At 72.5% G+C, this 48,138-nt stretch carries 45 protein-coding genes and 4 pseudogenes (1 of these 49 running past the window's edge); 27 read left to right on the forward strand and 22 right to left on the reverse strand.

Features of this window, described 5'->3' with window-relative positions; genetic code table 11:
- On the reverse strand, window positions 1-326 hold the 5' end (the start) of the coding sequence (locus ACP4J3_RS27840; RefSeq protein WP_426538788.1) for a CapA family protein. The gene continues 799 nt to the left of window position 1, outside the view; the window shows 326 of its 1,125 coding nt (coding positions 1-326); its start codon is at window positions 324-326; its stop codon lies off the left edge, out of view.
- Between the two features lie 297 nt (window positions 327-623).
- On the opposite strand from ACP4J3_RS27840, the gene ACP4J3_RS27845 reads away from it, so the two are divergent.
- Complete coding sequence (locus tag ACP4J3_RS27845) at window positions 624-2,036, forward strand: RtcB family protein (RefSeq protein WP_426538789.1); 1,413 nt, start codon at window positions 624-626, stop codon at window positions 2,034-2,036.
- A 122-nt stretch (window positions 2,037-2,158) separates the two neighbouring features.
- Here the strand turns inward: ACP4J3_RS27845 and ACP4J3_RS27850 are convergent, their stop codons facing one another.
- Window positions 2,159-2,614, reverse strand: a complete 456-nt coding sequence (locus ACP4J3_RS27850) for an archease (RefSeq protein ID WP_426538790.1) — start codon at window positions 2,612-2,614, stop codon at window positions 2,159-2,161.
- A 28-nt stretch (window positions 2,615-2,642) separates the two neighbouring features.
- Window positions 2,643-2,948 carry a hypothetical protein gene (locus tag ACP4J3_RS27855; protein WP_426538791.1) on the reverse strand — a complete coding sequence of 102 codons (306 nt, stop codon included), beginning with the start codon at window positions 2,946-2,948 and terminating at the stop codon, window positions 2,643-2,645.
- Between the two features lie 82 nt (window positions 2,949-3,030).
- Here ACP4J3_RS27855 and ACP4J3_RS27860 point away from each other — a divergent pair, with 82 nt between their 5' ends.
- Window positions 3,031-3,483 carry a TIGR03668 family PPOX class F420-dependent oxidoreductase gene (locus ACP4J3_RS27860; protein ID WP_426538792.1) on the forward strand — a complete coding sequence of 151 codons (453 nt, stop codon included), beginning with the start codon at window positions 3,031-3,033 and terminating at the stop codon, window positions 3,481-3,483.
- 203 nt (window positions 3,484-3,686) lie between these two features.
- A complete protein-coding gene (locus ACP4J3_RS27865; RefSeq protein WP_426538793.1) occupies window positions 3,687-5,015 on the forward strand; it encodes an enolase C-terminal domain-like protein in 1,329 nt (442 codons plus the stop codon).
- Window positions 5,016-5,031: 16 nt separating this feature from the next.
- On the opposite strand, the gene ACP4J3_RS27870 is transcribed toward ACP4J3_RS27865, so the two are convergent.
- The gene (locus tag ACP4J3_RS27870; RefSeq protein WP_426538794.1) at window positions 5,032-5,844 is read right to left on the reverse strand and encodes an amidohydrolase family protein; all 813 of its coding nucleotides are present in this window, start codon (window positions 5,842-5,844) and stop codon (window positions 5,032-5,034) included.
- Window positions 5,845-5,910: 66 nt separating this feature from the next.
- On the opposite strand from ACP4J3_RS27870, the gene ACP4J3_RS27875 reads away from it, so the two are divergent.
- Both ACP4J3_RS27875 and ppk2 read left to right on the forward strand, forming a co-directional pair.
- A complete protein-coding gene (locus tag ACP4J3_RS27875; RefSeq protein WP_426538795.1) occupies window positions 5,911-6,384 on the forward strand; it encodes an SRPBCC domain-containing protein in 474 nt (157 codons plus the stop codon).
- A gap of 80 nt (window positions 6,385-6,464) precedes the next feature.
- Window positions 6,465-7,370 carry a polyphosphate kinase 2 gene (gene ppk2, locus ACP4J3_RS27880; RefSeq protein WP_426538796.1) on the forward strand — a complete coding sequence of 302 codons (906 nt, stop codon included), beginning with the start codon at window positions 6,465-6,467 and terminating at the stop codon, window positions 7,368-7,370.
- Window positions 7,371-7,483: 113 nt separating this feature from the next.
- On the opposite strand, the gene ACP4J3_RS27885 is transcribed toward ppk2, so the two are convergent.
- From ACP4J3_RS27885 to ACP4J3_RS27905, 5 genes are all read right to left on the reverse strand, one after another.
- Window positions 7,484-7,867 (reverse strand): luciferase family protein, encoded by a 384-nt coding sequence (locus ACP4J3_RS27885; protein ID WP_426538797.1) that lies wholly within the window; start codon window positions 7,865-7,867, stop codon window positions 7,484-7,486.
- Window positions 7,868-7,954: 87 nt separating this feature from the next.
- Entirely contained in the window at window positions 7,955-8,857 is a 903-nt protein-coding gene (locus ACP4J3_RS27890; protein ID WP_426538798.1) for a YceI family protein, read from the reverse strand.
- Window positions 8,858-8,909: 52 nt separating this feature from the next.
- Window positions 8,910-9,992: a maleylacetate reductase gene (locus ACP4J3_RS27895; protein WP_426538799.1), complete on the reverse strand. Its 1,083-nt coding sequence runs from the start codon at window positions 9,990-9,992 to the stop codon at window positions 8,910-8,912.
- Window positions 9,989-10,846, reverse strand: coding sequence for an intradiol ring-cleavage dioxygenase (locus ACP4J3_RS27900; RefSeq protein ID WP_426538800.1), 858 nt, complete (start codon window positions 10,844-10,846; stop codon window positions 9,989-9,991). Before ACP4J3_RS27900 ends, ACP4J3_RS27895 begins: the two co-directional genes overlap by 4 nt.
- A gap of 33 nt (window positions 10,847-10,879) precedes the next feature.
- Window positions 10,880-12,616, reverse strand: coding sequence for an FAD-dependent oxidoreductase (locus ACP4J3_RS27905; protein WP_426538801.1), 1,737 nt, complete (start codon window positions 12,614-12,616; stop codon window positions 10,880-10,882).
- A 187-nt stretch (window positions 12,617-12,803) separates the two neighbouring features.
- On the opposite strand from ACP4J3_RS27905, the gene ACP4J3_RS27910 reads away from it, so the two are divergent.
- On the forward strand, window positions 12,804-14,543 hold the full coding sequence (locus ACP4J3_RS27910) for a helix-turn-helix domain-containing protein (protein ID WP_426538802.1): 1,740 nt from the start codon (window positions 12,804-12,806) through the stop codon (window positions 14,541-14,543).
- 21 nt (window positions 14,544-14,564) lie between these two features.
- Here the strand turns inward: ACP4J3_RS27910 and ACP4J3_RS27915 are convergent, their stop codons facing one another.
- Window positions 14,565-15,161 (reverse strand): AMIN-like domain-containing (lipo)protein, encoded by a 597-nt coding sequence (locus ACP4J3_RS27915; RefSeq protein WP_426538803.1) that lies wholly within the window; start codon window positions 15,159-15,161, stop codon window positions 14,565-14,567.
- Between the two features lie 193 nt (window positions 15,162-15,354).
- Between ACP4J3_RS27915 and ACP4J3_RS27920 the strand changes: the two genes are divergently transcribed.
- From ACP4J3_RS27920 to ACP4J3_RS27955, 8 genes and pseudogenes are all read left to right on the forward strand, one after another.
- On the forward strand, window positions 15,355-16,521 hold the full coding sequence (locus tag ACP4J3_RS27920; RefSeq protein ID WP_426538804.1) for an FAD-dependent oxidoreductase: 1,167 nt from the start codon (window positions 15,355-15,357) through the stop codon (window positions 16,519-16,521).
- 132 nt (window positions 16,522-16,653) lie between these two features.
- Window positions 16,654-18,741, forward strand: coding sequence for a molybdopterin cofactor-binding domain-containing protein (locus ACP4J3_RS27925; RefSeq protein WP_426538836.1), 2,088 nt, complete (start codon window positions 16,654-16,656; stop codon window positions 18,739-18,741).
- Window positions 18,742-18,763: 22 nt separating this feature from the next.
- Window positions 18,764-19,219: a (2Fe-2S)-binding protein gene (locus ACP4J3_RS27930; RefSeq protein ID WP_426538805.1), complete on the forward strand. Its 456-nt coding sequence runs from the start codon at window positions 18,764-18,766 to the stop codon at window positions 19,217-19,219.
- Between the two features lie 385 nt (window positions 19,220-19,604).
- The gene (locus ACP4J3_RS27935; RefSeq protein ID WP_426538837.1) at window positions 19,605-20,444 is read left to right on the forward strand and encodes a fructosamine kinase family protein; all 840 of its coding nucleotides are present in this window, start codon (window positions 19,605-19,607) and stop codon (window positions 20,442-20,444) included.
- Between the two features lie 129 nt (window positions 20,445-20,573).
- The gene (locus tag ACP4J3_RS27940; protein WP_426538806.1) at window positions 20,574-21,572 is read left to right on the forward strand and encodes a LacI family DNA-binding transcriptional regulator; all 999 of its coding nucleotides are present in this window, start codon (window positions 20,574-20,576) and stop codon (window positions 21,570-21,572) included.
- A gap of 477 nt (window positions 21,573-22,049) precedes the next feature.
- Window positions 22,050-22,493, forward strand: a pseudogene (locus tag ACP4J3_RS27945) (extracellular solute-binding protein); the annotation flags it as partial.
- A gap of 109 nt (window positions 22,494-22,602) precedes the next feature.
- Window positions 22,603-22,875, forward strand: coding sequence for a hypothetical protein (locus ACP4J3_RS27950; protein ID WP_426538807.1), 273 nt, complete (start codon window positions 22,603-22,605; stop codon window positions 22,873-22,875).
- Between the two features lie 30 nt (window positions 22,876-22,905).
- The gene (locus tag ACP4J3_RS27955; protein WP_426538808.1) at window positions 22,906-24,963 is read left to right on the forward strand and encodes a beta-galactosidase; all 2,058 of its coding nucleotides are present in this window, start codon (window positions 22,906-22,908) and stop codon (window positions 24,961-24,963) included.
- Between the two features lies 1 nt (window position 24,964).
- Here the strand turns inward: ACP4J3_RS27955 and ACP4J3_RS27960 are convergent, their stop codons facing one another.
- From ACP4J3_RS27960 to ACP4J3_RS27975, 4 genes are all read right to left on the reverse strand, one after another.
- Complete coding sequence (locus tag ACP4J3_RS27960) at window positions 24,965-25,840, reverse strand: hypothetical protein (RefSeq protein ID WP_426538809.1); 876 nt, start codon at window positions 25,838-25,840, stop codon at window positions 24,965-24,967.
- Window positions 25,841-25,973: 133 nt separating this feature from the next.
- Window positions 25,974-27,167 (reverse strand): CaiB/BaiF CoA transferase family protein, encoded by a 1,194-nt coding sequence (locus ACP4J3_RS27965; protein WP_426538838.1) that lies wholly within the window; start codon window positions 27,165-27,167, stop codon window positions 25,974-25,976.
- A gap of 133 nt (window positions 27,168-27,300) precedes the next feature.
- The gene (locus ACP4J3_RS27970; RefSeq protein WP_426538810.1) at window positions 27,301-28,293 is read right to left on the reverse strand and encodes a helix-turn-helix domain-containing protein; all 993 of its coding nucleotides are present in this window, start codon (window positions 28,291-28,293) and stop codon (window positions 27,301-27,303) included.
- A gap of 109 nt (window positions 28,294-28,402) precedes the next feature.
- Window positions 28,403-29,377, reverse strand: coding sequence for an alpha/beta hydrolase (locus ACP4J3_RS27975; RefSeq protein WP_426538811.1), 975 nt, complete (start codon window positions 29,375-29,377; stop codon window positions 28,403-28,405).
- 241 nt (window positions 29,378-29,618) lie between these two features.
- On the opposite strand from ACP4J3_RS27975, the pseudogene ACP4J3_RS27980 reads away from it, so the two are divergent.
- Window positions 29,619-30,178 (forward strand): annotated as a pseudogene (locus ACP4J3_RS27980) (TerC family protein); the annotation flags it as partial.
- Here ACP4J3_RS27980 and ACP4J3_RS27985 read toward each other — a convergent pair.
- Window positions 30,075-31,328, reverse strand: coding sequence for an MFS transporter (locus ACP4J3_RS27985; protein ID WP_426538812.1), 1,254 nt, complete (start codon window positions 31,326-31,328; stop codon window positions 30,075-30,077). The pseudogene ACP4J3_RS27980 and the gene ACP4J3_RS27985 sit on opposite strands and share 104 nt — an antisense overlap.
- Before the next feature lie 56 nt (window positions 31,329-31,384).
- Here ACP4J3_RS27985 and ACP4J3_RS27990 point away from each other — a divergent pair, with 56 nt between their 5' ends.
- Both ACP4J3_RS27990 and ACP4J3_RS27995 read left to right on the forward strand, forming a co-directional pair.
- Window positions 31,385-32,119 carry a transcriptional regulator gene (locus tag ACP4J3_RS27990; protein ID WP_426538813.1) on the forward strand — a complete coding sequence of 245 codons (735 nt, stop codon included), beginning with the start codon at window positions 31,385-31,387 and terminating at the stop codon, window positions 32,117-32,119.
- Between the two features lie 130 nt (window positions 32,120-32,249).
- Window positions 32,250-33,131: an LLM class F420-dependent oxidoreductase gene (locus tag ACP4J3_RS27995; RefSeq protein WP_426538814.1), complete on the forward strand. Its 882-nt coding sequence runs from the start codon at window positions 32,250-32,252 to the stop codon at window positions 33,129-33,131.
- A 10-nt stretch (window positions 33,132-33,141) separates the two neighbouring features.
- Here the strand turns inward: ACP4J3_RS27995 and ACP4J3_RS28000 are convergent, their stop codons facing one another.
- The gene (locus ACP4J3_RS28000; RefSeq protein ID WP_426538815.1) at window positions 33,142-33,360 is read right to left on the reverse strand and encodes a hypothetical protein; all 219 of its coding nucleotides are present in this window, start codon (window positions 33,358-33,360) and stop codon (window positions 33,142-33,144) included.
- A 116-nt stretch (window positions 33,361-33,476) separates the two neighbouring features.
- On the opposite strand from ACP4J3_RS28000, the gene ACP4J3_RS28005 reads away from it, so the two are divergent.
- Window positions 33,477-34,382 carry a LysR family transcriptional regulator gene (locus tag ACP4J3_RS28005; protein WP_426538839.1) on the forward strand — a complete coding sequence of 302 codons (906 nt, stop codon included), beginning with the start codon at window positions 33,477-33,479 and terminating at the stop codon, window positions 34,380-34,382.
- Between the two features lie 171 nt (window positions 34,383-34,553).
- Here the strand turns inward: ACP4J3_RS28005 and ACP4J3_RS28010 are convergent, their stop codons facing one another.
- Window positions 34,554-35,117, reverse strand: coding sequence for an NADPH-dependent FMN reductase (locus ACP4J3_RS28010; RefSeq protein ID WP_426538816.1), 564 nt, complete (start codon window positions 35,115-35,117; stop codon window positions 34,554-34,556).
- A gap of 101 nt (window positions 35,118-35,218) precedes the next feature.
- Here ACP4J3_RS28010 and ACP4J3_RS28015 point away from each other — a divergent pair, with 101 nt between their 5' ends.
- The 4 genes from ACP4J3_RS28015 to ACP4J3_RS28030 all read left to right on the forward strand — a co-directional run bounded on the left by ACP4J3_RS28015 (window position 35,219) and on the right by ACP4J3_RS28030 (window position 39,752).
- Window positions 35,219-35,893, forward strand: coding sequence for a TetR/AcrR family transcriptional regulator (locus ACP4J3_RS28015; protein WP_426538817.1), 675 nt, complete (start codon window positions 35,219-35,221; stop codon window positions 35,891-35,893).
- Window positions 35,894-35,951: 58 nt separating this feature from the next.
- On the forward strand, window positions 35,952-36,986 hold the full coding sequence (locus ACP4J3_RS28020; protein WP_426538818.1) for a LacI family DNA-binding transcriptional regulator: 1,035 nt from the start codon (window positions 35,952-35,954) through the stop codon (window positions 36,984-36,986).
- A gap of 119 nt (window positions 36,987-37,105) precedes the next feature.
- A complete protein-coding gene (locus ACP4J3_RS28025; RefSeq protein ID WP_426538819.1) occupies window positions 37,106-38,284 on the forward strand; it encodes a 4-hydroxybenzoate 3-monooxygenase in 1,179 nt (392 codons plus the stop codon).
- Between the two features lie 31 nt (window positions 38,285-38,315).
- A complete protein-coding gene (locus ACP4J3_RS28030; RefSeq protein ID WP_426538820.1) occupies window positions 38,316-39,752 on the forward strand; it encodes an aldehyde dehydrogenase family protein in 1,437 nt (478 codons plus the stop codon).
- A 19-nt stretch (window positions 39,753-39,771) separates the two neighbouring features.
- Here the strand turns inward: ACP4J3_RS28030 and trxA are convergent, their stop codons facing one another.
- On the reverse strand, window positions 39,772-40,158 hold the full coding sequence (gene trxA, locus ACP4J3_RS28035) for a thioredoxin (protein ID WP_426538821.1): 387 nt from the start codon (window positions 40,156-40,158) through the stop codon (window positions 39,772-39,774).
- A gap of 128 nt (window positions 40,159-40,286) precedes the next feature.
- Between trxA and ACP4J3_RS28040 the strand changes: the two genes are divergently transcribed.
- Window positions 40,287-41,720, forward strand: a complete 1,434-nt coding sequence (locus ACP4J3_RS28040) for a dihydrolipoyl dehydrogenase family protein (RefSeq protein WP_426538822.1) — start codon at window positions 40,287-40,289, stop codon at window positions 41,718-41,720.
- A gap of 39 nt (window positions 41,721-41,759) precedes the next feature.
- On the opposite strand, the gene ACP4J3_RS28045 is transcribed toward ACP4J3_RS28040, so the two are convergent.
- A complete protein-coding gene (locus ACP4J3_RS28045) occupies window positions 41,760-42,407 on the reverse strand; it encodes a peptide deformylase (RefSeq protein WP_426538823.1) in 648 nt (215 codons plus the stop codon).
- Between the two features lie 150 nt (window positions 42,408-42,557).
- Between ACP4J3_RS28045 and ACP4J3_RS28050 the strand changes: the two genes are divergently transcribed.
- Complete coding sequence (locus tag ACP4J3_RS28050) at window positions 42,558-43,958, forward strand: PepSY-associated TM helix domain-containing protein (RefSeq protein ID WP_426538824.1); 1,401 nt, start codon at window positions 42,558-42,560, stop codon at window positions 43,956-43,958.
- 66 nt (window positions 43,959-44,024) lie between these two features.
- Here the strand turns inward: ACP4J3_RS28050 and ACP4J3_RS28055 are convergent.
- From ACP4J3_RS28055 to ACP4J3_RS28065, 3 genes and pseudogenes are all read right to left on the reverse strand, one after another.
- Window positions 44,025-44,307, reverse strand: a pseudogene (locus ACP4J3_RS28055) (tetratricopeptide repeat protein).
- Between the two features lie 50 nt (window positions 44,308-44,357).
- Entirely contained in the window at window positions 44,358-44,804 is a 447-nt protein-coding gene (locus tag ACP4J3_RS28060) for a MarR family transcriptional regulator (protein ID WP_426538825.1), read from the reverse strand.
- On the reverse strand, window positions 44,801-45,316 hold the full coding sequence (locus ACP4J3_RS28065) for a MarR family winged helix-turn-helix transcriptional regulator (protein ID WP_426538826.1): 516 nt from the start codon (window positions 45,314-45,316) through the stop codon (window positions 44,801-44,803). Before ACP4J3_RS28065 ends, ACP4J3_RS28060 begins: the two co-directional genes overlap by 4 nt.
- A 113-nt stretch (window positions 45,317-45,429) precedes the next feature.
- Between ACP4J3_RS28065 and ACP4J3_RS28070 the strand changes: the two genes are divergently transcribed.
- The 3 genes and pseudogenes from ACP4J3_RS28070 (at window position 45,430) to ACP4J3_RS28080 (ending at window position 48,031) form a co-directional block, all read left to right on the forward strand.
- The gene (locus ACP4J3_RS28070) at window positions 45,430-46,395 is read left to right on the forward strand and encodes a pirin family protein (protein WP_426538827.1); all 966 of its coding nucleotides are present in this window, start codon (window positions 45,430-45,432) and stop codon (window positions 46,393-46,395) included.
- A 188-nt stretch (window positions 46,396-46,583) separates the two neighbouring features.
- Window positions 46,584-47,420, forward strand: a pseudogene (locus ACP4J3_RS28075) (IS5 family transposase).
- Window positions 47,421-47,443: 23 nt separating this feature from the next.
- Window positions 47,444-48,031 (forward strand): terpene synthase family protein, encoded by a 588-nt coding sequence (locus ACP4J3_RS28080; protein WP_426538828.1) that lies wholly within the window; start codon window positions 47,444-47,446, stop codon window positions 48,029-48,031.
- Window positions 48,032-48,138: the final 107 nt, after the last annotated feature.

Genomic DNA, 48,138 nt, shown 5'->3' on the forward strand with positions numbered 1-48,138 from the left:
GGGAGGTTGGCCGGATGCATGCGGTAGTGCACCGCCTTGCCGGGCTCGAAGTCGTCGCTGCGCGTCACGGACGTCTCCAGGTTGACGATCCGGACATCGGGGCCGTTCGCCTCCATCAGCCGCAGCGACTCGCCCCACGGCCAGGACGGGTCGACGGGCGCCGGGACGGGGCCGCTCACCGACTCCGCCATGCTCACGTAGGCGCGGGCGTCCGTGACGTACCCCTCCCGCAGCTCCGGGTCGCCGGGGCGGGCCAGGATCTGGTCGACGCCGCGTCCGAGCATCACGTCGCCGCAGACGAACAGGGTCACCGTGGCGCCGCTCATATCTCCACGGTACGAGCCCCACCGGGCCACGGAAGCGCCCGGCGGCCGACCCGATAGGGAACGCCCCGCACGGGTACCCCGCACCTGCGACGCCGGGCGCGGGACTCAGGCCCCTTTGACGGACCTCCGCGGCGTCGCGACGCCCGGCACGCACGCCCGCCGCACCGCGCGAAAGCCCATGCAGCTCCGCTGCGAGAGTTTCCACGCGGCACGCCGAGAGCACGCACCGAACGCCGCTCCTTCTCCCGCGCAGATCCACCAGAAGGGCCTGAGCCGGCCCGGACACGGGAGGCCGTCATGGAACTGGTCCAGGAAGCTCCGCACCGCTTCCGTATCGCCCCGCACGGGCCGATGCGGGTGCCGGGCGTGGTGTTCGCGTCCCGGAACCTGCTCAGGGACGCCGAGCAGTCACTGGAGCAGGTGGCCAACGTGGCCACGCTGCCCGGCATCGTCGGCGCCTCGTACGCCATGCCCGACATCCACTGGGGCTACGGCTTCCCCATCGGCGGCGTCGCCGCCACCGACGTGGCCGAGGGCGGGGTCGTCTCGCCGGGCGGGGTCGGCTTCGACATCTCCTGCGGGGTGCGGCTGCTGGCCGCCGACACCGACGGCGAGGGGCTGGGGGCGGCGCTGCCCGCCGTGATGGACGGCCTCGACCGGGCCATCCCGCGCGGCGCCGGGCCCGGCGGGGTGTGGCACCTGACCGGCCCCGGGCAGTTGGAGCGGATCCTGCGCGGCGGGTCGCGGTACGCGGTCCAGGAGGGGCACGGCGAGGAGCGCGACCTGACGCGCTGCGAGGACGGCGGGGCGGTCGCCGACGCCGACGTCGACCAGGTCAGCGCACGGGCGCGCGAGCGCGGCCTCGGCCAGGTCGGCAGCCTCGGCTCGGCCAACCACTTCCTGGAGGTGCAGCGCGTCGACGAGGTGTACGACGAGACGGCCGCCGCCGCCTTCGGGCTCGCCCTCGGCCAGGTGTGCGTGATGATCCACTGCGGCTCCCGCGGCCTCGGCCACCAGATCTGCACCGATCACGTGCGGCTGATGGACGGCGCGATGGCCCGCTACGGCATAGAGGTCCCCGACCGCCAACTGGCCTGCACGCCGGTCGAGTCACCGGAGGGCGAGCGGTACCTCGGCGCGATGGCTGCCGCGGCCAACTACGGCCGCGCCAACCGCCAGTTGCTCTCCGACGCCGCCCGCAAGGTCTTCCGCCGCACCGCGGGCACCCGGCTGTCGTTGGTGTACGACGTCTCCCACAACCTCGCCAAGATCGAGACCCACCCGGTGCACGGAGCCCGCCGCACCCTGTGCGTCCACCGCAAGGGCGCGACCCGCGCCTTCCCGCCCGGCCACCCGGACCTGCCCGACGACCTGCGCGAGGTCGGCCAGCCGGTGCTGATCCCCGGGACGATGGGCACCTCCTCCTACGTCCTGGTCGGTGTGCCGGGCGGCGACGCGTTCTCCTCGACGTGCCACGGCGCGGGCCGGGTGCTCAGCCGTCACCGGGCCGCCCGGGCGGTGGGCGGCGGGGAACTGCGGGCTCGACTGGAGTCGGCGGGCATCGCCGTGCGCCCGCGGTCGCTGCGGGGCCTCGCGGAGGAGACGCCCGAGGCGTACAAGGACGTGAGCGAGGTGGTGGCCGCGAGTGAGGGCGCGGGACTGTGCCGGACGGTGGCCCGGCTCGTGCCGCTGGGGGTGGTGAAGGGCTGAGGCGGCGGGGACGGACGTATGCCGTTCACGGCGGCTGTGCGGTCGTACCCCCTCACACGCCCACCGTCACCCATCACCCGTCACACGCCCACCGTCACCAATCACTTGTCACGCATCACCCGTCACACGTCCACGGTCACCGCACACGACCACCCGTACGGATCCGGCCCGATGTGCAGTCCGTGCCAGGACACGCCCTTCGGGGTGGCGCCGGTGATCTCGACGTCCGCCAGTTCGGCGAGCGCGAGCCGTACGTCCAGGTCCCCGTCCGTGGTGTCGGCCTCCAGGTCGACGGGGATCCGGCCGTCCGCGTCGAGGCGGAAGACGACCTCGTCGAGGAGTGCGGTGAGCAGATCCTCGTCGCTCTCCTCCGCGAGCCGTACCCGCTCGACCGAGGTGGGCCGTACCGCCGTGACGTCGGCGAAGGACTCCACCATGCCCAGTGCGGCCTCCACCAGACAGCGCTCGCGGCTCACCCCCCACGCCTCGATCCGCACGTCGGCCGTGTGCGGCACCGCCCGATGGCCGCTTCCGCCACGCCGCCGCGTCTGGATGTCGTCGTCGGTGTCGCCGACCATGTGCACCACCTCTCGGCTGCGGGGCCGCTCACGCGCGGGCGTCGGGATCCGCCGTCCGGCGGAACGGGAAGGCGCCGCGGGTCGTGTGCCGTCGCGGCCTGCGATGGCGGGAGTGTCCCCTGCGGCTCGTCGCCATGATCAGGCCCAGGCAGAAGATGAGTGCCAGGGCGAGACCCGAGCAGAAGACGGCCAGCGTGTTCATGGTGGCGATGTCCTGACCGAGCACCGACACCGTGTACTCGGGGCCGCCGGAAAGATTGTCGGCGATGACCAGTCCGGTGAAGGCACCGGTGGCCACGACGAGGAGCAGGCCGAGGAACAGCATCCGAGTCATCTCCCCACGAGCGTCCGTCCTACGCCGACACGGGTACCCGCGACAGGGCATCACCTATCGCCGGGGGCCGGAAGGAGCCGACATGCCGGACATGGAGCAGGACGAGGCGCGCAGGCGGTTCGCGGGGGCGCCCGTCGCACGGCTGGCGACGGTCGATCCCGTGGGCCGACCGCATCTGGTGCCGGTCGTGTTCGCGCTGCGCGGCGACGAGATCGTCACCGCCGTCGACCGGAAACCGAAGCGGTCGCTGCGGCTCAGGCGGCTGCACAACATCGCCGTCAGCCCGGCCGTCTGCCTGCTGGTGGACGCCTACGACGACGACTGGGACCGCCTGTGGTGGGTACGGGCCGATGGCGGCGCTCGGATCCTGCCGCCCGAGGCGTCGGACCGGGCCGCGCATGCCGAGTACGCCGATGCCGTGGAGCAGCTGCGGCAGAAGTACCCCCAGTACCGGCAGGAGCCGCCGGAAGGGCCCGTGATCGTGATCACCGTCCTGCACTGGCGCGGCTGGCGGGCCGCGCCGGACGGCGGGTGAGGCACGGGCGCGGCAATCCGCAGCCGCAGACCCATTGACCTTGACCATCCACGAACATAATCTCCGTCCTCATATGTAGACGAGATCTTCATGTGCGGATCCCGACGATGCTCGCGATCCTCGGCCTCGGTGGCGTACTGGTCCTGGAACAAGCCCTCGACGCCCTCAGCTCTGACCCCTCACGAGAACGGCAGCCGCCAGCCATGAGCCAGCCCGTCGTCACCCGCTTCTGCGTGTATCCGGTCGCCGGCCGCGACTCGATGCTCCTCAACCTCTCCGGGGCGCACGCCCCGTACTTCACCCGCAACGTCGTCGTCCTGGAGGACTCCGAGGGCCGCACGGGCCTGGGCGAGGTGCCCGGCGGAGAGGGGATCACCCGCACCCTGCGCGACGCCGAATCCCTCGTCGTCGGCGCCCGCCTGGGCGACCACAACAACGTCCTGCGGGCGATCGGGGCGAGGTTCGCCGACCGTGACGCGGGCGGGCGCGGCACACAGACCTTCGACCTGCGCACCACGGTGCACGCGGTCACCGCCGTCGAGTCCGCCCTCCTCGACCTGCTCGGGCAGCACCTTCAGGTCCCGGTCGCCGCCCTCCTGGGCGACGGCAAGCAGCGCGACGCCGTACGCGTGCTCGGCTACCTCTTCCACGTCGGCGACCCGGACCGCACCGACCTGGACTACGTCCGCGCCCCCGATGCACCCGTCGAGTGGTACCGCGTCCGGCACGAGGAGGCGCTGACCCCCGAGGCGATCGTCCGCCAGGCCGAGGCCGCCTACGACCACTACGGCTTCCGTGACTTCAAGCTCAAGGGCGGCGTCCTGCCCGGCCCGGAGGAGGTCAAGGCCGTACGGGCGCTCAAGGACCGCTTCCCCGAGGCGCGGATCACCCTCGACCCCAACGGCGCCTGGTCCCTGCGCGAGGCCGTCGAACTGTGCCGCCCACTCCTGGGCACCCTCGCCTACGCCGAGGACCCCTGCGGGGCGGAGGACGGCTACTCCGGCCGTGAGATCCTCGCGGAGTTCCGCCGGGCCACCGGCCTGCCCACGGCGACCAACATGATCGCCACGGACTGGCGCGAGCTGACCCACGCCCTGGCCCTGCAGTCGGTGTCCATCCCGCTGGCCGACCCGCACTTCTGGACCATGCGGGGCTCGGTGCGCGTCGCCCAGCTCTGCAACGCGATGGGCCTGACCTGGGGCTGCCACTCCAACAACCACTTCGACATCTCCCTGGCGATGATGGCCCACTGCGGAGCCGCCGCGCCCGGCGAGTACAACGCCCTGGACACCCACTGGATCTGGCAGGAGGGCCTGGAGCGGCTCACCGTCGACCCGCCGAGGATCACCGGCGGCGAGGTCGCCGTACCGGACACGCCCGGACTGGGCATCGAACTGGACGAGGACCGGCTCCTCGCGGCGCACGAGCTGTACCGGGAGAAGGCCCTGTCCGGCCGGGACGACGCCGTCGGCATGCGGTACCTGATCGAGGGCTGGACCTTCGACGCCAAGCGCCCCTGCCTGGTGCGCTGAACCCGCCGCCGTACCGTCAGAGGGCGAAGACGCGGCGCGCGTTCCCGTGCAGGAACAGCTCCCGCGTCTCCTCGTCCAGCTTCAGGGCGTCCAGGTGCTCCAGGGCCCGGCCCGGCGTGATCATGGGGTAGTTGGAGCCGAACAGCACCTTGTGCCGGCCCCGGCCGCGCAGATACTCCACCAGCTCCGGCGGATAGCGGCGGACGGTGTAGGCGCTGGTGTCGATGAAGACGTTCTCGTGCTTGTCGGCGACCGCGATCATCTCCGTCGTCCACGGGTAGCCGATGTGCCCGCACACGATCGTCAGCTCGGGGAAGTCCAGCGCCACCTGGTCGACGTACGGGATGGGCCGCCCCGTCTCCGACGGCCGCAGCGGGCCGGTGTGCCCGACCTGGGTGCAGAACGGCACACCGAGGTCCACACAGGCCGCGTACAGCGGGTAGTACAGCCGGTCGGTGGGCGGCAGCCCCCACAGCCACGGGATGACGCGCAGCGCCACGAAGCCCAACTCCTCGACGGCGCGGCGCAGTTCCCGCACGGCGGCCATGGGCCGGGCGAGATCGGCCCCCGCCACCCCGCGCAGCCGCCCGCCGGCCCGCGCGACGAACCCGGCCACCTCGTCGTTGTCGATCAGCGGACCCTGCGGCCCGTACCAGGCGGTCGCGAGGCCCACCTCCACGTCGGCGGCCTCCAGCGCCGCCACCGTGACCTCGACGGGCAGCGGCTCGTCGGACCGCTCCATGCCGGTCCACCGGCGCAGCGACTCGAACATCTCGTGGTTGGCGTGGCGCGGCGTCGGGTGCTGCATCCAGGCGTCGATCACGGGCATGGACTCGGCCTCTCCGGAAGGGTCGGGTTCGTTGCCCACACTCTCCCGCGGCCTATGGTGGGCGCCATGTACTCGACGCGAGTCTCCGGACATGTGAACGCCTCACGCGCGGCCGTCTACCGTGCGCTGCTGGACGCGGACGCCGTGGAGCGTTGGCGGGTTCCGGACGGGATGACCGGGCGCGTGCACGCGTTCGACGGGCGCGAAGGCGGGGCGTTCCGGGTCTCGCTCACCTATGAAGCGCCGACCGGCACCGGCAAGTCAGACGCGCACACCGACACGTACCACGGCCGCTTCGTGCGGCTCGTGCCGGACGAACTGGTCGTCGAGGAGGTCGAGTTCGAGACCGACGACCCCGCCCTGCGCGGCACGATGACGATGACCACCACCCTCACCGACGCCGCCGGCGGCGGCACGGACGTCGTGATCGCGCACGAGGGCATCCCCGACGTCGTGCCCGCCGCGGACAACGAGACCGGCACTCGCATGGCCCTGGCCAACCTGGCCCGACTGGTGGAGTCCGCGGCGACCGACGGCTGAGGGCACTTCCCCCCGCTCCTTACGTGATCTTTGCCGGGACTTCGCCGGGCGTACGAAAGCGGTTGCTCCCATGCGGAAGCATGGACACCGAACTGCTGTCAGGACTGCGCGTCGACTACACCGACCAGGACGACCCCGTGCTGATCCGGGCGGACGGCAGCCCGGTGGACACCTGGCGCGAGAACTATCCCTATCGGCAGCGCATGGAACGCCCGGAATACGAGTGGCACAAGCGGCTCCAGCAGATCGAACTGCTGAAGCTCCAGAGCTGGATCAAGGAGACCGGCCGCCGTCTCGTCATCGTCTTCGAGGGGCGGGACGCGGCCGGCAAGGGCGGCACGATCAAGCGGTTCACCGAGCATCTGAACCCGCGCGGCGCCCGGGTGGTCGCCCTGGAGAAGCCGACCGAGCGCGAGCGCGGGCAGTGGTACTTCCAGCGGTACGTCGAGCATCTGCCGACCGCCGGTGAGATCGTGCTGTTCGACCGGTCCTGGTACAACCGGGCCGGCGTGGAGCGCGTGATGGGCTTCTGCACCGACGACGAGTACCGGCGCTTCATGCGGCAGGCCCCGGCCTTCGAGCGGATGCTGGTGGACGACGGGGTCGACCTGGTCAAGTTCTGGTTCTCGGTGTCCCAGGGCGAGCAGCGCACCCGCTTCACCATCCGCCAGGTCGACCCGGTACGGCAGTGGAAGCTCAGCCCCATGGACCTGGCCTCGCTGGACCGCTGGGCGGACTACACCGCCGCCAAGGTCGCGATGTTCCGGGAGACGGACACCGAGCACGCGCCGTGGACGGTGGTGAAGAGCAACGACAAGAAGCGGGCCCGCGTCGAGGCCATGCGCAGCGTGCTGGCCCGCTTCGACTACACCGGCAAGGACGACGAGGTCGTCGGCACCCCCGACCCCCGCATCGTCGGCGCCGCCGCCGGCCTGCTGGAGGCGGGCGAGGACGACTCCGACACGGAAGCCGAGTGCGGGCCCTAGGGCTTGTTCTGAGTTCCCCCTTCGTCCGCGCGGAGCGCGGGCGCAGCGGCGGTCGGTGCGTGCTCTCGGCGTGCCGAGTGTCGGGGCGCAGAAGGGAGAACTCAGAACAGGCCCTAGCCGCGGGGCAGCACGGTCACGCGGTGGAAGTTGCACTCGCCCGCTGCCCGTCGTCCGGCCGGGGAGGGCAGGTTCTGATGGGCCTTGAGCGCGGCGCTGACCAGGCTCATCAGCAGGTCGACGTCCGTGTCGCAGTCGAGGTGCACGGTCACCCAGCCCGAGCCGGGTACCAGCCGGATCGCCGTCGACCCCTCGAGATCGTCGTGAAACCGCCCGATGGCCGCCATCGTCAGATGCAGGTCCACATCCCGGTCGGAGTGGAAGTGCACGATCTCGCTGTGGACGGAGCGCAGTGCCCGCCCTGCGCCGCAACTGGCCGGGCCCGAGGTGAGGTCGGGCCAGGCTTGCAGTCGTTCCAGGGCGCGCTGGGCCAGTTTCATATACCCATAGTCACCCGATCACCGCGCCGCAACCAGAGGTTGAGCGATTCGTAACCGGTGCGTGAGGTACCTCTCGGCCATCGTCGCCTAGTCGGGAGGCGTCGGAGTGTCGGGCGTGCGGTACATCGCCTGAACGTCCAGCTCGAGCTGGACCGTGGGCCCGACCACCGCGATGCCGCGGGCCAGCATGCTGCGCCAGTTCAGGGTGAAGTCCTCCCGGTGCAGCTCCGCCCTGGCCAGCGCCGCGCACCGCAGCTCCTCGCCGTAGCCGCCGTTGACCGACCCCAGGTAGGTGGTGTCCAGCTCCACCGAGCGGCTGACGCCGTGCATGGTCAGCGAGCCGTGCAGCGTCCACTTGGCACCGCCCCGGTAGGCGAAGCGGGTGCTGGCGAAGTCGATGTACGGATAGCGCTCCACGTCCAGGAAGTCGGCCGAACGCAGGTGGTTGTCCCGGGTGTTGTTGCCCGTCGTGATGCTGGCCGCGTCGATGCGCACCGACACCTGGGACGCGGCCATGTCGGGCGCCACCCGGATGCCGCCGGTGAACCGCTCGAAGCGGCCGTGCACATGGGCCATGCCGACGTGCTTGGCGATGAACCGGATCGCCGTGTGCGGCGGGTCGAACAACCAGGTGCCGGGCGTAGGGAGCTCGAGCTGCCGGGCCGACGCGAGCTGCACCCGCACCGCGGGCTGCGGCGGACCGGCGACGACGTCCAGGGGCTCGCGGTGCGGGGTCAGCCCCTCGGCCGTGACCATGAGGCTGTAGCGGCCCGGGGGCACCACGGCGAGGAACAGGCCGTACGGGTCCGTCGTACCGGACGCCACGACCTCGTGCGAGTCCAGCGCCGTCACCGTCACATCGGCGCCGCGCATCGGCAGCCCGACCGGATCGACGACCTCGCGCCCCACGAAGCCCGCACCGGGCGGCACGGGCAACGGGACACCCGGCGCTCCTCGGGAGCGTCGACTCCTGAGCAGACCGAGGCGCATGCTGATCACCTTTCTTCCAGGCATGGGGGGATCCAGGAGCGTGGGGGGCGGGTCAGTGGGTGAGCGTGGCCGGCGGGGCGCCCTCGTACGCCGCCCGCAGCAGGGCGAGCACGCCGTCGGCCGTGACCGGGCAGGGGTTGGCGTACGCCTGGCCCGCGGTCTGCGCGGCGGCCGTCGCCAAGTCGGCCTCGGCCAGGCCCAGTTCGGCCAGGGAGCGGGGTGCGCCGAGGCGTCCGGCCAGGTCCCACAGGGCCGTCGGCGCGTCGCTCGCGTCCAGGGCGCGGGCCACGGCGGCGGCCGCCTCCGGGGCGGCGGACGCGTTGTGGGCCAGGGCGTACGGCAGCACCACCGTGTGCGTCTCGGCGTGCGGCAACGAGAAGGTGCCGCCCAGGACATGGCACAGCTTGTGGTGCAGGCCCATCGTGGTGGCGCCCAGACACGACCCGCACAGCCAGGCCCCGTACAGGGCACGCCCGCGCGCCTGCGTCGACTCCGGTTCGCCCGCCACCGCCGGGAGCGCCCCCGCCATCGCCCGTACGCCCTCCTCGGCCATCAGCGCGACCAGAGGCGAGGTATCGGGGGCGTACAGCGCCTCGACGGCGTGCGCGACGGCGTTGATGCCGCTGGTCACGGAGAGCGGCACGGGCAGCGAGAGGGTGAGCTCGGGGTCGTAGACCACGCTGCGGGGCAGCACCTTCGCATCGCGGCCGGTGCGCTTGACGCCGTGCTCCGTCAGGCCCCACACCGGGGTCATCTCCGAGCCGGAGTACGTGGACGGCACGGCGACCAGCGGCAGCCCGGTGCGCAGCGCGACCGCCTTGCCCAGCCCGATCGACGAGCCGCCGCCCACGGCCACGCACCCGTCGGCGCCGGCCGCGCGAGCCGCCTGCACGGCCACGTCGGCGACCTCGGCCGGCACATGCATCCGGGCCCGGTCGTGGACCCCGACGCACACCGGCCCGAGCGCGTCGGCGACCGCCCGCGCGGTCTGCGCGCCCCGCGCCCCGCACACCACCAGCACCCGCCGCAGCCCCAGCCGCTCCACCTCGCCCGGCGTCGCGGACACCGCCGCCCCCGCCCGGAACACGACCCGCACGGGCCGGCTCTCGTAGGAGAAGTCCAGGGCGCCCGTCACGCCGGCTCCAGTACGAGGTCGAAGCGGGCGTGCCGGAAGGGGTTCGCCACCCCGTGCTCCCGCGCCGCTGACGGGTCGTCGACCGGCGCGAAGTCGGTGACCAGGCCCGGCTTGACGGCGAACACCGCGTCCGAGTCCAGGTAGTCGCTCCCCGCCACGAAGATGTGCGTGGTCACCGGGGTGTGCCCGGCGGCCGAGGCGATGAAGTGGATGTGCGCGGGCCGGTAGGGATGCCGTCCGGTGGCCCGCAGCAGCCCGCCGACCGGACCGTCCGTCGGGATCGGATACGGGCTCGGCACGCACGTGCGGAACCAGAACCGGCCCTCGCCGTCCGCGGTGAACAGGCCGCGCCCGTTGCCCGGGGGCTGCACGTCCGGCCGCTGCACGTCGTAGAAGCCGTTGCCGTCGGCCTGCCACACGTCGACGACCGCGCCGGGCAGCGGTTCGCCGTCCCGGGACCGCACCCGCCCGCTCACCACGCACGGCTCGCCGCCGCCCACCAGGTCGATGTTCGCGCCGAGCTCGCGCACCGGCGACTTCGTCATGTGGAACGGGCCGAGGACCGTCGACTCGGTGGCACCGGGGCCGTGCCGGTCGTTGATCGTCTCCACCAGCATCGACAGGCCCAGCACGTCCGACAGCAGGATGAACTCCTGCCGGGTGTCCGTGCACATCTGCCCGGTCGCCGTCAGGAACCCGATCGCCCGCTCCCACTCCTGCTGCGTCAGCCGTGTCTCGCGCGCGAAGGCGTGCAGATGCCGCACCAGCCCCGTCAGCAGCTCCCGCAGCCGCGGATCGGCCGTGTCCCGCAGACTGGCGACGACCTCGTCGGTGACCGCCGGCTCGCCGGTCATGTCGGCTCCTTCCCGTCCTGCCGCCCGCTCATCTCAACCGTGCCCGAGAATCCGCCGCAGCGCGTCCGTGAGCAACCGTTCGGCGTCCTCGGCCGCGCCCGCGTGCCGGAAGGCCACATACCCGTCGGGGCGCACCAGCAGCGCGCCGGCGTCGGAGATCTCGCTGACCTGCGCCCAGTCGCCGTACGGGTCCTCGTACTCCTGGCCCGGTCCGACCACCACCGCCGCGATGTCCAGGGGCTGCGCCTCGGCGGCCCGCAGCCACGCCTCGCCGCCGATGCCGGTGAGCAGCGTGAAGCGACCCCTGCCGACGGTGTCGAGGGTGGACAGGGTGCGGGTGCCGCGGGTGAGCCAGGCGTGCGGGAGCTTGGCGCCGGGGCGGGAGCTGGGCTGGTGGTACAGCTCGGGGTCGCGGGTGAAGCCGGGGTCGGGCGTGCCGTCGGGGACGACCGCGGCGGAGGTGTAGCGCTGGTTGAGGTCGACGCCGTGCGCGTTGAACTCGTACACCTTGAAGGCGATCGCCTCGCGCAGCGCGGTCCGCTGCTTGGCGGCGGCCTCGGTGGCGTCCTTGCGGGCGGCGATGTTGGCCCAGAGCTGCTCGGGCGTCTGCGGGGAGAGCCCGTCGAGCGCCTCGAATATGGGGGCGGTCTCGGCGATGGACTTGTTGGCGCGGGTCACGATCTGCTTGCCGACCGGCGCCCGCTCGGCGTCGTAGGTGTCGAGGAGCTTCGGCGAGGCGACGCCGTCCAGGACGAGCTTCAGCTTCCAGGCCAGGTTGTAGGAGTCCTGGATCGACGTGTTGGAGCCGAGCCCGTTGGACGGCGGGTGGCGGTGCACGGCGTCACCGGCGCAGAACACCCGCCCGTTGGCATAGGTCTCGGCGTACATCTCGTTGACCGTCCACGCCGACGACGACTTGATCGTCACCGGTATCCCGTCGTCGCCGACCAACTGCCGCACCACGGACAGGGCGTACTCCTCGGTGAGGTCGGGGGCGCCCGCCGACACGTCGTAGCCCCACACGATCAGCCACTCGTTCCAGGGCCGCACACAGCGCACCAGGCCCGCGCCGATGCCGCCGACCGTGGCGCCCGGCGCGAGCACCCAGTAGAGGGTGGAGGGGCGGTGCGCGGTGTACTGGCTCAGGTCGGCGTCGAAGACGATGTTGATGCTGCCCGCGACACCCATCTGGCCGCCCATCGGCAGCCCGGCGTCCGCGGCGACCTGGGAACGCCCGCCGTCGGCGCCGATCAGGTACTTCGCGCGGATGGTGTACGCGTCGCCGCGCAGCCGGTCCTCGACGGTGGCCGTCACGCCGCCCGCGTCCTGCTCGAAGGACCGGTAGACCGTGCTGAACCGGAAGTCGGTGCCGCGTGCGATCGCCGCGTCCACCAGCACCGGCTCCATCAGGTGCTGCGGCATGTCGCACATGCGGGTCGGACTGGCCAGTTCGTGCGCGGCCTGCACCAGCGGGTCGTTGCCCCAGGAGCGCACCCGGCCCAGCTCCTCGCCGGCCAGGCTGGTGCAGAACGTCGTGTCGCCCATCAGGTGCTGGGGCGTCGCCTTGGCGATCACGTCCTGCTCGACGCCCAGATCGCGCAGCACCTCCATGGTGCGCTGGTTGGTGATGTGCGCCCGGGGCGTGTCGGCGAGGCTCGCGTACCGGGTGACGACCATGTTGCGCACGCCGTAGGTGCTCAGGGCGAGCGCGGCCGACGCGCCCGCCGGGCCGCTGCCCACGATCAGTACATCGGTCTCGACGGTGTGCACGACAGAACGCTCCAGGAATGAGAACAGACTCCGACTTCCAAGATCATGGAGCGGTGCGGCCTGCCGTGGGTGTCTCAATACGAGACAGCTCACTACGAGACAGCTCACTACGAGACAGCCCGCCGTTCGATACGAGACCACCCGCCGTCGCCCCGCGCGCGAAACCCCCGCTACGGTGAGGGACGCCATGAGCACCGCGGAACATCCTCCTGCCCTCGCCCCGCTCCGTCATGCCCGAGAAAGGTTCCTGACGGGGCGTCCGCTCCCGGACGGCGTACCGGAGGACGTGGTCGCCGCCTGGCGGCGCGCCCGGTTCTTCGGCGTACGGCCCGATCTCGACGGCCCGGTAAGCGAGTCGGCCCACCCCGCCGACTCGCCCCTGCTGGAGGCGGCCCGCCCCGTGCTCGCCCGTCTCGCCCCGGCCCTCGACGCCGGGCGCTCGGCGCTCGTGCTCACCGACGAGCGGCTCAGGGTGCTGTGGTCCACCGGCAGCGTGCCCGGCGACGACACCTGCCGCGACCTGTCCGAGCGGGAGGTCGGCCACAACAGCGCCGCCCTCGCCCTGCGCACCCGGTGCCGGGCCGAGGTGCACGGCCCCGAGCACTTCCTCGACGTCTGGCAGGACGTCTCCGCGGTCAGCGTGCCCCTGCTCTCCCCGGAGACGGGGCGGGTGCTCGGCACGGTGACCGTGGCCGCCGGCCTGGGCGTGGGCTGCCGGCCGCATCCCGGCGCCGCCCTCGCCGAGGCGGCCGCCGCGGCGGTGGAGGCGGAACTGCGGGCACGCGCGCGTACCGCGCAGCGGGCGCTCCTCGACGCCTACGAGAGCGCCGCACGGGGACGTGAGCGGGCGGTCGTCGCCCTGGACGGCCGTAACCGCCTGATCAGCGAGGCCGCGGCACGACTCGCCTCGCCCCAGGTGCTGGAGGCGCTGGAGCGCGGCGCCCGGGCGTGGGGGAGGGGCGCCCGCGAGTCGTACGACATCCCGCTCCCCGAGGACGCCGGATGCACCGTCGAGATCACCCCGGTACGGCACGAGGGCCGCGCCCTCGGCCTGGTCGCCGTGCTCGCACCCCGTCCCGCGGAGCCGGTGGCGTCGCCGCCGAGGCGGGCGGGTGCCCTGGCCGGCGGCTCGGTGCCCTGGCGGCACGCGGTCGCGCGCGCGACGGCACTGTTCCGTACGGCCGGTCCCGTGCTGGTGGCGGGCGAGCGGGGCACCGGCAAGACCGCCCTCGCCCTCGAACTGCTCGACGGCGCCGCCCCGCTGGTGATGGACGCCGCGGAGTCGCCCGAACTCGACCTCGAGGGCGGCGAGCGCGGCGAGATCGAGGTCCGCCCCCTGCTGCTGCGGCACGCCGAACGGCTGGCCCAGCCGGACGTCGCCGCCCTCAACTCCCTCCTCGAGGAGCAGCCGAACGCCCGCCTGGTCGCCACCTACACGCCCGGCACCTCGCCGGGCCCCTGCCTCCAGCGCCTCCTCGACACCCTCGCGGCCCGCTCCGTGACCCTGCCCGCGCTGCGGGAACGCCCCGAGGACATCCGGGAGTTGCTCCCCGCCCTCATGCCCGCGCCCGCTCCCGGCAGCCCGCCGCTGACCTGGACACTGGACGCGCTGCGCGCGCTGGAGCAGCATCCCTGGCCCGGCAACGTCACCGAACTCGCCCACCTCGTGAGGGCGTTGGCGAGTCAGCGGCGGGTCTTCGGACCGGTGCGGCGCGGTGAACTGCCCGATCCCGTCCGCGAAGGACCCGCGGGACGGACCCTCAGCCCCATGGAGCTGGCCGAACGCGCCGCGATCCTGGAGGCGTTGCGCCGCCACGGCGGCAACAAGGCACGCGCCGCAGCGGCGTTGGGGATCGGCCGCGCCACCCTCTACCGGAAGCTGCGGGAGTACCAGGGGTGGGACGCCCTGACCGGGCCGAGGCCCTGACCGCCCGGGCCTCGGAGGTCGTCAGCGTGCCCCGGTCCAGTTGTGCGCCACATCGACGACGATGCGATCGGTCGCGACCCACACCCGGAACGGCAGCCGCGCGCGGACACCGAGCCCGATCTGTGTGTCGCCCTCGAAGCTGCCGGCGAACCGGGCGTCCCGGAACGTGCGGTACCCCGTGAGATCGACGCCCGTCAGGCGCTGACCGGCCTTCGCGGGATAGGTCGGCTTTCCGGTGGCGGGGTCGTACGCGGGGGCGGCCACACGCACCTCGATGACGGCTCCGCCGCCGACGGCGATCTGCCGGCCCGAGCCGTCCTGGTACAGGCGGCTGACGTAGCGGACGGTGTAGCCGAGTCCGCTGGTGCCCGCGCCGGGGACGTCGACGACCATGCGGTCGAAGCAGGCGTGCCGGCCGGTCCTGATGTCGGTGACCGACTTCGTCGTCGCGGCGGAGCGGGTCTCGGCCCCGCTGCCCCACCCGGTGGGGCAGGCCGTGGTCTGGGTGGTCCGGGCAGCGGTGGTGGTCGTGGTCGCCTCGGCCGGGGCCACCGCCACGCCCAACGTGGCGACCACGAGTGCGGTGGTCGCCGCCCATGCGCTTCTGTTTCGTCCCATTGTGTCCCCCGGGAGGTGATGTGCCTGATATTAGGGGAGACTGCCGCCTTGGTCGAATGGTTGCACTGTCGCGGAACTTCGCGGTCCGGACCTGCAGTGATCGGCGGCTCGACCGGGAACCCTGACCGGACCTGGCACGTTCCACGAAGGACGCCGGTGCGCACGGCGGTCGCAGGCGAATCGAGGGGGCGATGTGACGCGGTTGACGGTCGTAGGGGGCGGAATCGCCGGCACGGGCGCGGCTCTGGCCCTGCACAAGGCCGGATTCGACGTCGCCGTGTACGAGGCGCATCCCGACTCCGCCGCGGACATCGGCGCGTTCCTCACGCTGGCGAGCAACGGCATGCGCGCCCTGGCGGAGGTGGACGCGTCGGCCGCGGTCACCGCGATCGGCTTCCCGCTGACCTCGATGCGCGTCCTGGACGACACCGGCGCCGAAACGGCCCGAGTGCCGCTCGGCGAGGCCGGTACGCCGCGCCTGCGGTACCGGTGCGTGCGGCGCGGCGACCTCAACTCCGCCCTGCAGGCCGAGGTCACCCGCAGAGGCATCGACATCCGGCACGGCATGCGCCTCGTCGCGGTCGAGGACGGCGCCGACGGCGTCACCGCCCACTTCGCCGACGGCACCACGGCCACCGGCGACCTGCTCATCGGCGCCGACGGCCTGAACTCCACCGTCCGCCGGCTCACCGCCCCCGACACCCGGCCCCTCTACGCCGGACAGCACGTCTTCTACGGCTACACGCGCGAAGCGCCCGAGGCAGGCAGGGCCGAGACCATCACCATGGTGCGCGGCAGCTCGGTCTCCTTCGGGTACGCGATCTCGCCCGAGGGAGAGGCCCATTGGTTCGCGCGCGTCGCCGACGAGCCCCTGGCCGCGGACGACATCGAGCACGGCACCCCGGCCCGCCGGCGCGAGTTGCTGCTGCCACGGCTCCGCAAGGACGCCACCCCCGCCGCGGACCTCGTCGCGGCCACCGCCGACGACCTCATGGTCACCAACGCCACCGAACTCCCCACCGGCGCGCCCTGGCGCTCCGGCCGCACCCTGGTCATCGGCGACGCGGCCCACGCGGCGTCCCCCGCCACCGGGCAGGGCGCGTCGATGGCGCTGGAGGACGCCGTCGTCCTCGCCAAGTCCCTCAGGGACGCCCCGGACACCGACGCCGCGCTCTCCCTGTACGAGACACTGCGCCGCCCCCGCGTGGAGAACAACATCACCGTCAGCGGCAACATCTCCCGCGGCACCCACACCCCGTCGGGCCCCGGACCCCGAGCCGGGGGCGCGAACCGGCAGGGCGACGAGGAGCTGATACGGCAGCTCGCCTGGAGCACCGGCCTGCGGCCGCCCGCGCCGTAGCCCGATGTCCGGATCGATGGTGTTGCCAACCGGCGCAACCTTGACGTGCACAGGCCCCTCATAGAGGTCGAACCACCCCGGGTTCGTGGAGAGGAGGGCGTGTTGGCCCGTCAGTTGTCCCGTCGACAGTTCGTGGTCTATTCGCTCGCGGCGACGACCCTCACCGTCGCGGCACCGCTCGGCTGCGACGGCTCCACGGCCGAGGGCGCCGAGGAAGGCGCGGACGGCGCGCGCCGCGCCTCCGACGTCCTGGTCACCGGCACCGACGGCGAGATGCTGGTCCTGGAGGTCACCCCGGCCAACAAGGTCGTGGTACGGCTGCCGCGCGTCGAGGTCGGTCAGGGCGTCACCACCGCCGTCGCCATGATGATCGCCGAGGAACTCGACGCCCGGCTCGCCGACGTCCGGATCCCGCTCGCGGACGCCCGCAGCGAGGGCAACCAGTTCACCGGCGGCTCCAACTCGGTCAGTTCGCTGTACGGACCGGCCCGCCAACTGGCCGCCACCGCCCGCGCCAAGCTGGTGACCGCGGCCGCCCGCCGCTGGCACGTCCCCGCGCGCACCCTGCGCACCCGCGGCACCCGCGTCTTCGGCCCCGACGGCCGCTCGGCCACCTTCGGATCGCTCACCAGAAGCGCCGCCCGGATCACCAGGCCCGCCGTGTCGACCGCGCCCAAACCGGCGTCGAAGCACCGGGTGATCGGACGGCCCACGACCCGCATCGACGCCCACGACATCGTCACCGGCAAGGCCGAGTACACCGGCGACCTCACGGCGGCCGGAGCGAAGCCGACGGTCGTGGCCCGGCCGCCGACGCTCGGCGGCAAGGTCGTCTCGGTCGACTCCGCGGCCGCCCGCGCCATGCCCGGGGTCCACGCGGTCGTGCGGTTCGACGGCGGGGTCGCCGTGGTGGCGGAGACCTTCCACCACGCCTTCCAGGCCCGCGACGCCCTGCGCGTCAAGTGGGCGCCGGGACCGCTGGCCAACCTCTCCGACGACCGGATCCGCTCCCGGCTGCGCGCCGCCGTACCGAAGCTGGGTACCCCGCCGAGCGGATCGGCGCAGACCGAGGCCGAGTTCGAGTTCGCCTTCGTCAGCCACGCCCCGATGGAGGTTCTCACCGCCGTGGCGGACGTGACGGCGGGGCAGGCCGAGATCTGGTTCTCCTCCCAGACCCCGCAGTCGGCGCGGGAGGACATCGCCGCCGCGGTCGGAGTGCCGGTGTCGAAGGTGCGGGTCCATGTGATCCGCGGCGGCGGCTCGTTCGGACGGCGCCTGACCTACGACGCCGCGATCGAGGCCGCCGTCATCTCCAAGAAGGCGCGCCGGCCGGTGAAGCTGATGTGGAGCCGGTCCGACGACGTCCGGCACGGCAGAATGCGCCCGGCCACCCACCACCGCATCCGGGCCAGCCACGCCCGGGGCCGCGTGGTGGCCTTCGCCCACTCCATGGCCTCGGTCACCGAGTCCTTCGGGGACCGGGGCCTGTCCACCCAGGGCGGCTCGCGCGCCCCCGCGGCCGCGCCACTCCCCAGCGACAGCGGCCTGTACAACTTCGGCCGCCTCTCCGGCGACTCGGGCTCGGTCGAACTGGCGATCCCGCTCGGCGCCTGGCGCTCGGTGGACTCCGGCACGGTGCGCACCGCCGAGGAGATCGTCGTCGACGAGGTCGCCCGCAGCCTCGGCAAGGACCCGGTCGCATTCCGCCGTACGACCCTGCGCAGCAAGACCGTCAAGGCCGCGCTGGAGAAGGTCGCGACCGCGGGAAAGTGGGGCCGGACCATGCCACGCGGCCACGCACAGGGTGTCGCCGTCCACGAGGAGTACGACTCCTGCGTGGCCTGCCTCGTCGAGGTCGACGCCGGTGATCCGAAGAACCCCCGGGTGACCAAGGTGGTGATGGCGGCCGACGTCGGAATCGCCGTCAATCCGCGCGGCCTGGAGGCCCAGCTCATGGGCACCGCCGTCGACGGCATCTCCACCGTGCTGCGGGCCGGCCTGCACATCGACAAGGGCGCCGTCCGCGAGAGCAGCTTCGCCGACTTCCACTACGCCCGCCAGCGGCACGCCCCGCTGCGCTTCGAGGCGCACATCATGCCCTCCCGGCGCGACCCCGGCGGCGCCGGCGAACTCGGCGTCCCGGCCGCGTCCGCAGCCGTCGCCAACGCCTACGCCCGCGCGACCGGCACCAAGCCGCGCCGCTTCCCCCTGAACTTCTGAGCCACCCGAAGAGAAGGTCCCCATGCCCTCCTACACCTTCACCCTCAACGGGAAGCGGGTCACCGTCGAGGCCCCCGCCGACATGCCCCTCCTGTGGGTGCTGCGCGACCTGCTGCACGTCACCGGCCCCAAGTACGGCTGTGGCGTGGGCGCCTGCCGCGCCTGCACCAGCCATCTCGACGGCGAGGAGATCCAGCCGTGCGTCGTCCCGGTCGCTGACTGCGCCGACCGCGAGGTCACCACCATCGAGGGCCTGGCCGACGGCGACCGGCTGCACCCCGTGCAAAGGGCCTGGCTCGACTGCGACGTCGCCCAGTGCGGCTTCTGCCAGCCCGGCCAGATCATGGCCACGGCCGCCCTGCTGAAGAAGACACCCCGGCCGACGGACGCCGACATCGACCGCATCGAGAACGTCTGCCGCTGCGGCACCTACTCCCGGATCCGTGAGGCGATCAAGAAGGCCGCCGCGAACGGCTGACCGCCGATGGCCGCCGCGAACGGCTGACCGCCGATGGCCGCTGCCAACGGCTGATTGCCGAAGGCCCCCGTCAACGGCTGACCGGCGAAGGCCGCCGCCACCCGCTGTCGCCAACGACCGGCCTCCGAAGGCTGCCGCCCACGGCTGACCGCGGCCCGAGGCGTCGCCACGTCCCGTTTTTGGTGTGCAGCGCGCGGGAGCGAACCGTCGGGCGAGCTCGAGGACGGTGCGAGGACGGCGCGAATCCTGGTGCCCCGAGCCAGTCCGGAACATTCGCGCCGGGGCCGGCCACAACAGGCCGCGCGGGCCACCGAAAAGGCTCCCCGACCGCCGAAGGCGCCCGTACCCTGAGGCCGTGCGCAACAGCTTCGAGGGCCCGGGCATCATGGCGGCGCGGTTCACCGGGCGTCCGGTGACCGGGGAACGCCGTCTCTCCGGCACGCTCGCCGAAGTCACCCTCGACGACGGCCGGACGGTGATGGTCAAGCGCGGCGACGGCGACGGTGCCGCACAGGCCGAGGCGGCCGGACTGCGCTGGCTCGCCGACGCCGGCACGGTCCGTGTCCCGGCCGTGCACGGCCACGACGGTCAGTGGCTGGTCACCGACCGCGTGGCGATCGGTCGGCCCGACGCCGCGGCGGCCCACCGCTTCGGCCGCGACCTCGCCGCCCTGCACGCCACCGGCGCCCCCGCGTTCGGCGCCGCGCCGCCCGGCGGCCCGCGGGACGCCTACATCGGGCTCGCCCCTATGCGCAACGTCACCGGCCCCGACTGGCCCCGCTGGTACGCCGAGCACCGGGTGCTGCCGTATCTGCGCCGCGCGGTCGACGACGGCACCCTCCGCTCCACCGAGGCGCCCGTCATCGAGCGGGCCTGCGAGCGGCTTCCCGAACTGGCCGGTCCCGCCGAGCCACCGTCCCGGCTGCACGGCGACCTGTGGAACGGCAACGTCCTGTGGGGCGCGGACGGGCACGCCTGGCTCATCGACCCGGCCGCACACGGCGGGCACCGCGAGACCGACCTGGCGATGCTCCACCTCTTCGGCTGCCCCCACCTGGACCGGATCCTGGACGGCTACCAGGAGGCCGCGCCCCTCGCCCCCGGCTGGACCGACCGCATCGGCCTCCACCAGCTGTTCCCGCTCCTGGTGCACGCGGTCCTCTTCGGCCGCGGATACGCCGAACAGGCCCTGGCGGCGGCCGGGTCCCTTCCGCGCACTCGTTGACGCACGGACCATTGACGGGACGCCGAAGGCTGCCGACACTGACATGACTACGTAGTCAGAGCGGCGCCAACCACGCTGCTACAAGCCTTGACTACGTGGTCATCTCCGACGACGACCCCGGGAGCCCGGATGGCGACGACGATGACCGAGGTCGCCCGTGCCGCCGGTGTCTCCCAGAAGACGGTGTCGCGGGTCGTCAACGGCGAACCGCACGTCAGCCCCGAGGTACGCGACCGCGTGCTCCGGGCCGTCAGGGAACTGGACTACCGCCCGAACAACGCGGCACGCGCCCTGCTCCTGGGCCGCTACCGGCGCATCGGCGTCGTCTCGCTCGGCACCGCCCTGTACGGCCCGTCGACCCTGCTCATCGCCCTGGAGCGGGCGATGCAGCGGGCGGGATACTCGTTCGCCCTGGCCAGCACCCTGGAGGGGCAGAAGGTCTCGGTCGCCGTGGACGCGCTGCTGGAGCAGGGCGTCGACGGGATCGTGCTGTCGGAACCCATCGACGACGGCGCACCGCTCAGACTCAGCGCGGACGTGCCGGTGATCAGCCTCGGCGAGGGCGTCGAACTCACCGAGGGCGTGGGCGCGATCGTCGGCGCCGACGGGGTCGACGCGGCCCGCATCGCCACCGAGCATCTGCTCTCCCTCGGTCACCGCACCGTCTGGCACATCCCCGGCCCGCAGAACTGGTGGGCCGCCCGCGACCGCCTGCGCGGCTGGCGCGAGGCCCTGGCCGCCGCCGGAGCCCCCGAACCGCCGCTCGCCCTGGAGGGCGACTGGACACCGGCCGCCGGATACGCGGCCGGGCGGCAGCTCGCCCGACTGGGCGACGTCACCGCCGTGTTCGCGGCCAACGACGACATGGCGATCGGCGCCCTGCACGCCTTCGCGGAGGCGGGCCGCGACGTCCCCGGCGACGTCAGTGTCGTCGGCTACGACGACATCCCGGCCGCCGCCTACCTCTGCCCACCCCTGACCACCGTCAGGCAGAAGTTCACCGCCGTAGCCGACCGCGCCGTCGACCATCTGCTCACCCTGATCGAGCACCGCCACGAACCGGCCGAACACCCCGAAGCGGCCGTCGAGTTGATCGTACGAGCCTCCAGCGGACCCGCACACCTGTAGCCGCACCACGTGAGGAGTCACGTGTGTACCCACCACCCCACCCGAACCGCCGCACCCTCCTGCGCGGCGCCCTCGGCCTGGGCACGGCCGCCGCACTCACCGCCTGCTCACAAGCCGCCACCACCGCCCTCACCGCAGGCCGACCGGCTCACCGACTTCCGCTACCACCTGAAGGTCACCCGCGCCGGAGCCCCCGACGTGGTCACCAACTCCTCGCCCAGGCCGTCGCCGGCCGCGGCACACCCGACCTCGTGGGCTTCGAGATCGGCAGCTTCCCGCGCATGCTGCGCGGCGACATAGCCGAACGGCTGCTGTACGACCTCACCGACGACATAGCCGCCGTACCCGGCCTCAAGGACGACCTGCTGCCCGCCCGCACGGCACCCTTCAGCAAGGACGGCCGGGTCTACGCCCTCGACTCGGACACCCCGATGGTCGTCTACTTTCTACGGCGACGACCTCTTCGACCGGTACAAGCTGCCCAAGGACACCGCCACTTGGGAGGAGTTCGCCGAACTCGGCGCCCGCGTCCACCGCGACCACGGCGCCTCGATGCGCGTCGTCTCCACCGTCGGCAGCGACGTCGGCCAGGTCGTGCAGTCCTTCCAGATGCTGCTCTACCAGCGCGGCGGCGCCTTCTTCGACGCCGACCAGAATCTCGTCCTCGACTCGCCGGAGGCCGAGGAGGTCCTGCGCTTCCTGTGCGACGGACTGCGCACCGGCTTCGTCATCGACGTCTCCGACTACTACGGAGCGGCGATGCAGACCGCCCTGAAGCAGGGCCGGGTCATCGGGCTCCCCATGGCGATCTGGTACAAGAACTACGGCCTGGTGTCCAACGTGCCCGAGCAGAAGGGGAGATGGCGGGTCAAGGCGCTGCCCCGGTTCGCTGGAGGCGGCGCGGCCAACCCGCCCGCGGGCGGCACCGGCTTCGGTGCCATCAGGGACAAGGCAAGCACCCGGGCGGCGAAGGAGTTCCTGTTCAATACCTGTCGACGGCGCGAGCGAGTTCGGCATCTTCCGCCGGATCGTGCTGCCGCTGCTGCGGCCCTCCCTCGGCGCCCTCGCCGTATGGACCTTCCTCCAGAGCTACAACAGCTTCCTGTGGCCCCTGGTCCTGGTCTCCGACAGCTCCCAGTACACCCTGCCGCTCAGCCTGCAGACCCTGTTCGTCTCCGAGCAGCGCCAGTACGACCTGGTCCTCGCCGGAGCCGTCCTCGCCGTCCTGCCCGCCGTCGCCCTCTTCGTCGTACTGCGCAAGCAGCTCCTCGAAGGCCTGTCCACGGGCGCCGTGAAGGGCTGAGGCTCCCCTCAACCACCGTATTGGAGAAGGATGTTCGCACTGCCACCCCGAGTCCTGTTCGGCGCCGCCTACTATCACGAGTACCGACCCCACGAACGCCTCAAGGACGACCTCGACCTGATGGTCGAGGCCCGCTTCACCGTGATCCGGGTCGGCGAGTCCGTCTGGTCGACCTGGGAGCCGGAGAACGGCCGCTTCGCCCTCGACTGGCTCCAGCCGGTCCTCGACGGCGCCCACGAGCGCGGCATCTCGGTGATCCTCGGGACACCGACGTACGCGGTCCCGCCGTGGCTGGCCCGGCAGTACCCGGAGATCGCGGGGGAGTACCGCACCGGCCGGCGCCACGGCTGGGGCGCCCGTCAGGAGGTCGACTTCACCCACCCGGCGTTCCGCTTCCACGCCGAGCGGATCATCCGCAAGATCGCCGGCCGCTACGCCGACCACCCGGCCGTCATCGGCTTCCAGGTCGACAACGAACCGGGCCTGCACCTCTTCCACAACCACGGCGTCTTCCAGCGCTTCACCGACGACCTGCGCGAACGCTACGGCGACGTAGAGACCCTCAACCGGGAGTGGGGCCTTGTCTACTGGTCCCACCGCCTCTCGACCTGGGCCGACCTGTGGACCCCCGACGGCAACGTCCAGCCGCAGTACGACCTGGCCTGGCGCCGCTTCCAGGCGCGTCTCACCACCGAGTTCATCGCCTGGCAGGCCGAGATCGTGCGCGAGTACGCCCGCCCCGGCCAGTTCGTCACCACCTGCATCTCCTACGACCGCCAGGGCGTCGAGGACGACAAGCTGACCGAGCGGCTGGACGTCACCGCCGGCAACCCGTACTACACGATGCAGGACGCCCTCGCCCTGCCCGACCGCAACCGCACCGGCCAGGACTGGACGACCAACGGGACCTGGGCGCTGTACCGCAGCGCCGACCGCATGTACTCCTCCCGCCAGGAGCCCTTCCTGGTCACGGAGACCAACGCGCAGGCCATCGGCGGGCCGTGGAACAACCGACCGGCCTACGACGGCCAGTACCGCCAGGCGGCCTGGGCGCTGATCTCACGCGGCGCCTCGATGATCGAGTACTGGCACTGGCACACCCTGCACTTCGGCGCCGAGACCTACTGGGGCGGCATCCTGCCGCACAACGGCCGCCCCGGCCGCGTCTACCGTGAACTCGCCGCGCTGGGGAAGGAGTTGGAAAAGGCCGGCGACCTGGTCGCGGCGCTCACCCCGGACGCCGACGTCGCCTTCCTCCACGACGGCCCCAGCAAATGGGCACTTCAGGCACAGCCGCCCCTGGCCGTACCCGACGGAGGCCCGGACAAGCGGTCGTACGCGACCGTCTTCGACGCCTTCTACCGGGGTGCCTTCGAGGCAGGCCTCCAGTCCCGCATCCTCCACCCCGGCCAACTCCCGGGCGCCGACCTGCCGTCGGTCCTGGTCGTCCCGGCCTACTACGCGGCCGACGACACCACCCTGGACCGCCTGAAGGCCTACGCCGAACAGGGCGGCCACCTGGTGCTCGGCCCGCGCTCCGCCTACGGCGACCACGAGGCACGCGCCCGCACCGACGTCCAGCCCGCGCGGCTGGCCGAGGCGGCCGGAGTGACGTACGACGAGTTCAGCAATCTGGACGCCCCGCTGCCCGTGACCGGCGCGGGCGGACTGACCCTTCCGCCCGAGGCCCGGGCCCTGCACTGGGCCGACGGTCTGCAGCCGCAGGGGGCGCAGCGGCTGGCGACGTACGAACACCCGCACTTCGGCCGCTGGCCCGCCGCCACGACACACCCCCACGGCGCGGGCCGCATCACCTACGTCGGCACCGTCCCGGCCCCGGCCTTCGCCAAGGCCCTGCTCCGGTGGGCGGCCCCTGCCGGCGAGGCCTGGCGTCCGCCGCACCCGAGCGTCACGTCGACCTCGGCCCGCTCCCGGGACGGCCGCCGGGTCCGTTTCCTGCACAACTGGTCGTGGGACGCGGTGACCGTCCCCGTGCCGGAGGGCGGACGGGATGTGCTGTCCGGCGCTGAGTACGCCACCGAAGTACCCCTGGGGCCTTGGGATGTGAAGGTCCTCCGGGATCTGTGACTCACTCGGCGCCGCGCACCGGGCGGCCGGTGAACGCGTCCAGCAGGATCCGGTCGCCGAGCGGGCGGTCCAGCGCGACCCTCACCTTCTCGGCACGCAGATCCAGCGTGCAGATACCGGCCCTCGTCCCGACCCAGTAGGCGGACAGCACGACGCTGTCGTCCGTCTCCAGCACGTCCACGGCGGGTCCGTCGTCGCACGACCCGTGGTGGGCCAGCACGGTGACGGACCGGCCGTCGGCGGCGACCTCGACCACCTTGTTCAGCTCCCACAGCTCCCCGCTGAGGTGGCCGGCCGGTCCGATGGGCGGCTTCGGATGCTTCGAGGAGCTGAGGGCGACCCGCTTGAGCGGGGTGTCGTAGCCCTCCAGGGTGAACAGCCAGGCCGGGACGGTGGCAGGGCCGCGGCTGGTGGCCAGCGTCATCTCGCCCAGCTTCGCCCCGGTCACCGTGAGGCGCGGCCCGGGGCCGTTGATGCCGCCCACCTTCTCGTACGCCGTCCGCGCCCCCATGAGCGGCAGCGTGAGCGAGTCACCGTTCTTCCAGGTCACCTTCGCCTGCTTCTGCGGGGTCTCGGGGAGATCGCCGCGCAGCGTGAAGTTCTGGGTGATGTACGCCTCCTTGTCGGCGGCGTTGTGGAAGGCGTCCTCGGGCAGCTGCACCGGGTCGCCCAACGGGTAGTAACCCTCCAGCCAGATGGCGGCCGCCGCTGAACCGTCCCAGGCCCTGGCCACCTCGCGGGCGCGGGGCGCGGTGTCGGGCGCCGGTTCGGACCGGTCCTCGCTCGCGGCGCCGGTGCCGCATGCGGTGGCGAGCAGCCCGAGTGCGGTGAGCAACAGGGCGGTGCGTGCAGCGGTCGTACGCGTGGTCGTAGGCATGGATCCCCCCGAGTGGACGGCGATGAGCCGGACGGGGCGGTGCAGGCGCCGCCCGACACTGTGACGGACGAAGGGCGCGGGGCGTTCGACCGGATCAAGTCGGCGGGCCGGCCGTGCAGACACCGAGCCGTCGCTAGATGACGGCGTCGGCGCGCAGGGCCTCGATCTCCTCGCCGCTGTGGCCGAGTTCGGCCAGGATCGCTTCGGTGTGTTCGCCCACCGCGGGCACCGGGTCCATGCGCGCGGGCATGCCCGCGAGGTCGGCCGGCGGCAGCAGCGCCTGCGCGGTCGCCCCGCCGGGTAGCGCCACATCGCGCCAGCGTCCGCGCTCGGCCAGGACCGGGTGGTCCAGGAACGCGGCGACGTCGTTGACCCCGGCGCAGGCGATGTTGATGGCCTCCAGGTCCTTGAGGATCTCCTCGGCGCCGGAGCGGGCGCAGCGCTCGGCGACGACGGCGTTCAGCTCGTCGCGGTGGGCCACCCGCGCGGAACTGGTGGCGAAGCGCGGGTCGTCGGTCAGCTCGGGCCGGCCGAGGAAACGCGCGCACAGCGCGGTCCACTCGCGCTCGTTCTGGATGGAGAACAGCACCTCCTTGCCGTCGGCGGCCGGGTAGGCGCCGTACGGGGCGAGGGTGGGGTGCTGGGTGCCCAGACGCGGCGGCTGGGTGCCGCCGTAGCGGGTGTAGTAGGCGGGCTGGCCCATCCATTCCGCCAGCGCCTCGAACAGGGACACCTCCACCGGGTGGGCCGTGCCCGTGGTGGCGCGCGTGTACAGGGCGGTGAGGACGCCGCTGTACGCGTACATCCCGGCGGCGATGTCGGCGACGGAGATGCCGACGCGCGCGGTCTCGTCGGCGGTGCCGGTCAGTGACACCAGCCCGGTCTGGCACTGCACCAGCAGGTCGTACGACTTCCGGTCGGCCCACGGCCCGGACGTCCCGTACCCGGAGATCGTGCACGGGATCAGCCGCGGCCACCGCTTGCCGAGCGCGTCGATGCCGAGGCCGAGACGGTCGGCGGCGCCCGGCGCCAGGTTCTGCACGAACACGTCGGCGGTGTCGAGGAGCCGGTGCAGGATCGCCAGACCCCGGGGGGCCTTCAGATCCAGCGTGAGGGATTCCTTCGACCGGTTGAGCCAGACGAAATAGCTGGACTGCCCGTGCACCGTCGTGTCGTACCGGCGGGCGAAGTCCCCGTCCCCCGGCCGCTCGACCTTGATCACCCGCGCCCCGAGATCGGCGAGCTGCCGAGTGGCGTACGGGGCGGCCACGGCCTGCTCCAGGCTGACGACGGTGATGCCGGACAGGGGGAGGTGAGGGGCGTTCATAGCGGCCATGTGTACGTCCACATCGGAGATCGCGTCAACGGAGCCGGTGACCTCGGACGAGGTTCTCAGGGCGGTGAGCGTGGGCTCCGTGGCGCTCATGGCGCCGGTGTCCTCCGGCAGGCGGCCCGCACCGCTAGGCCCGCGTCAGATGCCGCATGGTCAGCGCCAGGCCCAGCCTGAACCGGCCCTGCGGGCTGCGCAGCGGCCAGCCCAGCAGGTGTTCGGCGTGCGCCAGCCGCTCCTGGAGCGTGGAGTGGTGGACGTTGATCTCGGCCGCCGCAGCCCGCAGGCTCGCCGTCGAGGCGACGGCGTGCAGCGTGGCGAGCAGCCAGGGCGCGGCCGCGGCGGCCGACTCCAGCGCCTGTACGTCGGGCGGCGGCTCGGCACCCGGTGCGACGAGGCCGGCGAGGAGGGCGATGCCGCCCAACTCGTCGGCGTGGACGACACGGGGGCCGGGGTCCTGTGCGGTGCCCTCGGCCGTGAACCGGAGGGCGACGCGGGCCTCGGACCAGGAGCGCGGCAGGTCGAGCACCGGGACGGCGGGCCCCACGCCCACGCGGCCGGCGGGCGGCTCGGCGTCCAGGTGTGCGGGCGCGATACGAGGCCGCCCGTCCAGCGGGGCCAGGACACGGGCCGGCGCGGCGGGGTCGAGGCCAAGACCGCGCGCCGCGTGCAGCCGCGCCGCCTCCGCAGCGGTGCCGTCGAGGACGGTCTCGACGAGGGCCGGATCATCGGCCGGGGCCCGTCCGCGCGTCCGGTCGAGCACGAGCCGTATGACACCGGCGGCCCGCTCCAGGATCACCGCGTCCACGACACTCGGCTCCGTCTGCCCGTCCCGCTCCAGCCACAGCGCGGGAGCACCGCCCGGCGCCAGCGCGGCCGACGGCCAGGCGGGGTCCGGCGGCAGATCGCTCTCCCGGCGCGTCCCGTCGGCCTCGACCCGCACATGGACCCGCCGGTCCGCGTCCCTCAGCCGCGCCGGCACCCCGGCCAGCACGGCGGCACCGCGCACCAGCGCCTCCAGCCCGGCGCGGGACTCGGCGAGCCGATCGAAGTAGGCGATGACCCGAACGGCGGCTCCGGCATCCGGATCGAGCGCGGTCAGGCGCCCGGCCAGCTCTTTCATAGGCCCATGGTGCGGCATGCGGTCAAGCCCCGGGACCCGCGGCCGGCATCGAGGGGTGCGGGACCGTGTGGACGTGCGGCTTCGCCGCGTGGGCGCGCGCACCGCGTCGTCACCGGCTCAGCAGCCGCCTCAACCAGGCCAGTTGCGCCGCCCGGCAGGCCTGCGACAGCGCCGCCTGCGGCGCGAACCCGTCGAACCCGTGGAAGCCGCCGGGCCACACGTGCAGCTCGGCCACACCGCCCACCTGCCAGATCCGGGACGCATACGCGACCACCTCGTCACGGAACGTCTCCGCCGAACCGACGTCCAGGAAGGCAGGGGGCAGTCCCGACAGGTCCTGCGCACGTGCCGGCGCCGCGTACGCCGGCACATCGGGCCCACCCCGACGCGCACCGAGCAGCGCCGTCCACCCGGTCTCGTTCGCCGTACGGTCCCACACCCCCAGGCCGGCCATCTGATGGCTGGACGGAGTGTCGTTGCGATCGTCCAGCATCGGGCACATCAGCAGCTGGCCGATCAGCTCCGGGCCGCCGCGGTCCCGGGTGAGCAGCGCCAGCGCCGCGGACAGCCCGCCACCCGCGCTCGCCCCCGCGACGACGATCCGCTGCGGGTCGCCGCCGAACTCGCCCGCGTGCTTCGCCGTCCACTCAAGGCCGGCGTACACGTCCTCGATCTGCGCCGGGTACGGGTGCTCGGGCGCGAGCCGGTACTCCACCGACACCACGACCGCGTCCAGCTCCTTCGCCCAGGCCAGGGCGACGTCGACGCCGACGCGGTTGTCGCCGAGGATCAGGCCGCCGCCGTGGACGTGGTAGATCACGGGCCGCGGATCCGCGCCCGCCGGGGCGGCCGGCCGGCAGATCAGCAGGGAGATCTCGGGCGCGCCCTCGGGGCCCGGCACCGCACGGTCCTCGACCTCGAAGAAGCCGTCCACCGTCAGATCCAGATCCGCCAGCATCTCGATCCCCGGCCCCTGGCGGACGTCGGCTATCTCGTCCATCGTCAGACCGGGCGAGATCACGTCCTTGATGAGCTCCAGCGCGGCGGCGAGCTCGGGGTCGAACGGGGGCGGGGCCTGGGTCATGGCGTCTCCTCACACAGGGGGCACGAGTGTGCCCGGCGGCTCTGCGGCCAGCATCGGCGCACCGGCCCCCGGCGCAGGGCCGCCGTTCGGCGGAACCTCCCCGCCGTCCGGCGGGTGGCACTCCCGTGACCTGGAGCTTGCCAGGAGAAGACCTGCTGTTCACCTGCCGTGGGTGGAGGAGAACTCCTGGCGGCGACGACCCTGACAAGGCCCCACCCGCACCAGGAGTACCACCCGTGAGCGTTTCCCTCACCGTCTGGCTGCCCTCAGGGAAGCGGGCACGTGGACGATCGTCTGGGTCGTCCTGGCCGGTCTCTTCGGTCTCGGCCTGCTCCACTACGGCGGCACCCGGCCCACGGGCGAGTTCCTAGGGAGTACCAGGAGAACAGGCTGCTGAAGCTGGTGGAGCGACGATTCGGTGTGGCCGACCGCTACCACGGCACCAAGCTGAGCATCGAGCAGAACGGCAAGCGGGTCATGACCCCGATGCTGGTCGTGATGCTCGTGATCGGCTCCACCGACGTGCTGTTCGCCCTGGACTCCATCCCCGCCATATACGGGCTGACGCAGGACCCGCACATCGTGTTCACGGCCAACGCCTTCGCGCCGATGGGGCTGAGGCAGTTGTACTTCCTCATCGGCGGCCTGCTGGAGAAGCTGGTCCACCTCAGCTACGGCATCCCCTTCTCGCTGGGCTTCATCGTGCTCGTCCTGGCGGTGACGACGGTGACCAGCCTGCGCGCTGCGCAGCGGCAGGAACTCGCCGGGGCCGGGCGCGGCGCGTCAGCAGATGGCGGGTGAGCGCCACCGCCGTGAGCGCCGCGACCAGCACGCACACCCCGCCCCACCCGAAGCGGCCGTAGGCACGGGCGCCCAGCCAGGAGCCGGCCGTGCCGCCCAGGTAGGCGCAGGTCATGTACGCGGTGTTGAGGCGGCTGCGGACATCGGCGCCCAGGCCGTAGATCCGCACCTGGTTGGCCACCATGCCGGACTGCATGCCGACGTCCAGCAGCAACGTGCCGACGACCAGCGCGGTCAGTCCGGGCACGCCGCCCAGGCCGCCGAACGCCAGCACCACCGCCGACGCGCCGACCACGAGGAAGCACACCAGGTTGACCAGGTCCGCGCCCCGGCGGTCCACCAGCCGCCCCGCGACCGGCGTGCACAGCATCATCGCCGCGTTGACCAGGGCCAGCAGCCCGGCGGCCGTGGCGTCCATGCCGTACACCGGGCCCGTGAGCAGCAGTGCCACGCCGGTCCACACCGCGCAGAAGGCGCCGAACACCGTCGCCTGGTACAGGCACGAGCGGCGCAGCTCCGGCTCGGTGCGCAGCAGCCGCAGGGGTGCGGCGAGCAGCGCCGGGTATGGCGTCGCGGTGGCCGGGGGCAGCGCCGGCAGGAGTCGGGCCAGCAGGGCCGCGACCATGAGGGACACCGCGGCGGCCACGACGTACGGCGCCCGCCAGCCCAGCCAGTCGCCGAGGGCGCCGCCGAACGCGCGGGACAGCAGCATGCCGGCGAGGGCGCCGCTGAGCAGGGTGCCGCTGACGACGCCGCGCCGCTCGGCGGGCACCAGGCCGGCCGCCAGCGGGCCGGCGAGCGGGGCGATCACCGTGGCCGCGCCGACGAGGGTGCTCGCGGCGACCAGCGGCAGCAGCGCAGACGCCGTGCTCGCGGCGAGCAGGCCGAGGCCGGTCAGTGTGAGCAGGCCGACGAGCAGTCGGCGCGGCCGCAGCCGGTCGCCGAGCGGGACCAGCAGGAAGATGCCGGCCGCGTAGCCGAACTGGGTGGCCGTCACCACCGTGGCGGCCGCGTCGGGGGAGACGCCGAGGCCGGAGGCCACCAACGGGCCGATCGCCTGCGGGAAGTAGACATTGCCCACGGCGACCCCGCACGCGAAGGCGAGCAGCGCGATCGCGCAGGTAGTCTGCCGGGGATTGCGATCCGTCATACGCCGAAGTCCACAGCGGCGACGGGCGGTTGCCAAAGGATGTAGCCGGAGGCTAAATGATCAGCTTCCTGCTCGACGGCGACGACCTCGCGGACACCCGGTTCGCGATCTCGCCGTTGCGCGAGGCCATGGGCAGCCTGCGGGCCCTGCGCGCCCCCGCCCTCTACCCCCTGCACACCCCGTGGCGCCGCTCGGTCCTCGACCGCCTCGACCCCGCCGACGCCCGGCTGCTGCGCGCCCTGGTGGGACCGACCCTGGCCCTGCCCGACTTCCTCACCCCGCGCCCGACGACCTTCGCGCCCACGCTGGAGGACCAGCTCGCCGCCGTACGGTCGACACCGCCGGATCTCGTACGACGCGACCTGCACGCGGCCCATGCCCCGCACCCCCTCCCGGACGCCCTGCGGCAGATCACCGCACCCGGCGACGCCCCCGTGGCCGAGCTGCTGGAAGAGCTGTCCGACCTGCTGCGGCGGTACTGGGAGTCGGCCATCGGGCCGGACTGGCCCCGGATGCGGCTCGTCCTCGAGGCCGACATCACCCACCGCGCCCGGCAGCTCGCCATGGGCGGAGCGCGGCTCCTCTTCTCCGACCTGCACCGCAATGTGCGCTGGCGCGACGGCGTCCTGCGCGTCGAGCAGATGATCGGCCGGCACGAGGTGGACGGATCCGGGCGCGGGCTGCGCCTGGTGCCGTCCCTGTTCGCGCACAAGCCCGCGCCCCCGGTCAGCGCCGACGACCCAGCATCTGAAGGTGCTGCACGCGACGGGACTGCTCACCCGGGCCCGTGACGGGCGGCGCGTGCTGTACCGGCGCACCGCGCTCGGCGACCAACTCGCCGGCCGGGCTTGACTTCGAGAGCGCTCGAAGTTCTAGCGTCACCCGTGACGGGGGCGAGGTCCGGGCGAACGGAGACAGGACATGCGCGTCGGCGTGCACATCAACCGCTTCGACCACTCCGGAGGAGGCCCCGCGCTCGGCACCGAACTCGCCGCCGCGGGCGCAGCCGCCGAGGAAGCCGGCGTGAGCTGGCTGTCGGTCATGGACCACTACTTCCAGATGGAGTTCAACGACCGCGCCGAGGACCCCATGCTGGAGGCCTACACGACCCTCGGCTACCTCGCCGCCCACACCTCAACGGTCCGCCTGGGCACCCTGGTGACCGGCGTGACCTACCGCCACCCCGGCCTGCTCGCCAAGATCGCCACCACCCTCGACGTACTGTCCGGCGGCCGGGCCGCCCTCGGGATCGGCGCCGCCTGGTACGACCGGGAGCACCAGGGGCTCGGCGTGCCGTTCCCGCCGGTCGCCGAGCGCTTCGAGCGACTGGAGGAGACCCTGCGGATCTGCCTGCAGATGTGGAACCCGCAGGCCAACGGCCCCTTCGAGGGCAAGCACTACCGGCTGGCCGAGACCCTCTGCGTCCCGGCACCGGTCAGCGCCCCGCACCCCGAGATCATGATCGGCGGGGGCGGCGAGAAGAAGACGCTGCGGCTGGTGGCCCGGTACGGCGACGCGTGCAACCTGTTCACCACCTCGCCGGAGGAGGTCGGGCGCAAGCTCGATGTGCTGCGCGGCCACTGCGACACCGAGGGGCGCGACTACGACCGGATCCGCAAGACCGTCCTCTACGCGGGCGAGGCCGCCGCGACGGGCGACCTCGACGCCTTCACCCGGGACATCGCCGGCTACACCGAACTCGGCATCGACACGGTGATCCTCGGCCCGCGCACCGGCGAACCGGCCGCGTTCATCGAGAACTTCGCGGCACCGGCCGTGCAGCGGCTCGCCGGGCTGGACTGAGCGGGCGAGGTCACCGGCAGGGCGACTGCGACGCGGAGTCGGCCGGCCGGCTTCGGGAGACGACGCGCATGCCCTGGGCGTCCACGACGCGCACCTGCAGCGAACCGCAGGCGCACCGCGTCCACACCGTGCTGCCCGCCGCCGTGGAGTGGCGGGACACCACCTGGTAGGGCTCGGCGCCGTCGGGCCACCCGCAGTGCGGGCAGACGGTGCCGGTCGTGCTGGTCATGGCGACTCCTCGTACTTCGGTGGCTGGTTCGGCCGTCGCGACACCACCAAGGGTGCGATGCGTCTTCGTACACGTCCAGGTTGACTTTGTGGACCTCACCTTGAAGCGTGGGCTTCATGATTGACCTGCGCCGACTGCATGTACTGAGAGCTGTTGCGCACTATGGCACGGTCACCGCGGCCGCCCGCGCCCTGCACTTCACCCCGTCCGCCGCCTCCCAGCAGATCCGCCAACTCGCCCGCGATCTGGGCGTCGACCTGCTGGAACCGCAGGGCCGCGGGGTGCGGCTGACCCCGGCGGCCGAGAGCCTGCTGGCGCATGCCGACGCGATCCAGGCCCGCTGGGAGCTGGCCGAGCTCGATCTGCGGGCCGATCACGGCGCGCCCGCCGGGCCGCTGCGTGCCAGTGGCTTTCCGCTGGCGGTGTCGGTGCTGCTCGCGCCCATGGCGTCCCGACTGCGCGAACGCCATCCACGGCTCAGCGTCCGCATCCAGGAGGCCGAGGTGCCGGTCAGCTTCGACCTGCTCTTCGAGGGGGAGATCGACCTGGCCGTCGTCGAGGCGACGATCTACAACCCGCCCCTGAGCGACGACCGCTTCGATCAACAGCCGCTCCTGGACGACCCGTTCGACCTCGTCGTCCCCGAGGGCCACCCGCTCGCGGGGCGGGACGGTGTCGACCTCGCGGAGGCGGCGCACGAGGAGTGGATCGCGCCGGTGCCGGAGAGTCCCTGCCGTCCGCATGTGCTGTCGGCGTGCGGGGAGGCCGGGTTCACCCCGGACATCGTGCATCACGCGATGGACTGGAACGTCATGGCCCACCTCGTCGCCCACCGCCTCGGCGTCGCCCTCGTCCCCCGCCTCGCCCACCTCACCCCGCACCTGCCGATCACCCGCGTCCGCTGCACGGGCAACCCCCACCGCAAACTCCTGACCTGCACCCGGGGTGGCGGCCACGCCCGCCCGGCGGTGGCGGCGGCCCTGACGGAGCTGCGCGATCTGGCGCCGACGGCGGTGGCTTGAGACAGGGGGGAGTCTTTAGACGTCTTTAGACAGGGGGGCTGAGGCAGAGGGTGAGACAGGGAGGAGGGCCGGAGCGCTCGGCTCCGGCCCCCTGGGGCCTGCTCTCGGTCCTCGGTTCCCCGCCTGCGCCCCGACACCCGGCACGCACGCTCGCGGCGACCTCCGGTGAGGTCAGGCGGCGACCGCCTCGCCCGCGTGCCCGTGGACGCGCGCGATGACCTCGGTGAGCTGGGCGGCGACCTCGGCGTCGTCGGCCGGGTGGGTCTCGGCGAAGCGGGTCACGGAGCCGGGGATGGACAGCTTGATGTCCTCCAGCACCTTGCCGCCGGCCACACCGACGGACTTGCGGGCCTCGTCCTGCGCCCACACACCGCCGTACTGGCCGAACGCGGTGCCGACCACGGCGACCGGCCTGCCCGAGATGGCTCCGGCGCCGAACGGGCGGGACAGCCAGTCGATGGCGTTCTTCAGGACGGCCGGGATCGTGCCGTTGTACTCGGGCGTGAACAGCAGCAGCGCGTCGGCGCCGGCAGCGGCCTCGCGCAGCTTGGCGGCCGTGGCCGGGACGCCGCCCTCGACGTCGATGTCCTCGTTGTAGAAGGGGATCTCGGCCAGGCCCTCGAAGAGCACGACCTCGGCGCCCTCGGGAGCGAGCTTGACGGCCGCCTCGGCGAGCTGGCGGTTGTGCGAACCGGCACGAAGGCTGCCGACGAGCGCGAGGATACGAACAGACATGCGAACTCCAGGAGTCTTGAAACAGTGCCGTGACATATTCGGACCGGGGTCCGTTTAGATTTCTACCACCCTAACCGGACCGCGGTCCAGTTTCATTCCCGATGCTTTACTCTTGCTTCATGTCCGCACCCGAGCCGCCCTTCCCGAAGCCCCAGGAGCCCTTCGGCACGCCACAGTTGCTGGAGGTCGGCGCCGCCCCCGACGAGCCCTGCCTGCGCGCCGACGCCGCCCGCAACCGCGCCCGGCTGCTGGACGCCGCCGCACGGCTGATCGCGGAGCACGGCGCGGCCGGGGTCACCATGGAGGCGGTGGCCGCGGAGGCGGGCGTGGGCAAAGGGACGGTCTTCCGCCGCTTCGGCGACCGCACCGGCCTGCTGACGGCGCTGCTCGACCACTCCGCTCGGGGGCTCCAGGCCGACTTCCTCGGCGGGCCGCCGCCGCTCGGCCCCGGCGCCGAGCCGGTCGAGCGGCTGCGGGCGTTCGGCGTGGCGGTGCTGTACCGCGCGGCCGATCAGCTGGATCTGCAACTGGCGGCCCAGCCCGAGCCCACCCGCCGGTTCCTGCACCCCTCGTTCAAGGCGCTGCACACCCATGTCACGGTGCTGCTGCGGCAGATCCAGCCGGACGCCGACTGCGAACTGCTCGCCCAGACGCTCATGGCGTATCTCGACCCCGCCCTGATCAACCACCTGACCCGACAGTGCGGGATGCCCATGGAGCGACTGGAGAAGGGCTGGATGGACCTGGTGGCCCGCGTGACGCGCACAGCGGTGTGAACGGTCAAGGGCCCTGAGTTCAGGCCCGAGTACAGGTTCTGCAAAGATGCGGTGCGTCATGGTGCAGATACCGAAAACGCCCGCGCCCGCTCTCCCCGCACCGCGCTCGGTACCCACGAGCGCCGATGTGGCCCGCCTGGCCGGCGTCTCGCGCGCGACCGTCTCCTACGTCCTCAACAACACCAGCGCCGTCCGGATCAGCGAGCCCACCCGCCGCCGGGTCCGCGAGGCCGCGAAGGAACTCGGCTACGTCCCGCACGCCGCGGCCCGCAGCCTGCGCGCCGGACACAGCCGCATGGTCCTGATGCCCACGCCGAGCTTCGCCGCCGGCCACCTCTACAGCCACTTCCTCAGCGACCTCCAGTTGGCCCTCGGCCGCCTCGACTACACCGTCGTCCAGCACGGCAGCGTCGGCCTGCACGGCGACGAGGCCGCCCGCGCCTGGGCCGAACTGCGCCCCGTCGCCGTCCTGGTGTCGGGCTCCGGCCTCGGCCCGAAAGGTGTGACCGTGCTCAAGCGCTCCGGCGCCCGGGCCGTGATCACCCTCGGCCCCGACTCCGTCGAGGGCGCCCACACCCTGCTGATGGACTTCGAGGCCGTCGGGCACTGCGCGGGCAGCCACCTCTACGAGCGCGGCAGGCGCCGGATCGGCGTCGTCGTACCCGAGGAGGACAAGCTGGAGGCCTTCTCCACCCCCCGGCTGGAAGGCGTACGCCGCGCCCTGCACGGCACGGACGCCACCGTGACCGCGCTGCCCCTGGCCTACACCGAGGAGTCGGCCGCACGGCTCGCCGCCCGCTGGCGCGACCTCGGCCTCGACGCGGTGTTCGCCTACAACGACGAGTACGCGATGCTGCTGATGCGGGCCCTGCAGGACGAAGGCGTCGACGTCCCCGCCGAAACTGCCGTCATGGGCGCCGACGACCTGATGCTCGGACGGCTGCTGCGGCCTAGGCTGAGCACCGTCCACATCGAGCTCCCGTCCAGCCGCGACCTCGCGGAACTGGTCGACCGCGCGGTGCGCAACCCCGGCACGGCCCCCGGGACGCACCAGGTGCTGGGGGCGACGGTGGTGCACCGCGAGTCGAGCTGAGGGCCCAGGGGGTGTGGTGAGCGTCCCGCACAGCACCCGCACGGGACTCTCGAAACACGCCGTCGGACAGGCCCCGGCGGCCCGGCCGACGTACCGTCGAAAGCCAGGGAGGCGTGGGAATGCGCACGACGGTCGGCATCATCGGCGGCGGCCCCGCCGGGCTGCTCCTCGCCCGGCTGCTGCATCGCGCGGGCGTCGACTGCGTGGTGCTGGAGGCCAGGACCCGGGAGTACGTCGAGCAGCGCCAGCGGGCCGGGATGCTGGAGCAGGGCACGGTCCACGCGCTGCGCGAGGCCGGTGCCGCCGAGCGGCTGGAGGCCGAGGGCCTGGTGCACCGGGGCATCGAGCTGCGCTTCGACCGGGAACGCCACCACATCGACTTCCCGGCCCTGACCGGCGGCCGTACGGTGACGATCTACGCGCAGACCGAGATCGTGAAGGACCTGGTGGCGCTGCAACTCGCCGACGGGCCGCCGCTGTTGTTCGAGGCCGAGGCGCTCGCCGTCGAGGCGCCGCAGAGCGCGACGCCTGTCGTACGGTTCCGGCACGAGGGCCGCGAGCGGACGCTGACCTGCGACTGGGTCGTCGGCTGCGACGGCTTCCACGGCATCTCCCGGAACGCCTTCCCGGCCGGCGCCGGCCGCTCCTTTGCGCACGACTATCCGTACTCCTGGCTCGGCGTCCTCGCCGAAGTCCCGCCGTCCTGCGAGGAGTTGATCTACGCACGCGGTGAGCGCGGCTTCGCCCTGCACAGCATGCGCTCACCGTCGGTCTCCCGGCTCTACCTCCAGGTCCCTGTGGACACCGACGCCGACGACTGGCCCGACGACCGCATCTGGGACGAACTCGCCGCCCGCTTCGCCATCGACGCCGACTGGACCCTGAACCGCGGGCCGATCACCTCCAAGTCCGTGACGCCGATGCGCAGTTACGTCCACGAACCGATGCGCCACGGCCGTCTCCTGCTCGCCGGGGACGCCGCCCACATCGTCCCGCCGACCGGTGCCAAGGGCCTCAACCTCGCCGTGTCGGACGTACGGGTCCTGGCCCGCGCGTTCGCCGAGCTGGACCGTACAGGGAGTACAGCACTCCTCGACAGGTACTCGGAGGTATGCCTTCAACGCGTGTGGCAGGCCACCCGATTCTCGGATGACATGACTAAGATGTTGCACGCTCAACCAGATGGGGATGTGTTCGACCACCGGATGCAGCTCGCACGTCTGCGCCGGATCACCGCATCCCGCCACGCCGCCGCCGAACTGGCGGCGAACTACGCGGGACTTCCACTGCCTGTGTGAGTCCCGCCAGGTGATCGAACGGAGAGTCGCAATGCCGTTGCTCGACCCCAGGACCTGGCAGCCCCGCTCCCTGCGGGGAGGCGAGTACGCCGTCACCGAGCCCGCCACCGGCGACACGCTCGCCGCCGTCACCCTGGCCTCCGCCGAGGACATCGCTACCGCCGCCGAGGCCGCCCGTGCCGCGCAGACCGAGTGGGCGCGCCTGCCGCACTTCGCGCGCGCCGCGGTGCTGCGCAAGGCCGGCGACCTGTTCACCGCGCACGCCGCCGAACTGCGCGAATGGCTCGTGCGGGAATCCGGCTCCATCCCCGGCAAGGCCGACTTCGAGCTGCACGTCGCCGCTCAGGAGTGCTACGAGGCCGCCGCCCTCGCCTCCCGCCCGGCCGGGCAGATCCTGCCCAGCGAGGCGCCCCGGCTGTCGTACACCCGCCGGGTGCCGGTCGGCGTCGTCGGCGTGATCTCGCCGTTCAACGCCCCGCTGATCCTCTCCATCCGCTCCGTCGCCCCGGCCCTCGCCCTCGGCAACGGCGTCGTCCTGAAGCCGGACCCGCGCACGGCGGTCTGCGGCGGCCTCTCCCTCGCCGCGGTCTTCGCCGAGGCCGGTCTGCCCGAGGGGCTGCTGCACGTTCTGCCGGGCGGCCCGGAGGCCGGTCAGGCGCTGGTCGCGGACCCGCGCGTGCCGGTCATCTCCTTCACCGGCTCCACGGCCGCGGGCCGTGCCGTCGGTGAGGCCGCCGGTCGCCATCTCAAGCGCGCGCACCTGGAGCTGGGCGGCAACTCCGCCCTGGTCGTGCTGGAGGACGCCGACATCGACGCGGTGATCTCCACGGCCGCCTGGGGTTCCTTCTTCCACCAGGGCCAGATCTGCATGACGACCGGCCGCCACCTCGTCCACGAGTCCCTGTACGAGGAGTACGTCGAGCGGCTCGCGGCCAAGGCCGACGCCCTCGCCGTCGGCGACCCGCACCGCGCCGAGGTCCACCTCGGCCCGCTCATCGACGCCGGCCAACTCGGCAAGGTGCACGGCCTGGTCGAGGCCAGCACGTCACGGGGCGCCAAGCTGGCGGCGGGCGGCACCCACGAGCAGCTCTTCTACCGGCCGACGGTGCTCGCCGGCGTCGACGACGAGACCCCCGCCTACGCCGAGGAGGTCTTCGGCCCGGTCGCCCCGGTACGTTCCTTCGCCACCGCCGACGAGGCCGCCGCCCTGGCCGCGGCCAGTTCCTACGGCCTCTCCCTGGGCATCGTCACCGGCGACGCCGCCCGCGGCCTGGACCTGGCCGAGCGGATCCCGACCGGGATCGTGCACATCAACGACCAGACCGTGAACGACGAGGCCGTCGCCCCGTTCGGCGGCATCGCCGCCTCCGGCACCGGGGCCCGGTTCGGCGGCGAGGCCAACCTGGAGGCGTTCACCGACGTGCGCTGGACGACGGTGCGCGGCGACGTGGCGGCGTACCCCTTCTAGGCCTGGCTGGTTCCAGGCCCTACTGGCCGTCCTGCTCGGCCTGCGCCTGCTGGGCGGCCACGGCCTTGCGGACCTCGTCCATGTCGAGCTTGCGGGCCTGCCCGATGACGTCCGTGAGGGCGGCCTCGGGCAGGGCACCCGGCTGCGCGAACACGGCGACACGGTCACGGACGATCATCAGCGTCGGGATCGACTGGATGCCGAAGGCGGCGGCCAGCTCCGGCTGCGCCTCGGTGTCGACCTTGCCGAACACAAGGTCCGGGTTCTCCTCGGCGGCCTTCTCGTACACCGGGGCGAACTGACGGCATGGCCCGCACCAGGATGCCCAGAAGTCGATCAGGACGAACTCGTTGTCCGTGACCGTCTGGTCGAAGTTGTCCTTGGTGAGCTCCACGGTGCTGCTCATGGCGTTGATCCCTCATCCCTGTTGCTGGTGTACGGGCGAAGCCGTCGGCGACAACACGACCGTACGGTCACGTATTCCGCGCGCGTACCCGTGTGGCCTCGCCGCACACCACCCGTAAGACTGAGCCCATGACGGAAACGGATTCCATCGCGTACGACGTCGTGGTGCTCGGAGCGGGACCGGTGGGGGAGAACGTCGCCGACCGCACCCGCGCGGCCGGCCTGTCCACCGCGGTCGTGGAGAGCGAACTGGTCGGCGGCGAATGCTCGTACTGGGCGTGCATGCCCAGCAAGGCCCTGCTGCGCCCGGTCATCGCCCAGGCCGACGCCCGCCGCCTGCCCGGCCTCGCCCCGGCCGTGCAGGGTCCCCTCGACGCGGCCGCTGTCCTCGCCCGACGCGACGACTACACCTCGAACTGGCACGACGACGGCCAGGTCCAGTGGCTGAACGGCATCGGCGCCGACCTCTACCGCGGCCACGGCCGCCTCGCCGGCCCCCGCACGGTGGAGGTGACCGGCCCCGACGGCGTACGACACGTCCTGACCGCCCGGCACGCCGTCGCCGTCTGCACCGGCAGCCGGGCCGTCGTGCCCGACCTGCCCGGCATGGCCGCGGTCAAGCCCTGGACCAGCCGCGAGGCCACCAGCGCCCGGAGCGTGCCCGGCCGGCTGATCGTGGTCGGCGGGGGAGTGGTCGCCACCGAGATGGCCACGGCCTATCAGGCCCTCGGCTCACAGGTCACGCTCCTGGTCCGCGGCAAGGGCCTGCTGAACCGCATGGAGCCCTTCGCCGGCGAACTCGTCGCCGAGGCGCTCACCGAGGCCGGTGCCGATGTCCGCACCGGGACCTCGGCCGAGACGGTGACCAGGGAGAACGGCACGGTCGTGGTCGTCACCGACCACGGCGACCGGATCGAGGCCGACGAGATCCTCTTCGCCACCGGGCGCGCCCCGCGCACCGACGACATCGGCCTGGAGACCATCGGTCTGGAGCCCGGCTCCTGGCTGGAGGTCGACGACAGCCTGCGCGTCACCGGCAGCGAGTGGCTGTACGCGGTCGGCGACGCCAACCGCCGCGCCCTCCTCACCCACCAGGGCAAGTACCAGGCCCGTATCGCGGGCGCGGCCATCGCGGCCCGCGCCTCCGGTGCGCCGCTCCCGGAGTCGGACCCCTGGGGCGCCCACACCGCCACCGCCGACCACGACGCCGTCCCCCAGGTCGTCTTCACCGACCCCGAGGCCGCCGCCGTCGGCCTGTCCCTGGCGGAGGCGGAACAGGCCGGCCACCGCGTCCGCGCCGTCGACTACGACCTCGCCTCGGTGTCCGGCGCGTCGCTGTACGGCGACGGCTACCGGGGCCGCGCCCGCATGGTCGTCGACCTGGAGCGCGAGATCCTCCTCGGCGTGACGTTCGTCGGCCCCGGGGTCGGCGAACTCATCCACTCGGCGACGATCGCGGTCGCCGGGCAGGTGCCGATCAGCAGGCTGTGGCACGCGGTTCCGTCGTATCCGACGATCAGCGAGGTGTGGCTGCGGCTGCTGGAGTCGTACCGGGACAACTGACGTATCGATGCAACTGACGTACCGGCGCAACCGCCGTACTCAGTCCGGCAGTTCGAAGCCGAGGGCCCGAGCCGCCTCGTCCGGGGCCGGCTGGGCCCAGTACTCGGCCATCGCCTGGTTCGAGCAGAGCGAGCGCGGCTCGGCCCGGTCCAGGTAGAGCATGCCGTCGAGGTGGTCCGTCTCGTGCTGCACGATACGGGCGGGCCACCCCGAGAACACCTCGTCGAACCCGCGCCCGTGCTCGTCCTCACCGGTCAGCCGCACCTCGGCGGGCCGGGCCACCACCGCCTGATAGCCCGGGACGCTCAAACAGCCCTCGAAGAACGCGGCACGGGCGGTACCCACGGCTTCGTACGACGGGTTCACCAGCACCCGGAACGGCTGCGGCACCCGCCCCCGCACCAGCGCCACCTCCGCCGGCACCGGCGCCGGATCCTCGATCACCGCGATCCGCAGCGCCACACCCGCCTGGGGTGCGGCGACGCCGACGCCGGGCGCCGCGTGCATGGTGACCCGGAGGGCCTCGACGAAGCGGTCCAGCAGCGCGGGGCCGAGCTGGCCCTCGAAGCGCTCGGCGGGCCGCCGCAGCACCGGATCGCCGGCCGTCATGATGGGCAACGGGCCCTCGGCGGCGAGGAGTTGCTCGACCTGCTCGGCCAGCGGGGCGCGATGGTTCGGAAGTGCCATCGCGCCAGGATGCCATGACGGTCGTATCACCGTCGGACTTCCTTGTGGCCTACGTCACTTGAGACGGCGGGAACTCGGCCGTCCCGCCGCCCGACTACTGGACTGCCACAGCAAGAGGAACGTCCTCCCCACCCCCCGGAGAAGCCGCCGATGTCCACCGCCCCCACGACCACCAGGGACGAGGCCACGCCACCCGCCGCCCCGGCAGCGCCCAAGAGCCGGTGGGCCCCGCTGCGCCCGCTGATCCTGCGCCTGCACTTCTACGCCGGCGTGCTGGTGGCGCCGTTCCTGCTCGTCGCCGCCGTCACCGGCCTGCTCTACGCCGCCTCGATCCCGGCCGAGAAGGTCGTGTACGCCGACCAGCTCACCGTCCCCGTCGGCGACCGCAAGCTGCCGGTCTCCGAGCAGGTCGCCGCCGCCCGCGAGGCACACCCGGAGGGCACCGTCTCGGCCGTACGGCCCTCCCCGGAGGACGACGCGACCACCAGGGTGCTGCTGTCCGGGGTGCCGGGCGTGGACGAGGGCCACACGCTCGCGGTGTTCGTCGACCCGTACACCGCGCGGGTGCGCGGCGCCCTCGAACAGTACGGCTCGACCGGCGCGTTGCCGCTGCGCACCTGGATCGACGAGTTCCACCGCGACCTGCACCTCGGCGAGACCGGCCGCCTGTACAGCGAGTTCGCGGCGAGCTGGCTGTGGGTGATCGCGGGCGGGGGAGTGGTGCTGTGGTTCTCCCGGCGCCGCGCCCAGCGCAAGGTGCGCGGCACCAGCGGCCGGCGCCGCACGCTCGGCCTGCACGGCAGCGTCGGGGTCTGGGCCGCGGCCGGGTTCGTGTTCCTGTCGGCGACCGGCCTGACCTGGTCGGCGTACGCCGGCGCCAACATCGCGGACCTGCGCACCTCGCTCGGCCAGGCCACCCCGGCGGTGTCCGCCGCGGCGGGCGGGGAGCACGCGGGCCACGGCGACGCGGCGGCCTCGGGCGGCCAGGCCGCGCACGGGGTCGGTCTCGACCAGGTCCTGGCGGCGGCGCGCGCCGAGGGGCTGGGCGACCCGGTGGAGATCGTGCCGCCCGCCGACGCCTCGTCCGCCTACGTCGTGAAGCAGATCCAGCGAAGCTGGCCCGAGAAGCAGGACTCGGTCGCCGTGGACCCGGCCACGGGTGAGGTCACCGACGTGCTGCGGTTCGCCGACTACCCGGTCCTGGCCAAGCTCAGCCGGTGGGGCATCGACCTGCACAGCGGCCAACTGTTCGGCCTGGCGAACCAGATCGCGCTGATGCTGCTCACCCTCTCCCTGATCCTGCTGATCGTGTGGGGCTACCGCATGTGGTGGCAGCGCGGCCGCGGCTCGGCCTTCGGCCGCCCGCTCCCGCGCGGGGCGTGGCGGCAGGTGCCCCCGCAGATCCTGGTCCCTCTGGTGGCCGCCGTCGCGGTCCTCGGCTACTTCGTACCGCTGCTCGGCATCCCACTGGCCGCGTTCGTCGTCGTGGACGTGGTCCTCGGGGAGGTCGCTCATCGGCGGGGGAAGCGGACGCCCGCGGAAGTGAAGTAGCGGGAACGACAGCCGAAGGGCCCGGTTCCGGGGGGAACCGGGCCCTCGCTCCCTCTCCCGCTCTGCTCAGAGCTGCTCGAAGTCACCCGCCAGCGCCGAGGCGAGGCGCATGTGCGGCTCGGCCTCCTCGTGCCGGCCCTGCCGTTGCAGGGTGCGGCCCAGCATCAGCCGGGCGTACTGCTCGACCGGGTCGCGCTCGACGATGACCCGCAACTCGCTTTCCGCACGCCGAAGTTGGGCCGAGTGGTAGTAGGCGCGCGGCACCGGCGTAGTCCCTGGCGTCGAAGAAGAGCTGCGCGCGCTCCCAGCGCTCGGCCGGTGTTCCGTGGTCGTAGTACATCGTGTCCACTCGTGACCTCCTTCGGCGCCGACAACGAAGGCAGGTGGTTCAATATTCCACTACTTGGTCAGGGCTGCGAACTCCGCGTTCGCCCGTTCCGTGATGAGGGTCAGTACGCGTCCGGCGGCGGCGAGATCCTCCGCCGGGATACCGGCGTAGATCCGAGTGGTGATGGGGGCGGTCTCGGCGGAGGTCCGCTCGTACAGCTCCCGCCCCGCATCCGTGATCCGCACCTGGGACGGCTCCTGAGGGGCCAGCAGCTCAGCGGCGATCAGCTCGTCGACCACGGAGTTCGCCTCCGCCGCGGCGATCTTCAGTGCGCCGGTGACGCTGTCGGCGAGGCGCTCCCGCTCGACCGGCCCCTCGGCGACGGCGGCGAGCCGGAGTGTGACGGACTGCTGGAAGGTCGCACCGTGGCGGGCCAGCACATGCTCGAGAAGTGCGCGGCCGGCGTAGTGGGCCAGGGCGATGACGCGGGGATCGACCAGGGGAGTGGTGGCGGTCATGACTGCTCCTTGTCTGACTGGCTGTCCAGGGTGAGTTCGGACTCACTGTCCGAGGTGAACGGGTCGAGAGGCGCGTCGAGCAGGATCGCCAGATCGCGCGTGAACTCCCGGGTGCGCGCGCTGTCCAGGCCGCCGAGCGGCGCCAGCAACTGCTGAAGCAGCCTCTGGACGACCTTGATTGCCTGCCGCGTCCGCTCACGTCCCTGCTCGGTCAGCGCGAGCTGCACCGCGCGCGGATCGCGGGGATCCCGGGTGCGTTCGAGGAGGCCGGCGGTCTCCAGTGTCCGCGCCAGCTTGGAGACGTAGAGCGGTTCGAGCCCGGTGTGGTCGGCGAGGCGCCGCTGGCTGGGGCGCTCGCCGCGGCGCTGCATGCCGTACAGCGAGGCCACCAGCGCGTACTGCGCGTGGGTGAGCCCCAGTGGGGTGACGGCCCGGTCGACGGCGACCCGCCATTTCGTCGATAGACGCCACACCAGGAACCCGGGCGAAACGTTCTCGGAACCCTTGCTCATGACGGATACAGTACATGGCTACTATATACATGGCGACTATTTTCTCGAACGCATCGAGACAGCCCCGGGGTACGGACTGACGAGGCGGCCCCGGCGGGGCTAGGTTGGGCGGCATGAGCAATCTTGATCGCGAGGCGGTGCCCGCCGTCTGCGGCGGCCGCGGTTTCGTCGTGGCGGAGCCCGTACGCGAACTCCTGAGCCCTCGCCGGGTCAAGCTCGGCGAATCCACCGAAGTCCGTCGCCTGCTGCCCAACCTGGGCCGTCGCATGGTCGGCGCCTGGTGCTTCGTCGATCACTACGGTCCGGACGACATCGCCGACGAGCCCGGCATGCAGGTGCCGCCGCACCCGCACATGGGCCTGCAGACGGTGAGCTGGCTGCACGAGGGCGAGGTGCTGCACCGGGACTCCACGGGCAGCCTCCAGACGATCCGCCCGCGCGAGCTGGGCCTGATGACCTCCGGCCGGGCGATCAGCCACTCCGAGGAGAGCCCGAGGTCGCACGCCCGCTTCCTGCACGGCGCCCAGCTCTGGGTCGCCCTCCCGGACGGCCACCGCCACACCGACCCGCACTTCGAACACCACGCCGAACTGCCGGTCGTCACGGCGCCGGGACTGCGGGCCACGCTGATCCTCGGCGGCCTCGACGGAGCCGCGTCGCCCGGCACCGCGTACACCCCGATCGTCGGCGCGGACCTCGCCCTGTCGCACGGCGCCGACGTACGCCTCCCGCTGGAGCCGGACTTCGAGTACGCCGTCCTGTCCATGTCCGGCGAGGCCCACGTGGACGGCGTACCGGTACTGCCCGGCTCCATGCTCTACCTCGGCTGCGGCCGCACCGAACTCCCGCTGCGCGCCGAGTCGGACGCGTGCCTGATGCTCCTCGGCGGCGAGCCGTTCGAGGAGGAGCTGATCATGTTCTGGAACTGGATCGGACGGTCCCAGGAAGAGATCGTGCAGGCGCGTCAGGACTGGATGGAAGGCTCCCGGTTCGGGGAGGTGAAGGGGTACGACGGGGCGCCACTGCCCGCACCGGAACTGCCGCCGGTGCCGCTGAAGCCACGGGGGAGAGTGCGCTGACCTGCGGAAACGCGTCAGCGTCGGTGGCCGCAGGCGGTAGGCGGCCGGGTGAGTCTCACTGTCTTCCACCTGCTTGCCGGGAGGCGTCCAAACAGCTGGCTGGCTCTGACCGGTGCGGTTGGCGATTCCACGGTGTGGCTGTCTGTGGGCGGCTGTGGCAGGACTCTTGCTGACCTAGGCAGTTTCGTTTGGATCAGCCGGTCGTTGGTCCGGGTGTGCCGTTAACAGATGCGCAGTGGGCGCGGATCGAGCCGTTACTCCCGGACCGCACGCGAAGCGGGGCGGCCGGTGGCGCGACCACCGGGAGGTGATCGACGCGATCGCGTTCAAGTTCCAGACCGGAACGCAGTGGGTCCACCTGCCGGAGTAGTACGGCAACTGGCGAGGCGTCTACAACCGGCTGCGGATGTGGGCCGTCGACGGTACCTGGGAGCGGGTGTTCACCGCGCTGATGGCCCAGGCCGACGCGGACGAGGACCTCAACTGGGCCGTCTCGGTGGACTCCACGATCGTGCGTGCCCACCAGCACGCGGCCGGGGCCCGCAAAAAGGGGCCCCGGCAGACGAACCCGGCGACCACGCCATCGGCCGCTCCCGCGGCGGACTGACCACGAAGATCCACCTCGCCGCCGACGGCCGCTGCCGACCTCTGGCGTTCGTTCTCACCACAGGCCAGGCCGGCGACGCACCTGCCTTCACCGACGTCATCACCCGCCTGCGTGTTCCCCGGCGGCGAGGGCGGCCCCGCACCAGACCGGATCTGGTCCTGGCCGACAAGGCGTACTCCTCCCGCGCCATCCGCGAACACCTGCGCAAGCGCGGCATCCGGGCAGTGATCCCCGTCCCGGCGGACCAGCAGAGCCACCGGCCTTCGACCGCGAGACCTACAAACAACGCAACACCGTCGAGCGATGCATCAACCGCCTCAAACAGTGGCGCGGCATCGCCACCCGCTACGAGAAGACCGCCACCATCTACCTGGCCGGACTCCACATCGCAGGCATCTTCCTTTGGTCCGCCAGATGATCCAAACGAAACCGCCTAACTGGGTGGCCTATCTGGAGGGCAACTTGACGGAAGAGGCCGACCGGCGGGCCGGTACCCGTCCGGATGCCGAGCAACGCACGCACAACCATCGGCGCTCGGGAGGAGTACGTCCCTCCATCGACCTCGTTGAGAGCGCCGCCTGCTTCGAGATCCCGCCGCTCGTCTGGTACAGCACGCTCATCGAATCTCTGCGTCTGTGCACGGTGGATTCGGTTATCCTGGTCAACGACTTCTATTCGCTCGAAGCCGATGAGGCTCGCGGCGATCCCAACCTGGTGACCTGCCTGATGGCGGAGCATTCCTACAGTCGCGACCAGGCCCTGGACGCCGCGCGTGATCTCCATGATCATATCGTCGACCGGTTTCTCGCCCTCAGCCGCCAGGTGCCGGAATTCTGCGCTGCGCTGGACCTGACCGAAGCGGAGTCGGTCGACGTCGCACGCTACGTCGAGGTCATGCGCCACTTGATCCGGGGCAACTACGACTGGAGCCGGACCAACGGGCGCTATTCCTCCTCGGTATCAGCCACACACGGCCCCACCAACCTCGGCTACCTCCACCCTGAAGCTCAGACCCCGGCGACTCCCTGACATCTTGTCTGTGCATGAGCCTGTCTTATGCCAGGGCTCCGTCAAGTTCCGTGATTGCGTGGAGGGGTGACGATCAGCCGGTAGGGGCGGATAGCAGAGCAGGCACG

It is taken from the genome of Streptomyces sp. UG1 (genome assembly GCF_049974585.1).
GTDB lineage: Bacteria > Actinomycetota > Actinomycetes > Streptomycetales > Streptomycetaceae > Streptomyces.

What these genes read in the sequence shown, in the direction of transcription:
- ACP4J3_RS27845 (WP_426538789.1), top strand. Translation starts at nt 624, where the DNA reads ATGGAACTGGTCCAGGAAGCTCCGCACCGCTTCCGTATCGCCCCGCAC.
- ACP4J3_RS27850 (WP_426538790.1), bottom strand. Translation starts at nt 2,614, where the DNA reads ATGGTCGGCGACACCGACGACGACATCCAGACGCGGCGGCGTGGCGGA.
- ACP4J3_RS27855 (WP_426538791.1), bottom strand. Translation starts at nt 2,948, where the DNA reads ATGACTCGGATGCTGTTCCTCGGCCTGCTCCTCGTCGTGGCCACCGGT.
- ACP4J3_RS27860 (WP_426538792.1), top strand. Translation starts at nt 3,031, where the DNA reads ATGCCGGACATGGAGCAGGACGAGGCGCGCAGGCGGTTCGCGGGGGCG.
- ACP4J3_RS27865 (WP_426538793.1), top strand. Translation starts at nt 3,687, where the DNA reads ATGAGCCAGCCCGTCGTCACCCGCTTCTGCGTGTATCCGGTCGCCGGC.
- ACP4J3_RS27870 (WP_426538794.1), bottom strand. Translation starts at nt 5,844, where the DNA reads ATGCCCGTGATCGACGCCTGGATGCAGCACCCGACGCCGCGCCACGCC.
- ACP4J3_RS27875 (WP_426538795.1), top strand. Translation starts at nt 5,911, where the DNA reads ATGTACTCGACGCGAGTCTCCGGACATGTGAACGCCTCACGCGCGGCC.
- ppk2 (WP_426538796.1), top strand. Translation starts at nt 6,465, where the DNA reads ATGGACACCGAACTGCTGTCAGGACTGCGCGTCGACTACACCGACCAG.
- ACP4J3_RS27885 (WP_426538797.1), bottom strand. Translation starts at nt 7,867, where the DNA reads ATGAAACTGGCCCAGCGCGCCCTGGAACGACTGCAAGCCTGGCCCGAC.
- ACP4J3_RS27890 (WP_426538798.1), bottom strand. Translation starts at nt 8,857, where the DNA reads ATGCGCCTCGGTCTGCTCAGGAGTCGACGCTCCCGAGGAGCGCCGGGT.
- ACP4J3_RS27900 (WP_426538800.1), bottom strand. Translation starts at nt 10,846, where the DNA reads ATGACCGGCGAGCCGGCGGTCACCGACGAGGTCGTCGCCAGTCTGCGG.
- ACP4J3_RS27910 (WP_426538802.1), top strand. Translation starts at nt 12,804, where the DNA reads ATGAGCACCGCGGAACATCCTCCTGCCCTCGCCCCGCTCCGTCATGCC.
- ACP4J3_RS27915 (WP_426538803.1), bottom strand. Translation starts at nt 15,161, where the DNA reads ATGGGACGAAACAGAAGCGCATGGGCGGCGACCACCGCACTCGTGGTC.
- ACP4J3_RS27930 (WP_426538805.1), top strand. Translation starts at nt 18,764, where the DNA reads ATGCCCTCCTACACCTTCACCCTCAACGGGAAGCGGGTCACCGTCGAG.
- ACP4J3_RS27935 (WP_426538837.1), top strand. Translation starts at nt 19,605, where the DNA reads ATGGCGGCGCGGTTCACCGGGCGTCCGGTGACCGGGGAACGCCGTCTC.
- ACP4J3_RS27940 (WP_426538806.1), top strand. Translation starts at nt 20,574, where the DNA reads ATGGCGACGACGATGACCGAGGTCGCCCGTGCCGCCGGTGTCTCCCAG.
- ACP4J3_RS27955 (WP_426538808.1), top strand. Translation starts at nt 22,906, where the DNA reads ATGTTCGCACTGCCACCCCGAGTCCTGTTCGGCGCCGCCTACTATCAC.
- ACP4J3_RS27960 (WP_426538809.1), bottom strand. Translation starts at nt 25,840, where the DNA reads ATGCCTACGACCACGCGTACGACCGCTGCACGCACCGCCCTGTTGCTC.
- ACP4J3_RS27965 (WP_426538838.1), bottom strand. Translation starts at nt 27,167, where the DNA reads ATGAACGCCCCTCACCTCCCCCTGTCCGGCATCACCGTCGTCAGCCTG.
- ACP4J3_RS27970 (WP_426538810.1), bottom strand. Translation starts at nt 28,293, where the DNA reads ATGAAAGAGCTGGCCGGGCGCCTGACCGCGCTCGATCCGGATGCCGGA.
- ACP4J3_RS27975 (WP_426538811.1), bottom strand. Translation starts at nt 29,377, where the DNA reads ATGACCCAGGCCCCGCCCCCGTTCGACCCCGAGCTCGCCGCCGCGCTG.
- ACP4J3_RS27985 (WP_426538812.1), bottom strand. Translation starts at nt 31,328, where the DNA reads ATGACGGATCGCAATCCCCGGCAGACTACCTGCGCGATCGCGCTGCTC.
- ACP4J3_RS27990 (WP_426538813.1), top strand. Translation starts at nt 31,385, where the DNA reads ATGATCAGCTTCCTGCTCGACGGCGACGACCTCGCGGACACCCGGTTC.
- ACP4J3_RS27995 (WP_426538814.1), top strand. Translation starts at nt 32,250, where the DNA reads ATGCGCGTCGGCGTGCACATCAACCGCTTCGACCACTCCGGAGGAGGC.
- ACP4J3_RS28000 (WP_426538815.1), bottom strand. Translation starts at nt 33,360, where the DNA reads ATGACCAGCACGACCGGCACCGTCTGCCCGCACTGCGGGTGGCCCGAC.
- ACP4J3_RS28005 (WP_426538839.1), top strand. Translation starts at nt 33,477, where the DNA reads ATGATTGACCTGCGCCGACTGCATGTACTGAGAGCTGTTGCGCACTAT.
- ACP4J3_RS28010 (WP_426538816.1), bottom strand. Translation starts at nt 35,117, where the DNA reads ATGTCTGTTCGTATCCTCGCGCTCGTCGGCAGCCTTCGTGCCGGTTCG.
- ACP4J3_RS28015 (WP_426538817.1), top strand. Translation starts at nt 35,219, where the DNA reads ATGCTTTACTCTTGCTTCATGTCCGCACCCGAGCCGCCCTTCCCGAAG.
- ACP4J3_RS28020 (WP_426538818.1), top strand. Translation starts at nt 35,952, where the DNA reads ATGGTGCAGATACCGAAAACGCCCGCGCCCGCTCTCCCCGCACCGCGC.
- ACP4J3_RS28025 (WP_426538819.1), top strand. Translation starts at nt 37,106, where the DNA reads ATGCGCACGACGGTCGGCATCATCGGCGGCGGCCCCGCCGGGCTGCTC.
- ACP4J3_RS28030 (WP_426538820.1), top strand. Translation starts at nt 38,316, where the DNA reads ATGCCGTTGCTCGACCCCAGGACCTGGCAGCCCCGCTCCCTGCGGGGA.
- trxA (WP_426538821.1), bottom strand. Translation starts at nt 40,158, where the DNA reads ATGAGCAGCACCGTGGAGCTCACCAAGGACAACTTCGACCAGACGGTC.
- ACP4J3_RS28040 (WP_426538822.1), top strand. Translation starts at nt 40,287, where the DNA reads ATGACGGAAACGGATTCCATCGCGTACGACGTCGTGGTGCTCGGAGCG.
- ACP4J3_RS28045 (WP_426538823.1), bottom strand. Translation starts at nt 42,407, where the DNA reads ATGGCACTTCCGAACCATCGCGCCCCGCTGGCCGAGCAGGTCGAGCAA.
- ACP4J3_RS28050 (WP_426538824.1), top strand. Translation starts at nt 42,558, where the DNA reads ATGTCCACCGCCCCCACGACCACCAGGGACGAGGCCACGCCACCCGCC.
- ACP4J3_RS28060 (WP_426538825.1), bottom strand. Translation starts at nt 44,804, where the DNA reads ATGACCGCCACCACTCCCCTGGTCGATCCCCGCGTCATCGCCCTGGCC.
- ACP4J3_RS28065 (WP_426538826.1), bottom strand. Translation starts at nt 45,316, where the DNA reads ATGAGCAAGGGTTCCGAGAACGTTTCGCCCGGGTTCCTGGTGTGGCGT.
- ACP4J3_RS28070 (WP_426538827.1), top strand. Translation starts at nt 45,430, where the DNA reads ATGAGCAATCTTGATCGCGAGGCGGTGCCCGCCGTCTGCGGCGGCCGC.